This is a genomic window from Pseudoalteromonas sp. MB47 (genome assembly GCF_011319765.1).
Classification (GTDB): Bacteria; Pseudomonadota; Gammaproteobacteria; order Enterobacterales; family Alteromonadaceae; genus Pseudoalteromonas; species Pseudoalteromonas simplex.
The window spans coordinates 229,232-286,902 of sequence record NZ_VFBD01000029.1 but is presented as its reverse complement, the minus strand read 5'-3'; the positions used below and the strand labels follow the sequence as shown (position 1 = coordinate 286,902).

Below are 57,671 nucleotides of genomic sequence, written 5' to 3'. Positions count from 1 at the left end.
TACTTAAGACTAATAGCCATTATCAACGGCCAATTCAGTATAAAAATAACAGAGTCGACTGGCAGGCAAGGGATTGGCGTATCGTTCGTGCAATGTATCGGATTCTTTATGATTCAGAGTCAGACTTAGATTGTCCTAGACGCTCAGCCTTGTGGTTTATTCACCAACTAGAACACTCGGCCACAGTCCAGAAAAAGCTAGCTAAATTACCATTAACTGCCGCATTTCTAGAGCGATATGCCGAAGACACTGCGGATTACCAAATTCGTCGGCTAACTCGAACTCTATCGAAATATAGCTCACAAATGCCCCCAGTTTGGAGACTTTTTCGCGAGTCAGGTTTAAGTGAAGAGCGGATTACTGCTCAAGCAAGAGAGTTTATTGAATGTGTTTTGTAATGAGGTGTTTAACGTGGATGTATACGAAGTTGAATTAAGATTCAGTGTTGGCGAACCGGCACTATCAATGGATGAAATTGACGACAAGCTATATGAAAGCGGATTCGGTGACGCCTTGGTTGGCCATGGTGATAAAGGTCGAGTGAGCATTGCATTAAGCCGTCAGGCTGCTAGCGAAAAAGAATTAATCGGTAATACGCGAGTATTAATAGAGAAAATCTTTCCCCAAGCGACTTGGCTTACGATGAGTAATGGAGTGGATTATGGCAATAAACAAAAACGCTTAGATATTGATGCCTTGATAGAGGACAAGGCAATTTTTGATGCTAAAACGAGTAGCGGATTTGTCGATGTTCCAGAAAACAAGACTGCTTTACATCCAGCGCGTTATTTTGAGGGATTGTATTTATCTAAAGCTACGGCAAATGGACTTGGTATCTGGGATATTATTAATAGCCTAGATATCACCGAGGAGTATTTTTATGATTTTCTGAATGAGAAAGCGCGAATTGATATGGCCTTGGCTAAGAAGCTTGAGGTTGTGACAGGAATGTCATTCGAGTTCTGGTTACGTACTCAAGGCAATTTCGATAATTCACATAAATAAGCTGCTTGACGTTTAGTTGGAGCATCTTTCTGTACTTAGGTAATCATATCTTACAGTTATCAACTGATTTAAGACTGGAAAGAGTGAAAAGCGGAAGTAAGCAATAGTGACATGTACGAGCTCACTCAAAATTTTCAGGGTTTAGTTGTACGACTCGTGTCAACGAACCATGTGCTTCTATTTGTTCGTCGGTTAACGTTTGATCTTCATACTTTTTAAGTTGAATTGATTGTTTATTTTCCGCTAATGTACAAAGTAAAATATCACCAATTTGTAGTTTAATACCACCTGATAACTCTTCTTCAGGCAGTGGAATAGCTCCATTTTTACCAACAGTCACGATCATAATATCAATCCAAATTGCTTACAGAATCTTATTGTAGCCAAGGAAACTAAAACATCCACAATGATAAACAACAAACAATGCTGAATACTAGCGTTACTGAATTGAAGCGGCGAAAGGGTTTAAAGAACTAAATTGTACTAAAGAAATGAAAACTTATAGTTGCAAATACAACTAGCAAAACACCCCTTTAAACTTTAAATAGCACCCTATAGACAACCACTACTCATCTGGTGATGATTGACGTAATTTCGCCTTCTCGAGCAGTTCAAAGTGTTATTGTTCACTTTCCTTCTTTGTTTACTATAGGGATTAACCCTGGTGACTAAACGCGAGATCCTACTTTCCAACTTTGTTTGAATATACGCAAAAAACTGATACTGATTTTTAAAGAAAAGTGATCAGCGCTCACTTTCCAAATTAGTTAACAGATGACATTAAGGCGCAATATGCGCCTTTTTTTGTACCTGCAATTCTGTTAGCTTAAAAAATTACCAATATTTCTTAAGGATAAGTCGTGCGACTATTTAAGTTACTCTGTATTAGTGGTTTTTTACTCTGTACTAGTCATGTAATGGCTCAACCAGCTGCAGATGATGCGGTTACACATTACAGCCAGCATACGCATACTATCGAATCAAGTAATCTTACTGAGCAACGCACTGTCGTTGTGCAATTACCTAAAAGCTATCAAACACATCCAAACAAAAAGTATCCCGTTATTTATCGTTTGGATGGGGCTGGTAATTTACCATTGATTAATGCTGTGCTAGAGCGCTTACAAGAAAATGATCAAGCGCCAGAGGTGATTGTAGTTGCGATTGAAAGCACTAATCGACTTAGAGATTTTTATCCGACAGTGAACAAAGAACCACAAGGGCCTGTTGGCGAAGGCGGTGGTGCAGCAAAGTTTTTAGCTTTTGTAGAGCAAGAACTGATGCCTTTGGTTAATAATCAGTATCGTACTCATGATTATAGAGTTATTGCCGGAGCCTCAGCTGCGGGTGTATTTGCTCTTTATGCTATGCAGGCTGATCCTGAGTTATTTCAAGCGCACATTGCTTATAGCCCTGCGGTATGGTGGAACTATGGCGCCCCGGCTAAAAGTTTAAATACCTTTGTTACTAAAGCCAAAAGTATTAACAGCTATGTATATATGAATATCGGCGAAGAAGCCGGCATTATGCGCGAAAGATACAATAATATGCAGCAAACAGTGCAAAATAGTAAGGTGCAAAATTTGCGCTTTAAGAGCGATGCCTTTGCAGGCGTTTCACATAACCTAACCTCAGCCGCTGGGGCATTTAATGCGTACCATGGCTTATTTTTATCTAAACATATGCCTTTGAGTGCACTAGGCGATGATGTTTCATCAATTGATGCTTATTATCAACGTTTATCTCAGCAATGGGGTGAGCAAATAGCGCCACCAGACCGCGCTGTTCGGATGCTGGGTTACAGCTTAACGGATAACCAGCAATTTGAGCGGGCTATTGAGGTGTTTAAGTACAATATCAAAAACTACCCTAAATCAGCGTATGCACTGTCAGCTTTGTCATATGGCTATGAAATGCAAGGTAATGTTCGCCAAGCATTAGTTCAAATTGAGGCTGCAATCGCTGTTGCCGATGACTCTTATCCTTACCCAGATTACTTAAAAGAGACAAAAACGAGGTTACAAGGGCAGCTATAATTAAGCTGCCTTAAACAAATCAATGGTCTTGGTGATAATAGCTTAGGGTTTGTAGGGCAAGCGCAAATACATCTGCGCTGTTATCACCATTAACGTTTTTAACCACAGTCACCGTGACAGTAATGCCCGGCACAGTTTTCGCACTCACCGCAGATTGAAAGGCGGCATCAATCGCTTTTGGTAGTTCAGCTGCGCTGCTAACATGAGCTGTATCCTTTTTGAGTAACCTTGCAGTCACTCTTGTTATTATTTTTAAGGCATTTTTGATTGCTCAAATTTTCTCTAGATGACAACCCATAGGCGCTTAATTGCACATTTTTCACGTTGTGATGAACATTTAAACAGGGCGTAATTAACATCGATTGATTATTTTTTAGTTGCTTTCACTTTTTAAGGTGTTTACAATCGCCGCGATTTTAACCATTCACACACTGTAGAGGAGTAAACAATATGACTTATACAACTTGTTCCTTTGCAGGTCGTTTTCTTGCCTAGCTCGAAGCTATTTCTTTATTAGCTTTTCAAAGCTAAGCCTGATCAATTAATCAAAGACCTGCCAAATCATTTTTCGTTAGCATTTTTCTATTGCAGAGAAAGGAATTGGTATTATGGGCAAGTCCGTCCAAAAACTTACTGATAACACTAGCCTTATTGCGTCTAAAGAGTCGTGGATTGAAGGGCTAGCAATACAACAATTAATTAAAACTTCTGAATTACCTGGTATGCATGCTGTAGCGGGTATGCCCGATTTACACCCAGGTCGAGGTTACCCCATTGGGGCTGCCTTTTTTACAGAAGGTAGAATTTACCCCGCTTTAGTGGGGAATGATATTGGCTGCGGTATGTCGCTTTGGCAAACCAATACTAAGTTAGCCAAGTTAAATGTAGATAAGCTCGCAAAACGCTTAAGCGATGTTGAACAGCCGCTAGATGATAGTTGGCACACACTGATTAGCGAGCGAAAACATGAACTGGCTATCACACAAACTGGTTTTGATAGCGCCCTTGGCACCATAGGTGGTGGCAATCATTTCGCTGAATTTCAGGCGATTGAAGAGGTGTTTGATCAACAAGCGTTACTTGCTTTAGGCCTACAACCTAAACAATTGCAGCTATTGGTGCATTCTGGCTCTAGAGGGTTAGGGCAAGCTATTTTAGTTAAGCATATTGCAGAGCATAACCATGATGGCCTTGAGGTAGAAAGTGATGCCTTTACAGATTATATGGCTAAACATGACGAAGCACTGCGTTGGGCTCAGTTAAACCGAGAACTGATCACACGGCGTTTTTTACAAGCTATTCGCGCTGGTGGCGAACAGGTTTTAGATGTAAATCATAACCTTGTAAGTCAATCACAGATTGCAGGACAAGCAGGCTGGTTACATCGAAAAGGCGCTACACCTAGCGATCAAGGGGCTGTGATGATCCCGGGCTCTCGCGGTGATTACAGTTACTTAGTTAAGCCAACGGCTGAGCAAAACGTAAACTTGCGCTCCCTTGCACATGGCGCTGGTCGCAAATGGAAGCGTGGAGAATGCCAAGGCCGTTTGAGTCACAAGTTTAAAAAGGAAGATTTATATCGCACTGCGTTTGGTAGCAGGGTGATCTGTAATGATAAAACGCTGCTTTATGATGAAGCACCACAAGCTTACAAAGACTGCCAAACAGTTATTGATGACCTTGTTGATGCTGGGCTGGTTACTGTAATTGCCAAATTAAAGCCTGTGCTTACCTTTAAAACACAAGGAGCGTGCGGATGATCTTAGTGCAATTATCGTCAGGGGCGGGTCCTTTAGAATGCTGTAAAGCGGTGGCTATGGCTGTTAAGCGCCTTGAGTGTGATGCTAAAACATTAGCTATTAAGGTGAATCCTCTTGCTGTAGAGCAAGCTGAACTTTCAGGCTGCTACAAATCGGTATTGCTTGAATTAACCGATGCTGAGCCGCGAATTTTAAAACAGTTTGCTCAGCAATGGCATGGCTCGATGTTGTGGGTTTGTCAAAGCCCATTCAGAGCGAGGCATAAGCGTAAAAACTGGTACTTTGGCGGTCAACTATTTGAAATAGCAGAGCAAAAATTTGATAGCGAGATCCGCTTTCAGCAATGCCGCGCAAGTGGCGCGGGAGGCCAACATGTAAACACCACTGATTCGGCTGTTCGTGCTACCCATGTTGCGACAGGAATTGCTGTTCGCGTAGAGAGTGAACGAAGTCAGCATGCGAATAAGCGTTTAGCCCGAGTTTTGCTAATGCAAAAACTGGCAGAGCAAGCTCAGCAGGCTGCAAGCCAGCAGCAAAAGTCGCGGTGGCAACAACACAATGAGCTGCAACGGGGTAACCCCATTCGTACGTTTAAGGGCCCTGAATTTAGCCAGACTCACAAAGGAAAAGGTTAGCAAACAACATGGAAAACTGTTGATACCCAAACCGCCTCAAGATGCGAGTTTCAGTTGGAATTAAAAGCGATTTAGGCAAGGCATTGATTGCAAGTAATAGTGGTTCTATTGTTAAGATCAATAACGCAGTATAAATCGCTTTTAAACCAACCCTTTGGGCGCTTCACAGCCACTTACTCTCATCGTTGTTACTTCTTAAAAGGGACTGCCATTCTTGCAAAGTAACGCCTTGATGTTAAGCGCCTGTGAAACGCTGAATTCTGTATTTTGAGGTGGCTTGGGTATCTATGTAGCCGTAACCAGTGGCGTAGCCCAACGGCAGAAAAGGTATTCAACCAATACAATGGCATTAAAGCCCGCTCTGCAGGCACAAGCCCACGAGCAAGGCACACGGTAACAACTGCTGATATTAATTGGGCAGATATAATTTTTGTGATGGAACATAAGCATAAACAACGTCTTAAAGCGCAGTTTAGCCGTTTATTGCAGCACAAGCCGGTTCATGTACTCGATATACCCGACGAGTACCAATATATGGATGAGGCACTCATTGAAACTTTAGTTGATGTTGTAAATCAATACTTGTAGAAAAACAGATACAGTGAGTTTTAGGACTCACTGTATCTTGCTAATGTTTCTTTAAATAACTGATTTAAAGCATCAAAATCGACGACTTTCTTCTTTACGTTAGCTGTGTAGTTTTCATGCCGTGTTAACTCTGCTTCGATAAACTCATTAATTACAGGCACAGCTGGCGCGTATTCTTTTTCTAAGCTTACCCGTTTTCGGGCGAGCAAATCTGAAATCGCAGCATCCAATGCAAGGTTCTCTTTGACAAGCTCCCTTAGTTTATCAAACTCAATCGGAGCTGGTTCATCGTATTTTTCGAGCCACATAATCGCCAGTAGTGGCCGTAATACGTAAAAGTATTTTTTCAGCGGAACACGCTCTTTTTTTAGATACTCTCTAAAGTTACCTTTAGCCATATGCAAGTAATGATAAATGCCTTTATGAGATGACACTATCTGTGGCATTAGTCGCTTTGCATGTGCAGCAAAAAAGCCATCATCAACATACACTATGGGTGATTGTATCCACTCAATAAACGCGGGATTTGATTTGCTGAATAGCTTGAGTGCTTTACGAATATCCCAACCATTTATATCGATTTCATCGACGATTGGGTATTCAATTATATCTCTTTGCTCTTCAACATCAATTGCTACATACCAATCTTTAGCATGCGCATAAATAAAGCGTACATCATAATCACTGTTAGGACTTGCAAATCCCCATGCTCGGCTACCCGACTCAATAGCAAATAACACTTTAACGTTATGTTCTGCTTCTGCCGCTTTTATGCGTCGCATTATTTCAGCTCTTACACTGTCATCGATTGCTGAGTGTGCTGTTGTGTTATTCATTTTGTTTCCTTACTAATTTGCTCCGTGAAGTAATCACGTAGTTGCTTTATTTCTGCTTCGCGAACTGCTTTTCCGATGGCTATGCCGCTTTTACCTTGCTGTATTGCTTGTTGCACAAGTGCTTTTTTATTTAGTTTGTTTAGTTGTTTTACTAAATCCAGTGCAAGTGTTCGTTGCGCATAAGGCCGATGTATAAAACTTGGTCCCCGTCCTTGCGCATCACACTGACACGCATCCAAAAACTGCAAAAACCGCGCAGGCTTATTTTGCGCATTTAGCTTGTCGACAAGTAATTTATGTAATGTTTTTGGTGTTAGCTGTGCGATTTTGTGACAACGCGTATGATTGTCACTGGTTAATGCTGCCAGCTCATAAAATCGTTTAGGTACTTTTAAACGCTGACAAAACGCCTTGATAATTGCCACGCCGCGTTGTTCATGGCCATGTAAATTGCCGTTTAGCTCAAAGCTCGTCGCCTTGCCAAAATCATGCGTTAATGCGGCAAAGCGAGTTTCTGCATCAAAATTTAGCTGAGCCGCTCTTTGCAAAACTAACAGTGTATGAGTGTAAACATCGCCCTCTGGGTGGTGTTCTTTTGGTTGGGGAACACCACTCATTGCATCTATTTCTGGAAACACACCTAAACCATACAACGTCTTGAAGTAAAGCTCAGGGTGGGGCTCAGCAAGTGCTTTTTCGGTTTCTTTCCAAACCCGTTCTGGCGTTAAATAAGCTAATTCACCTTGTTGGTGTATTTGCATCATTAATGCCTTGGTTTCCGGATGTATACTAAAGCTTTCACCAAAACGAGCTAAAAATCGAGCCACTCTCAATACACGTAATGGATCTTCAGCAAATGCTGCTGATGTATGTCTAAGTACCTTGTTATTTAAATCTTGTTGGCCGTTAAATGGGTCTACAAGCTCGCCATCGGCACTCATCGCCATTGCATTAATAGTTAAGTCTCGTCGCGCAAGGTCATCTTCTAAAGTTACGCTGGTACTAGCATTCACCGTGAACCCTTTGTAGCCACGACCTTGCTTTCGTTCAGTGCGAGCTAAGGCATATTCTTGCTTGGTGGTTGGATGTAAAAATACTGGAAAATCTCTACCAACAGTTTCAAAGCCTAGGGCTAACATGGTTTCAGGTGTTTCACCCACAACAACAAAGTCTTGTTCAGCTGGCGCTCTGTTTAGCAATTTGTCGCGAACTGCACCGCCTACTAAATAAACATGTTTTAATGTGTTTTCCATTGCCGATCATCCTAATTAGGTATCAGTTAATGATACCTGCCAAAGGTTATCATCAAGCTGAGTAAACGTTATCTCTACATGCAAAAGCGTTTTTATAACCTCTGCATTGGTTAAGCTGTGCAAGCTTGGTTCATTGGTTTTGAACTCGCCTTTACCGGCTAAAGCTAATGGCAAGAGCAACTGATCTGCCAGATGTTCTTCTACTGCCGCTGCTGATTGGGTAAATTGTTTAACCTGCTTTACCGCTTTGAGAGCCACCTTTTGTGCTGCAACGCCATGTTGACCAATAACTTCAAAAATACTGTTATGAGTGTCTGATGTTATATGTAGCTGCAAGCTGTTTCCTGCTCCAATACTTTCTACACGAGTTATCGTGGTTTCAGCGCTTGTCCAATCAAGATATTGTTTTACTGTGCTAATTTCACGCTTCGCAACATGTCCCGGTAACTTGTTAACAAGTACTTTAATTGACTTTATGGCATCCTTAGTTGGCGGTGCAAAATGCGCAAAGGGCTTTAATGTTTTACACGGGTAAATGGTTAACTGCCATTTGCCACCACCGGCAGGGTAAAAGCCATACTTGGTAACTGTAAGCTCGCAATGTACCCCCATTTTTGCTAAAGCTGGCAAATAACAGTGCTCAAAAAAGCACAGTGAAGGTGACATGCCATTATGTGTGCCACCCTCAAAGGTTATGGTAGAGGGCTGCTTTGCTGTCGCTAATGCCAGTAATACAGTTTGGCATACAAGCGTTGTACTGCCTGCTGTGCCAATCGCAAAGTGATAATCCCCCGCTTTTATTTGTTTAGGTGCAAAGCGAATATGGTTTGAGCCCAGTTCAACTCCTGCTGTTTCGGCATCACACACTTGTTGTGCTGCTAACACACAGGTTAGGTGCTGGCGTAACAGGCCTGGCTTTTTTCGCTTGGCCCGAATATTAACAACTTCAATGGCTTGCTTGGTTAACATGGATAAGGTGAGGGCGGTGCGAAGTACTTGCCCTCCGCCTTCACCTTGTGCTCCATCTATTATTAAATAGTTCATTATCATCCTTTTACGCAGACTATTTGCTTTAGTGTATGTACAACCTCAACCAAGTCTTGCTGTGCTGCCATAACCTTTTCAATATCCTTGTACGCATGCGGGATTTCATCAATCACCGCGGCATCTTTACGGCATTCTACCCCTTGGGTTGCCGCTATTTGATCTTGAATATTAAAGACCTTTTTAGCTTTTGTACGTGACATGACTCGGCCAGCTCCATGACTACAGCTATTAAAGCTATCTGGGTTTCCTAAGCCGCGAACAATAAAAGAGCGCGCTCCCATACTTCCGGGAATGATCCCCATTTCACCTTTTTGTGCACGTACCGCTCCTTTGCGTGTTACAAAACAATCTTTGCCAAAATGATGCTCACGCGAGATATAGTTATGATGACAGTTAACAGCAAGCTCCGCGGTTTCAAAAGCGATAGGTATTTGCTTTTTAAGCGCTTTGATTGCGTTAAACATCATGATCTCTCTGTTTTTAGCTGCAAAATCTTGCGCCCATTCTACAGCCTCAACATAGTCATCAAAGTATTCGCTTCCTTCTTTCAGATACGCAAGATCCATATCAGGTAAGTTGATTTGATGACGCTCCATCTCTTTTTTAGCCAACTCGATAAAGTAAGTGCCTATGCGGTTACCAACTCCTCGGCTACCTGAGTGCAGCATGATCCAAACTGCATTATTTTCATCTAGGCAAAGCTCTAAAAAATGATTGCCTGTGCCCATCGTACCTAGGTGATTTACATGATTACTATTTTTAATTGCAGGGTGCTTAACGCAGATTTTTTCAAACCGCTTCTCAAGCTTTTGCCACTCACCAGCAACAACATCAGGAATATTATGCCAAGCACCTCGGTCGCGAGCCCCTCTACCACGGCCCGTTCGACCATGTGGTACCGCAGCTTCAAACGCATGACGAATTGCCGCCAGATTATCGGGCAGTTGCGAAGCCGTTAACGTTGTTTTAGTTGCAACCATGCCGCAACCAATATCAACGCCTACCGCTGCGGGGATCACCGCATCTACAGAGGGAATGACGCTACCTATTGTGGCGCCTTTGCCCATGTGAACATCTGGCATGACCGCGATATGAGAATGAACTAGCGACATTTGCGCAATATTATTTAATTGAGCAATAGCTGCATCTTCAAACGGTACGCCTTTTGTCCATGCCTTTATAGGTACCTGTCCTTGTTGTTCGATTGTGTTGTAGTTATTACACATAATTTGATTCCTTACTCGTCCTAGCCTGTTAGGCTATTTTTACGACCCCGTTCATTAGCCCTTCAAGGCCGCCATAAACGGTTAAGTTATTTATTTTTTCTGCGACTTTCTCTAATGCCTCTAACTCTTTAAGGCGCATTAGCGTCGGGTTGTTCTCAATTACTTTCGCGGTGTTGTGTAAGCTGCGTGTTGCTGATGTTTCTTCACGTCGCTTTATTACATTTGCCTCAGCTGCTTTTTGCGCTTCGACTACTTGATTTAAAATGGCTTTCATCTCGCCCGGTAAAATAATGTCTTTTACACCAACGCCAGATAGAGCAATACCAATCTCCTTAAGTTGTTCAATCACCAGCTCTTTCACTGTTTCATTGATATACAACTTATCTAATAAGATATCATCGAGCGTTTTTGTACCAACCGCTTCTCTGAGTGCTAGTTGTAGAGTTTTGTAGATGAATTCATCCAATTTATCTACGCTCTTAGCTGCAAGCTCAGCATCCATCAGCTTGATATTGGCAGTTAAATTAATGCGCAGGCTAACTCGGTCTTTGCTGAGAATTTCTTGCCCAGATACTTCTACGCTTTGTGTTCTACAGTCATAACATTTCACTTCAATATCATGGTTAAATTGCCAATATGCATGAATACCAGGCTGCAACTTCCCAATAAAATGGCCGTTAATGTAAAGTAAGCCTACATGCTCTTTCGCGACTTTAAACTCGGCGATCGGTTTGATTGCGACTGTTTTTTCGCTTCTAATTAAGCGAGTTGCGCTATTTGCACCAGCTCGATTAACTAAATTTAATAATTGCTCAGGCACCGCTTGAGTGCTGTTGAGAGTAATTCGTTCAAGTTTTATAGCCCCTGCATCTTGCCAAATATATAAGTGCTCACCAGGAGCGACGACCCCTTGTAGTAAATCATCAACGTACAACATACCTAGCTCGTTGTTCTCAAGTTTCCAATGACTTATATGCTGTTGCAAGATTGGGTTATTACGGTACAAACGTTCAGTATTTCGCTCTGAGAAATACAGCGAGTTAATATCAAAGGTGACAAACTCAAGCTGATTCTGAAAATCCCAATAACGGTGCTTTCCTGGCATTAACACGTCTGTTAGTTGCTGGTCTTTAAAAACGAGCACTCTTTGGTTCTCTGCTACTAATTGTGTTTTTCTTAACATGTTCTATTTCCTTATTGATTGTTAGCAAGTGTGTATTTGTTAACTGAAAAAGGCTTTGGGCGTCGCAATAACAGGGAGCATCCGGCTTGCTGTTATCGTTCATGCTTAAGCGTTTATCAGTCAGCGCAAACAACGACTTACTAACATTTAAAGTTACGATTTTGACTAAGGCGGGATTTGAACCCGCAACATCCAAATTGGTTTTGGTGCTCTACCTGTTTGAGCTACTTATAGTATTAAGATGGGAATCGAACCCATGACCGACGAAATCATTTCGCTGCTCTACCTCTGAGCTACATTAATAGTTTTGTGATTAGGCATACGTGTTCACAGTGTGTAACGCACCAGGGTGATATTTGAATCACTCCTAATTAATCACATTTCTCTATTCCAAGAGCTGTGCCACAACTAAAAAAGAGTGTTTTTTAGTTTGTAAGATGCTGATTTTTATGTTTTTTATTCTGTTTTTGTAGTTTGTGTTGGGTGATGAGGTACTTGACGATAGTGTTATTTGGTATTTAAATGGATACGGTTTCTATCTATAAGGATATATTTTGAAAAGTACGATTGTGGTGAGTATTCTCGGAACTCAATTAGACTATGTGGGTAAGCGCGTAGACCGTTGGGCAAGATGGCGACCCAATGTCAGCTTATGTAGTCAAGAAGAGTTCATCGTTAATAAGCTGTATATGATGCATGATACTCATAGCTCGCGTTTAGCGAATAATGTTGCAGTAGATATTGAGTCGATTTCCCCAGAAACCACGGTATGCCTTGAAAATATTAACTTTATAGACCCTTGGGATTTTGAAGAGGTTTACGCCAAGCTCTATGATTGGTGTCATCAACAGCGTTTTGATACTGATCAGCACGATTACTTTTTTCATATCACGACTGGCACCCATGTTGTGCAGATATGTATTTTCTTATTAACCGAGAGTGGTCATTTTCCTGGGCGTTTAATTCAAACATCACCCGATAAGCATAATCAAAATAAAGCGACAGGTAAGATTCAAATTATTGATTTGGACTTATCTAAGTATGATCAACTTGCCACTCGTTTTGATAAAGAGCATTTAGAAGGTAATGCATTTTTAAAAGGCGGTATTCAAACTAAAAACAGTGCATTCAATAAGTTGATTGCGCAGATTGAAGTTGTGGCAATTCGTTCAGATGATCCTATGCTTCTGACGGGCCCTACGGGAGCTGGTAAAAGCCAGTTGGCAACGCGAATTTATAAACTGAAAAAGAAGCGCGCCATTTTAAAAGGTGAGCTTGTGTCGGTTAACTGCGCCACGTTACGTGGTGAAAATGCCATGGCTGCTTTGTTTGGCCACACAAAAGGAGCTTTTACAGGTGCTCAAAAAGAGCGAAGCGGTTACTTACTCACTGCAAATAATGGTGTGCTGTTTTTAGATGAAATTGGCGAGCTTGGTTTAGAAGAGCAAGCAATGCTGTTACACGCCATTGAAAATAAGACCTTTCATCCAGTTGGCAGTGATCAAACTGTTGCGAGTGATTTTCAACTCATAGCTGGCACTAACAAAGATTTAAAAGCCGAAGTTGAAAAAGGACTGTTTCGTGAAGATTTATTAGCACGTATCAATTTGTGGAGCTATCAGTTACCGGCATTAAAAGACAGAAAAGAAGATATACCTGCCAATATTGACTATGAAATGGGTTTATTTGAGCAAAAAACTGGGCAGCGAATTCAATTCAATAAAGAAGCAAAGCAGCTCTTTGAGCAGTTTGCTATGTCGAAGCAAGCGGTATGGCGTGGAAACTTTCGTGATTTAAGCTCTGCTATTACTCGTTTATGTACTTTGGCGAGCTCTTCGCGTATCACTGTGACGGATGTCAGTGACGAAATCGCACGGTTACAAGACTCATGGCAATCTAATGTGCAACCTAAAGCGTCTAATCGCCTTGCTCACTATTTGTCAGAAGAGCAAATAGCGAATTTAGATCAGTTTGATATTGCTCAGTTAAATTATGTACTTAGTATTTGTGAGCAGCATTCAAGCATGGCTTCAGCTGGGCGTGAGTTATTTGATGTGAGTCGTACCAAAAAAGCACAAGCCAATGACTCTACTCGATTACAAAAATACTTACGTAAATTCAATTTAGCATGGTCTGACTTAGCTTAAATTATACCAATCAGCAATAATACTTAATCATTTTGAGGGATTAAACCTGTCGCTACCTGCGTTAAAAATTTCTGATTTAGAACAACTAAATAACGAAATTTTTGCCTTGTTATCAACGAGGTTTTATTGCCTCAAAATAGACCACTTAATTAAGCTAATTGGTATTATTTGTATATACAAGTAAAAAGGTAGTTCTTTTAATTAAAAATAAACCCCGCATTGCTGCGGGGTTTTTTGCTTTTTAACAACCAGTTAAAAATTAAAAGTCAGTCGGTGCTGGTGGCACGCTGAGTGGCTTTTTCGGGTTGTCTTTTAGCTCTTTTAATAGCTCTTCTACGGCACGTTCAATCGATGGATCTTTACCTTGGTAGATTAACTCTGGGCGGTCAACAACCTTGATATCTGGGGTGACACCTTCGTTTTCGATGATCCAGTTGCCATCGTTATCTAAAATGCGGAATGTTGCCGCGATAACTTGGCCGCCATCGACAAGGCTTGGGTTACCCGAAATACCAATTAATCCACCCCAAGTGCGGGTACCAATGAGCTTACCTAACCCTGCTTGACGGAAGTAGTAAGGAATAGCATCACCGCCTGAACTTGAGTAACCATTGATCAGCATGGCTTTTGGACCATCATGAGCAAATTGTGGTGTTTTCGTAGGCTCAACACCGCGGCGCTTCCAATAGTTAAGTGGTTTACGAGCAAGCCAAGTGATCATGTGCTCAGGAATAAAGCCGCCGCCATTGTATCGGTCATCAATAATCATGGCGTCTTTGGTAGTTTGCGGCATGTAGTTTTTGAACATGGCGCGGTTACCTTCGTAGGCTGTATTTGGTAAGTGAACATAACCAATTCGGCCATTTGATAGCTTATCAACGTAGGCTGCACGAGAGTTAACCCAGTCTAAATAACGCAAACCTTGCTCGCTGGCGACAGGCTTAACGGTAACTTGCCATGCACCTTTGCTGCGCGGCTTACTGTTAAGGACTAGCTCAACTTGCTCACCTTGAGTGTTCTCTAGTAATTCGTAGAAGTTAGCGACGTCTTTTACTGAGCGGCCATTTACGGCAATGATGTAGTCGCCGTTATGTGCTTTTACCCCTGTTGTGCCAAGCGGTGAGCGGAAGTCTTCATGCCAGTTTTCACCTTGGAAGATTTGCTCAATTTTTACGTATCCAGATGGATCGCTGGCAAGTTTTGCACCCAATAAGCCGTGCTTTTTACGCTCTGCTTTTGGCATATCGCCCGACTGCACATAAATGTGGCCTGAGTTAATTTCACCTGCGATTTCACTGAGAATGTAATCTAGGTCACTACGGTGTGAGATTGCATCAGCCATAGGTTGATACTTAGCTAAAATTGCATCCCAATCTTGGCCGTGATGGTTTTCGTCGTAGAACCAATCACGTAATGTACGCCAGCCTTCAACATACATTTGCTGCCATTCAATTTGTGGCTCAATTTTTAAGGTCATGTTACTAAGATCAAGCTTATTCGCTGCTAGGTCTTGTTTTGCTTTAGGCTCAATTAAGCTGTAATCGTTACCCGCATGTACTAACAGGTGTTCACCGTTGCTCGAAATAGTATAACTATGAACCCCTTTAGCCACGGTTTCAAGCTCGCTGTCGTGAGCTGTGCCTATCAATTGTAGGCCACCATTAGCCAGTGTTAGCACGCCACCTTTTACTGCCGTTAAACCACGATAATCTCCAGCTGGCGCATTTAAAGCGGTTACACGCTGCATAAAGTCACTGCTTTGCAGGGTATTTTTCGCTTTCTTGTCGTCATCTTTTTGTTTATCGCTGACGATCGCTGTTTCATCACTTTGTAATGCGATAAGTGGTTTGATGCTGTCATTTACGGCTGCGGCATAAATACGCGTTGCACGATTAAACATGTAGTCAAACTCGTAGCTGCTAAAGGCTAAGTTAAAGTCGCGCTCAGAACTAAAATACAGGTATTGACCATCAGGAGAGAAAGTTGGGTTTTGCTCATTGGTCATTTCATCCGTTAAGCGAGTCACTTTCTTTTTATCAACATTGTAGTGCCACAGTGAGGCATAGCGGTTTTCATTGTTTTTCACATACACAATGTCTTCGCTATTTGGCGACCAAGTATATTGGCGAATGCCTTCTTCATCGTAGATGCTGGTATCAATTTTGTGTTGTTTTCCTGACTTTGCATCTATCCACCAGAGTGTGTGGTTTTTATCTGCAAATAACAGTTTTGAGCTATCTGGTGACCAAATAGGTGTAAAACGCCAAATAGTGCCGTTGCTGGTTAGCTGCTTGGTGGCATTATTTTTACTGCGGTCTTTTAAGTAAATTTCGTATTCGCCACTTTCATCGCTCATATAAGCAATATAACGGCCATTTGGCGACCAACTTGCGTCAATTTCGCGGCCTTTTGCTGTGTAAGAAAGGTTACGTGTTGGGCCTTGTTTAACCGGTACGCTAAATAGCTCACCGCGGGCAGTAAAGAGTGCACGCTTACCATCATGAGAAATCGACATTGAGTCGATAAAGTCACTCACATTTTTTGTGTACGGCATTGCGTATTGACGCACACCAGCAATGTTAATGCTCAGCTTGCTGCTTTTTTGAGTTTTTGGATCAAAGCGGTAAAGGTAACCACCGTTTTCATAAACAACGGCATTTGGGCCAGCTGATGGCCACAGTACGTCAAAGTCTTTATGGTTGGTCAGCTTCTTAGGCTCAGCGCCTTTTTGGTATTGATACAAGTTAAGGGTGTAATCACGGTCAGATACAAAGTAAATGTTGTCGCCAACCCAAGTTGGTTGCTGATCGGTAGCGCGGTTACTGGTTAGCTGCTCTGAGGTATTGTTTTTTAGATCGTAAACCCAGACATCTTGTGCACGACCGCCACGGGTGCGCTTCCAAGTACGAAATTCACGGTCAATTGGCGTGTAAACATATTTACTACCATCTGGCGAAAGCATGCCGCCACCGGTTTCTGGAATAGCCAGAGGTTGCTCAAGGCCACCGTCAGCAGGCACCATGTATGGACGACCCATACGTTTACCCCACGGTGTACGGTTAGCACGAAATACCACATTTTTGCCATCAGGTGTCCAATCGAGAACACGATAATCAAAACCGCCGCGTGGTGGCATTGGGCCAACATCGTTGTAGTAAGTCAGTTGTTTTAAGCCAGAACCATCGCTGTTAATGACATAAATTTGGCGGCTGCCATTGTACTCGGCTGCAAAGGCAATGCGTTTACCGTCAGGTGAAAACTTAGGGAAGGTTTCAAAGCCAATATGGTCAGTTAAGCGTTTGCTCTCGCCAGTTTGCGTATTAGCAATGTAAATATCGCCACCGTACACAAAGGTAACGTTTTGGTTATGAATATCTGGAAAGCGCAGTAAGCGCGTGTCTTTAGTTTCGTAAGCTGATGCCCAAGGTGCTAGTGTCGCAGCCATGGCCAGTGCCAACGTTGTTAGTTTTTTCATGGGATTACATCCTATTTTGGGAACTGTTACATCATAACTATTCAGTTTTAAATAGCGATGCTGATGCGATGAAAGTCTGTTACAAAATATGAATAAAAAAAGGTTGGCAGTAAATGCCAACCTTTGCGAGCTATGTCATACCATAAAACATAACTTCTTAGTGGTCGTGATCGTCACTTTCTTCTGCAATGCCTAACCAAGTGATGGCGCTAGGTGCAAAAGTCAGTTCAAGATCACCTTCAATTTCAAGATCTTCGATATGTACTTTTAGTACGTGCTGAGCGATAGGGTCAGCAACGTAAGCAAACTCACTATTTTGTGACACAGTCATGCTGAAGTTCATGCCTTCTGGCATCGTTGTTACGTCTTCTTCAGTGATATCTACTTTACCGGCAAGTTCCCAGTGCATGTGGCCGTCGTGCTCATGGGCTTCAAGCACGTTTAAAAAGCCTAAGCTATCAAGTACTAAAAAGTGCTCACCGCTTGCTGAGAATGAGTAAGATACAGCACTTGCGCCTTCATCAAGTTGCCACTCAAGTACTTCCATTTCAGCTTCACTTGGGTTGATACTTACAAATACACCCGATGCAATTGCAATAAAGCTTTCACTACCTTCATGGCCATATAATGTGCCAATACGTGTATCACCTAGCGCATCTATATTGGCGATTTTTTCTGCATGATATTCATCATCATGCTGGTGGGCTACCAGTACACCGTCACCACAACCAAATGCTACATAATCATGGTTTTGCGCTGCACCGTGTAAATCTGGGCAAGTAACTTCAAATGTTTGTTCAAGCTCATATTCACCGTCATGAAGGTGGAAAACACCCACTTGATCCGGCAGGATTTTAGCGTTTGAAGTGCTTTCGCTATCAGCACGACGCAATGTTGCAACTAGGTGCTCGCCACGAGGCTCTGCAACACCGTGCATATTGATGTCGTACTGAATACCTGCAAGCGTCTCTGTTTCGTTTGTAATATCGTTATCAGTTAACACTTCTACTGAGGCAACTGTACCTGCGTCGGCATTACCATCGTAAAACACGGCCATTTGGCCATCATGTTTAACGATGTGAGTAGGGCGGCTGCCCGTTGTTAGCTCGTAGTCACTAAATGCTGGGCCTTGTTTATAATCATGTAAATGTTCGCCATGATCTTCACGCCATAAACCGCCATCGATAAAACCTAAGTAATCTTGGTTACGGTTAGCAATAACCGCATAACGGTAGCTTGGTGAAACATTTAGTGAGCTTGATTCATGAGTAAGCGAAAACGTTTCTAGTAACGAGTCGTCATCTAAATCAAAGATATTCGCTTCGTTGCTATCTGCTGATAAAACCGCTAAACGGCCCATTGAGTCAATGGTATAGCCATCGTCATGATCATGGTCATCACCACCGTCGTCTGGAACCTCAATAGGATCTTTCTCAACAATATTTGTTTCTGCATCACCACATGCGGTGATCAGGGTGCTACTAATTGCCAGTGCCAATAGTTTTAATCTAAATAAGTGTGTCATGTAGGTTTCCTTTATTTGTAATTTTGTTTTAGAAGTAGCCGCGAACACCAAGCGCAAAACTGCGCCCAGGACGTGGTGCAATATCTTTTAAGAATGAGCTATGAACGCGGGCTTCTGTGTCCGTTAAATTTGTGCCTTTTAAATAAAGCGATAGGTCTTGGTTCAATACCGATAAGTCATAAGAAATACTGGCATCAACAAGGGTGTAGCCGTCTGTTGTGGTTTCTTGTTGTGCTATGCGGTCTTGCTCTTGGTAGCGCGTAACGTGAATATTTGCCGTTAGATTCTCTGTTTGATAGCTAAACTCAGTACCAAAACGCAGTGGTGGAGTACGCGGTAAATCTCCGCCGTCTTTTAGGCGAGCGCGTACATAATCTGAGAATAAGTCGACTTTAAATTCGTCGGTTAGCTGCCAAGCAACTTGCGCTTCAAAACCATGTAAAACCACGTCATCTGTTTTAAATAAATAAACAGGTAGCTCAGATGAATGATCGTGCTCATCTTCGTGAGCATGTTCATCGCCATGGTCGTGATCATGACCGCTTTCAGCGTATAGGCCAGTGTTGACCTGGTAATAATAGTTATCTACTTGGTTGTAAAACGCATTGAAGATAAAGCCAATATCACCCTCGGTTTTACGGAATGTCAGGTCGATATTATTTGCTGTTTCTAAGTCGATAGCCTCTTCTGATAGCTCAAAATGACCATCATGAGTGTCGAATAGCGCACCAACTTCATAAGTTGCAGTACCAATGTGTGGGCCAAAAGATAACAGCTCAGAAGCAGATGGAGCACGTTCAGAACGCGATACCGATAAACCTAGGTTATAACCCGGTGTAAAATCCCATACCACACCTGTTGATAAGCTTACCGGTGTAAACTCTTGGGCAACATCAAATACACGTGTGTAGTTTGATTCTTCGTGTCCATGATCATGACCGTGGTCGTGCTCATCACCGTCTTCATCATGTGCATGGGCGCCAATGTCTGGTAAAAGTACATTGTTAGCATCAATAGTAACTCGCTCAACACGGCCACCTAATTGCACTAAAAAATCGCCAAAATGCTTTTCTTCCATAATTGCAAAAGCAATACTTTCAGTAACCGACGGAGGAGTGAAGGCTTCAGAGCCTTGTGCTTCTACATCACTTTTTTTGTAATGAAAGCTAACGCCACCATTCCACTCATCAAATTGGCTATGCAGAATGTCAACGCGCAGCTCATTGGTTTCGTTTTTGAAGGTTGTGCCTACTGCACCGTGTTCGATTTCAGCGTGTTCGTAGTCAGTGTGGCCCGCACGTAAGTTAATTTTGCTTAGCCATTCACTGTCGATATTGTATTCACCAAGTAGCTGGACTTTGGTTTGTTCAAGGTCAGCAAAAACAGCTTCTTCTTCGCTGTGCTCTTCTTCGTGATCATGCTCTTCTTCTTCACCATGAGTATGGCCAGGAATACCGTATTGGCGGTTAAACTGCTCAACCGCAACACCAAGGTAACCTTGCTCAAATAAATAGCTAGTGCCTAAAGTAAAGCCATCTGAGTCTTCATTACTGTTTTCTACTACGTACTTTGAGCTGTGCTCTGTGTCGTCAATATCGGCGGCAACAGGTACTTCGTAATCGTCTGATTCACGCCAGAATGCATCAGCATAAAAGGCAAATGACTCTGTTCCTGTGGTGGCATTAAACGAAGCAACTTTTTGCTCATCTACAGAGTTATGTTCTAGGTTCCATTCACCACGTGTTGTGCTGTCTGTTGGTACTCGACTATCAACTACGTTGACGACACCACCAATTGCACCGCTGCCATAAAAAAGAGTTGCTGGGCCACGTAATACTTCAATTTGCTGCGCTGTTGATGCTTCCGATGCCACTGAGTGATCAGGGCCAACACGTGACACATCACTTACATCTAAGCCATTTTGCGTAATTAAAACACGTGGGCCGCTCAAACCACGGATCACAGGCGTACTGGCAACCTTGGCATGAAAGTTTGTGTTAACGCCCGGTAGTTTTTCGAGGCTATCGCCAAGCGTTGATGCTTGTTGGCGTCTTAATTGTTCGCCAGATAACACACTAACAGGTGAGGCTGATTCCATTGCCGACATATGAATCGGCGTTGCTTCAACATCAATCACTTCAATCGGTGAGCGCTTTAGATTAAAGGTTGCGCTGTGGTCTTGGTCATTGGCAAGTGTGATATCTCGATGTAAGTGAGCATAACCTGGCGCTGAAATATGCAGCTCTTTTAAGCCGTTATTTAAGCCGCTGATTTCAAACTCACCTTTGTCGTTAGTTGTTACTTTTTGATCAGAGCCTTCAAGGTCAACTATGGCATTTGCAACCGCTTTACCTTGGTTATTTAACACAACGCCTTTGATTGATTGCGCCAAGACACTGGCTGGTAATAACGTCGCTATGACGACAGCTATTTTTGATATGTTATTCATTAGTTACCACTCTTTTAGTACGTTATAATGTATCAATTGTGCTTTAATTGTTATAATGTATCAAGTGTGAATCGATGAATGAGTTTTATTCTTTTTTGTAACAGCATATTTATAGTGAGGTAAATGGAGTGGTTCGGGTTATGAAAGCAGCAAAGTTGGCAGTGATATGCTTTATGGTTGGATGTATTTTTTCAGCTCAAGGGCATCAACACCATCATCATTCACATGGTGAGGGAGTGCTTTTTGTGGTTCATGATCAAGACAAATGGCAGGTTAAGTTCATTTTACCGGCTGGAGATATTTTTGGCTTTGAGCATCAGCCCGAAACAGCTGAGCAAAAGCAAGCTATTAAACAAACGTTAGCCCAATTAGCAAATTCACAGCAGTTAGTGATATTTAACGGCGAATGTAAGCTTACTCAAGCAAATTTTGAAAACCCATTTGAGCATCACACTCATCATGCACATCAAGACTTAGAAGTTGAATACTCGTTTAACTGTGATAAGCCCGTCTCTAAAGTCACAGTTACTTTATTTGCATGGGCTGAAGCAATATCTGTTATCGAAGCACAGTGGATCACAGAGCAAGCGCAAGGGATAGCAGAGCTGACAGCAACAAAACCTTATATTGAGTGGCCGCTATGAATAAACAGCGATTAACCAACACACTTAATAAAGCAAAGCAGGTTTGCCTTGAGCATGGCAGAAAATTCACCATTCAGCGCAAGCAAATACTGCAAATTTTACTAACCACAGACGTGCCGCTATCAGCATACGAGTTGGCCAGTTGCTACAAGCTGCGCACAAGCTCTAGTGTATCTGTTATGTCTGTTTATCGAATCTTGAGCTTTTTGGAGTCGATAAACCTTGTTCGCAGGCTTAATAGTGCTAACAAATATATTGCTTACGGTACCGACAGTGAGGTTTTTAAGCGTGAGATTTCTTTGTTTTTGATTTGCCGTCATTGCCAAAAAGTTGAGACTTTAGCGGTTTCACAAAGTGATGTTGCAAAGCTTTTCCCTCACTTTGCTGATGTGGGCTTTACCTCACAAACAAAGCAATTTGAAATGATGGGAGTATGCAGTGAGTGCCAAGCTAAACTTGCTTGATGCACTTTTTATAATTCATGTGTTCTATTTTTTAGGAATTTTTCAGTGAAATTACAATTAATGATGGATAAGTTTGCCATAGGGTTATCAGCTATGTGTGCGATTCACTGCTTAGCTGTGCCAGTATTATTAGTTTTATTACCAAGTGCCGCTGCACTGGGTTTAGGTAACGAGCAATTTCATTTTTGGATGTTGGCAGCAGTGTTGCCAAGTAGCTTATTAGCGCTATTTTTAGGGTGTAAAAAACATAAACGATATCAATTATTAATACTGGGGATTGTGGGTCTTGCTCTATTATTGTCGGCTGTAGTATTAGGCGAAAATATCATTGGTGAAGCTGGTGAGAAAGTGCTGACCTTATTAGGGTCGTTATTTGTAATTGCAGGGCATTGGCTTAACTTTCGCTTATGTAATACAAAAGTAGATGAACACTGCCCTTGTCCTAGCGAACAGCGATAGGTTGCAGAATAAAATTGAGTAATGAGTGTTTAACTGATGACTTTAATTAGAGAGCTTTTTAATCGGCAGATACTTGAATTAGTGCTGATGATAACGATTGTAGCGGTGATCACCGCCTTTATTCCCGCAATAGAAGCTTATAAGCAGGCCCTACATACAAGCTTGTCGGCCAATAAGTGATTGACCAACACGCTTGTTCAGTAAAACTGATTTACTTGTAGAATACTTCTACAGTCCCTTTTACTTTTAATAGTAAAGGTTGGCCGCGGCGATCAAGCGCTTTTGGTGAAGCGATTTTGATCCAGCCTTCGCTGATATTGTATTCTTCAACGTCAAAACGCTCTTTGCCGTTAAGTTTTACACCAATTTCATGCTCGAAAACTTCTTCCACATAAAATTTACTACGTGGGTTGATAGAAAGTTGGTTTGGTAATTCTGGTTTTTGTGTATCAGTCATAGTCGCGATCTGCATTGAATAAATTGTGCGCCATTGTAGGCAATAGCTGGCATTGGCTCAAGTATCTACATGGCAATTTTATTGTTTACTCGCAGGCTTGTTCTGAATGCTCTTCACGCATGGCTATGGCTTCACTCTTTTGTCGAAGTCGTGTGTTAAGCAGTAGTCAAAATGACGGGTTAAAAATTAGCAATAAAATGCATTGTTATACTATAACCTATTTTTTATTTATGTTATTTTATAACAAATCATTTTGCTTAATTTCTACAATCAGACCTTATGAAGTACTCAACACTAAGTTTAGCTTTAGCTGCGACGTTTGCAGCGAATACCCATGCAGCTGATAACAGCGATATCGAAACAATCACCATTGAACACAAACAGGCGTTTCGTGGTGATATTCCAACAAAAGATTTACCGCAGTCGATCACCACATTAAGTAAAGACATGATGACTGATAACGGTATTACTAAGTTTCGTGATGCACTGGATTTTTCTGCCAGCATTACTCGCAAGAATAATGGTGGCGCGCTGTGGGATAGCTATTCAATTCGTGGTTTGTCGGGTAACGAAAATATGCCGTCTGGGTATTTAGTTAACGGCTTTAGTGGTGGACGCGGCTTTGCAGGCCCGCGTGATGTGTCAAACATTGAATATATCGAAGTATTAAAAGGGCCGGGCTCAGCACTCTATGGCCGTTCAGAGCCGGGTGGTACCGTAAACATTATTACTAAAAAGCCCCAGTTTTATCAGCAAGGGCAACTTCAAGCTGAGTTCGGTAGCGATGATCACAAGCGTATTCAAGGTGATTTCACTAACGGTCTAAGCGATGATTTAGCGTTTCGTATTAATGGTGCATGGCAAGATAGCGACAGCTTCAGAGACTATGTACACCACGACAAATTCGTGATTACGCCTTCGCTTTATTATCAAATCAACGATAACTCATCGCTGACTTATGAGTTTGAGTATGTTGACCAACAGCAAATGTATGACCGCGGTATTGTGGTGTTAAATGGTGATTTTGATACCGTGCCTGAGTCACGCTTTTTAGGTAACCCAAATGATGCACCAACCAAAGTGCACTCACGCGGCCATCAATTAAATTACAGCAACGATCTAAACCAAGATTGGAGCGTGTTATTAGGTGCTAGTTACCGTACTGCAACGTTAACGGGTTATTCGTCAGATGCTGAGCTTTCACCATCGCGTCAGTCATTATTTGATGATGGCAAAACTTTAACTCGCCAACACAGATACCGTGACTATGAATCTGATGATTTATCGTTGCGCTTTGAATTAAGCGGTCACTTTGATGTTGCCGGTATTACTAACCATGTACTGATTGGTGTTGATGGTTACGACTATGAGCTGCGCACTGGGCTTTATCGCTACCGTGGTGGTAATGGCACTTACACCATTGATATTTATGAGCCAGAGTACAGCACTACTGAAGGCCCAGAAGTGGGCATGCAGTACGAAAATAACGAACAGCAAAATGCGTACGGTATTTATCTGCAAGATCAGCTCGATCTAACCGATAACTTAAAAGTGATGTTAGGCCTGCGTTTTGATGAAATTGAACAAGATATTTTTGAAACTAAGTCTGGTGTTGCATCAAACAGCAAAGAAAACCGCATTAGTCCACGTTTTGGTGTGGTTTACGCATTTAATGACGACGTTAACCTTTACTCAAGCTATTCAGAAGGCTTTTTACCACTGAGCGGTACCGATGCCGAAGGTAATCCATTCGGTTTTGAAGAAAGTGACTCGTTTGAAGTGGGTATTAAATTTAGCTACGCCAATATCAGCGGTACGCTTGCTTATTTTGATGCGAGCAAGAGCAACATGCTGGTGGCAGATCCAGTAAATGTGGGTTATTCAACACCTGTAGGTAAAGCAAATAGCACAGGTTTTGAGTTAGATTTAACAGGTTCATTGGGTGACAATACCGAGTACACCCTATCTTATGCCTATGTGGATGCTGAGACTGCAACAGACAGCCTAAATGTTGATTGGTTAGTGCCAATTCCTAAGGGCAGTCCACTTGTGAACGTACCAAAGAATAACCTTTCGATTGGCTTAAACCATGATCTGAGTGTATTCGCACAAGAAATAAAGATTGGTGGTCATTATCAATATGTGTCTGACCGTTTAGGCGACCCAGCTGATCTCACCTTCCGATTACCGAGTTACCAAACGGTTGGTTTATTTGCTAAATGGCGAGCGACAGAACGTACGACAGTATCACTGAATGTCGATAACGTGTTTGATGAGCAGTATATTGCCAGTTCTTACAATACATTGTGGGCCTACCCGGGTGCGCCGACGCAATTTAAACTTGGCGTAAGTTATGACTTCTGAGCAAGTTAAAAGCCGTATTCATAGTATCGACATCATGCGTGGTGTCGTTATTCTGCTGATGTTACTTGATCATGTGCGAGAGCGGTTTTTCTTGCACATGCAGGTGGCCGATCCCATGGTGGTTGATACCACTTCGCCGGGGCTTTTTTGGAGCCGCTTTGCTGCACACTTTTGTGCGCCAACCTTTATCTTCTTAACTGGTTTGTCGGCGTGGCTTTATAGTCATCCCGCAAGTGGCGTAGCGCGTTCAGCACGCAGCTTTTTAATCAAGCGAGGGCTTTTTTTAATCGCCCTTGAAGTGACCCTAATTTGTTTTTCGTGGATGGGTTACTACCACACCATTTGGCTACAAGTGATGTGGGCGATTGGTCTTTGTATGCTGGTGTTAGCAGCATTGATTAAGCTGCCACGCAACCTATTACTGGTGCTTGGTTTAGTTATTGTATTTGGCCATAACTTACTGACGCCAATCAGCTTTACGCCCGATGAGTTTGGTTACTCGCTATGGACGATTTTGCATGATCGAGGCTATCTATCACGAGGTGGTTTAATCGACGTCAAAATTAGCTACCCAGTGCTGCCTTGGATTGGCGTAATTTTGTTGGGTTACTGTGCAGGTCCTTTATATGCGCATACTCAATCGGCGGATTCACGTAAACGAGCATTGCTGCTGTTAGCGCTGTTATGTGTGGGGTTATTTGCGCTGCTGCGTGGGTTTAATATCTATGGTGAAACTTTGCCATGGCAAACGTTTAGCACCACAACCGAAACCGTGATGTCGGTGTTTAATGTGACTAAGTACCCACCGTCACTGAGCTTTTTGTTGATCACGTTAGCAGGCATGTTTGTAGGCTTGTGGTTATTTGAAAGACCACTCAACCACTTTACTAATGCGCTACGTGTATATGGCTCTGTGCCTATGTTCTTTTATATTTTCCACCTCTATGTACTGCTATTTATGTATCAAATAGGCATGCTGATCTGGGGGGCAAATCAAGGACAATATTTAGGAGTCAGTGATATATCAGGTATTTGGTTTATTACTTTGTTGTTGGCAATAGGGCTTTATTGGCCAACCAAGAAGTTTAGTGAATACAAGCGTAAGGCTAACAAGCCTTGGTTAAAGTATTTATAACGAAAAATGCCGATATGTTAAACATATCGGCATTACTTAACTATCCTAATTAACTTGTCCTTAGTTAATCTGAGATCTTTTACGACGAAGTGCCATCAGTGGTGCAACTGCTAGTAGTAACCAGCCGAATGAACCGCTTGATGATTTCTTGTCTTTTTCAATTTCTGTCTCTGGGATTACTGCCTCAGGGAAAGTACAGCTACCATTGTCAGTATTGGCGTTTTCATCATAGTTAGTTGCTGAGCTGTCAGTACAGCCAAGCTCTTCACCATCAGACATCACTGATAATACAAATGAGCTCATTGCTGCATCAGTTGGGTTAACGTTGTCGCTAACCTTTACTGTTACATCAATATCACCATGGAAGTGCGCCGCTGGCGTGATAGTCACAATGCTACCTGATGTGTGACCAGATACTTCATACGTGAAGTTTTCGCCTAACACTTCGATTTGGTTGCTCACTTGGTTTTCGTCAGCATAAAGCACGTCAAAACTAATCGTTTCGTTCTCTGCCACCGACATATCAGTTAAGGCTGCCATTTCTAGGTTACCGATAACTTCAAGATCAAGGGTGATGGTTTCATCATCTGCACCTTCTAAGCCGTTCACTAAGGTTAGTTGGTGAGTTTGGTTTGCTGCTTGTTCACCAATATAAGCTTGGAATTTTACGTCAAACTTAGAGATTTCAGGGCCTGTGTAGTCAAGACACACAACTAGGTCGTCGTGTAAGACTTCATCCATATTATTAAAGCCTAGCTTGTTACCGATATTTAAATCGATGGGTATGTCACCACTTATGAAGGCTCTGCCATCAGCGGCTTTTAGGCCAATAGAGCCCTGAGCATCGGCTAGATTAATATTGTCATACGCAAATAGTAGCTCATACTCACCTGGTTCATAATCAATCCCCATTCGCATAAACATCTCTACATCAATAAGTTGACCTTCGGTGTTGCTGCGTTGAATGTTATCCCATTCAAGTACTAACCACTCACGTGAAACTGTGTAAGTAGGGGTAATACCTGCATTGGCATCATAGTTACCATAACCACCGTCCACACGCTCTGGGATCATGTTGTCACCAACCCAGAAAGGAGCGATAAGGTATGGCGGCGGAGGCGGCTGAGTGTAACCTTCTGGTAGGTCAACATGAAATGGTGATGTGCGACCTTGCGAACCAAATGTGACTAAGCCTGCGGGGTTGAGCTTTATAGCATCAAAGTGATATTTATTAAAAAATGGAAATGACACATCTAGATCTGTGTTCATGAGTTCTTTAAACGAGTACTCAAACTCATTGTAATATTGACCTTCAACTCCCTCAAGTGTTCGCCAGCCAAGTTCTCTTAGCTCTAAATAGTGAGGATCAGGCGAATGAGCCGCGGTTAATGAGCACATTTCATCGGTGATATTGGTAGTAATATTATAATTTCGGCCTACATCTTTTGTGGTTTCTTGTATGCCTACTAACGAAAGCATATTGTTATCTAACACTGGTTCAACAGGCGTTGAGTGTGTTGCAACAAGGCTATCAGGTATAATATTGATCCCATTAGGGAATTCTGTATTGAGCGCAAATTGACGTGCTTCATCCTCATTATTGGCAATGACACTAATTTCAAAGTCGACTAAATCACCGACAAATGTTTTTTCTTTGCTCGCCGTAAAAGTAACGTCCTTATCAACTTGTTCGATAATCACAGGTACAAAACCAAGATTGCCAATATCTTCTGGATTACTACCGATATCAAAGCCACCGAAGTAGATATCTCCTACTTCCATGTCAGGTAAATTGTATGCAAGGTCAAGCTCAAAGCTATCGTAACCTGCTACGCTACTTGGCCCTGTCACAGTAAGTGAGCCATTGTCAGAGGTTGTAATTGCGGTTGCAAATGAAACTTCTATTCCTTCATCTACTTCATTGTAATCGTAGTTTTGCAAGTTCATATACAGAGTAAAATATTCACCTGCTTCAGGGTCTACAATGTTACAGAAGTTTGTAAGTGTATAGCTGGTTGACATACATAGCGTTTCTTCAAAAGACGCAATGCCATCACCATTACTATCTTTACCCATAAATACCAATACGCGAGATTGTTCATTCATAACACTGGCGCTCAGCATTTTTGCGTCTTCTGGTACAGTGGTCCACTGAATGTGGTTGTTGTTTACAGCTTCACCGTCGACATCAACACTATCAAATGGGTCGCCTGGTGTGGTGTCGTTGAATAGGTGTACTGTTTCAACCTGACCTTTTACTAAGCCGTATGACTGTGTTGTTAAGTTGCTTATTTCACCCGTATTGAAAGGTCCTACTTTCATTGTTGCAGAGCGTCGGTGTGCGTCAATTTGAATAAATTCAGGTAAACCGGTGTCACCGGCAAATGTCCACACTGGCATCTCTAGAATCGGTGACTCATGGTTATTAGAAGTCATGACGACTTGACCTTGATTGCCCGTGTAATCAATTAACTCTTGCGGCGTTGCTTGTTGGCTTGCTTCCACAGTAACAATGATACTTTGTGTTTCGCCAGCCCTGATATCAAAGCTGCTTGGCTCCACCGTTATTTTGCTGTTACCAATCCAATTTTCGGTATGTAGAGTCCAGCTTGCGTCTTCAGTTGCTGTAAAGGTTCTGATAAATGTACATTTAAAGCCGCAGTCATTATCAACCATGTAAGCCGTGTTTAATGCTTTTTCGCGGCCACCAAGACTTGGGTTTGCAGCAGCCATGTTAGCAATGCTTTCATCAAGCAATAAGCCTGTTTTATCTGCTCGCTCAACTTGCATTTTACCCGCACCCATTTCAGCAAGTGCCGCATCAAAGCCATCGTCTGCATAGTTGTTTAAGTATTGAGCAACTCCTAGCTGATTATTTGCAGTTAACATCAATGCAGATTGAATTTGCATTGGCGACCAGTCAGGATGAGATTGTTTTAACAATGCTGCCGCGCCTGCAACGTGTGGGCTCGCCATTGATGTACCAGACATAGATTGCCAATCTGAAGTTGCAGGATTATTTGTAAACGGTTGATCGTCTGATGATGGTGCGTAAATATCGACCCCAGGGGCTGCTACATCAACGAGTAAAGTATCAAAGCCAAAGTATGATGGACCACGACCAGAGAAATAAGCAATGCGGTCTTTATCCACAGCGTCTACGGTGCCCTCGGTTGCTTCAATGGTGCCTACGTGGCTGTCGCCTACGCTCAACCATTCTAGTAAGCTTGTACCATCAACATTTTTTATATGTATTGTAGGGATTGGGTAGGAAATAGAAGGAATAGTATAGCGATCATAAAAGGCACTTTGGTTATACACGATGAGGCCTTCAGCACCGCCCGCTTGTACATTTAATGATTTAGAATATAACGGATAAGAGCTGCGCTTACATACCACAATGACATCTTGTGCGCTTTCGTCAATAGCGGTTGCAGGATCATCAACTAAATCAAATGTACCTTCAGGGAATGGTTTGTCACAGTTAGCAAGTGCATAGCTAGAACTTTCATTCGGATTTTCAAAATCAGTCGCAGCAACAATTAAACCTGTTAACTCGTTAAAGTTGACACCAGCACCTTCAAAAGGACCAGGCGCTGAATTATCACCACCATTTAAGTTTTTAAGTTGTTTATTGCCAAAGTTAACTTTGCTTGCAGGACTATATGCTGCAACAGTGGTAACCCAAGGAGAAGAGTGATCGGCTGTTGAATACTCAGGGCCGCTGTTACCTGCCGCTACAGCGACAAATACACCACTTTCGGCTGCATTCATGAACGCTTGCTCAATTGGATCGCTCCATGGATCTTCTTCAAGACCGCCTAATGAAGCATTAAGTACATCAACATTATCAATGGCAGCTTGTTCAACGGCGGCTAAAATAGCGCTTGTTGGACAACCTGCATAAGGGTCGCCAGAATTACCCGGCCAACATACTTGATATGAAATGATATTGGCATGGGGTGCCATACCTGATACTTGCGGGAAAGTTACATTGGTTTCTAAACCTGATGATTGGCTTTCATACTCAGTCAGTTTGTAAGGAATATCGTATAGGATATTACCCGCTGCTGTACCAGCAACGTGTGAGCCATGGCTATGATAGTCTTCACCATTTTCTGGGCGAGTCTCTTCAAATACCGAATCCACATAAGCTGCGGTGATCTCGGGATAAGAATAAACACCAATTAGCTTGTCGTTACACAGATCAGCAAATTCAGCGGTTGCACAGTCACCCAGGTACTTGTCGCCTAGTGGGTTGGTGTGAGTGTAGCCATCGCCGCCTACTGCTGCGAATGATGGGTGATCGGTATTGATACCTGTATCTATGATACCTACAACCGTGCCTTCACCTTTGTTGCTGCTAGGATTGCTAGCACTTGCGCTCCAAAGTGCAGAAGCACCTGTTTGCTCAATGGTATTAAAGGTATTTAGGCTGTAGATTTTTGAGCGAGTGATTTTCTTCACGCCAGCCACTTTAGCTAGGCGCTTCGCTTCATCTTGTGTCATTTTGGTGGTGAAACCGTTTAATGTCACATTAAATGTGCGCTCAACATTTAGTTGTAAGCCTTGTTGGCTCATTGCTGTATTAACAACTGATTGGCGCTTACTTGCTAGGTGGTTAGCGTAAGTTGCAATAGCAGGCTGCGCCATATTAAGCGTTGAGCGCGTTGTTGCTTGTTGCGTTTGCATTACCACATCTTTAGTGCTCGCAAGCCCTTTAACACCACCTTGGTAAGTCGAAATTGGTGCGTCGTCTAGTTGCACGATATAAGTTTGAATACCACTAACATCTTTCTCTGGTGTGAAAACGCGGCTTTGTTTTTTAACTGTGTTGTTAACCTTGTCTTCCCACACAAATTCATTGCTAACGGTTTGCTTTGGCGCATAGCCTGCCGGCTGTTCTGGCCATACTTGGTCATTTAGCGCAGCAGCAGACGTACCTACACCTAAGTAAAGTGCAGATGCGACCATCACTGATACTTTTTTCATATTGAACATGTGATCTAACTTCCCATGGATTTTATTTTTTTGGGGCAATTCCTAGCGGAATAGCAAGTTGGCTTGTAGTTATATGAATTGAAACACAAACTAAATGTTATGGTATAACAAATCTTTTTTGACCAACAAACGAGCGGTTTTGGCGAAAAGCTATAAACATTGGGTTTTTCGCTTAAAAACCTTGCTGAATGGTTAAATATGTATGTGTTTTCATCAATAAAACGTGAATAAATGGTTCACTTTGATACAGATTGATACATTTCTATAAAGGAGAGGCGGGCCTAAATAGGATACTTGCTCTTGCTCCGCTTAAGGTTTGTGCGTTATCTAAGCTAAATTTTGCGTTATTCCATAGGCACAGTTGCTTAACGATTGATAAGCCTAGGCCAACACCTTGGTAGCCTGTTTGGTGCACCGAAGCGGTTTTTGAAAATGGCTGCATAAGGCTGACGCGCTTGTGTTCTGGGATCCCCGGACCATCATCTTCAATCACTAACAAAGTGCCGTTTTTGCATTGTGAAAGCTTGATAAGAATTTGCGTTTTAGCAAAGCGAACCGCATTCCCGAGTAAGTTTTGCAATAAGCGTTGAAAGCTTTGTTTATCAACGCAAATTGCTGTTAATTCGCAGTCAAGACGAATAGCCAAAGGACAATAGCTTTGGAACTTAGTAATGCAGGGCTGTAATAGTTCGTCTGGGCAGTAGTCTTTAACTAGCAAGGCGGGTTCACATTGTTCAAGCTCGGCATAGGTTAAAAACTCTTCGACTAAAAGCTCAAGTTCAATAATGTCTTGCAACACACTGTGTCGGTAAGCGTTGTTATCAACGACTGCTTCGAGGGCGAATTTAGCCCGTGATATAGGCGTTAAAAAGTCATGGGAAACAGCATTGATCAATTCGCGTTGGCTTTGATTCCGGTTATGAAGTGCTAATGCCATGTTATCAAAGGTATCGCCAATGCTCTTTAGCAGGCTAAAACGTGTGAAGTGCACTTGTGCTGTAAAGTCGGCGTTAGATATTTTACTACTGGCTTTGCGTAGCTTATTTAAGTCAAACAGCAGTGGACCTGTAAAAATCACCACAGCTAAGGCAAGGCTAGAGTAAAACAGTAGGCTCACTAAAGACTGATAACCCTGATCAGCAGGCTGGCTGTAGGGGCCAATGCTTAATAAGGTGTGCCTGTCATCAGCTAACTTATGAAAGTAAAGGTTGCTATTGGCATCGTTAACACTAATTACCTGACCTGCTAAAAGTGATGCCTGTAGTTGTTCACCAAGGTAAAAGTTTGCAAGAGGTGTGTGTTTAATAGCAGGATTATTGGGCGTAAGGCTTAAGATGCTTTCTGCTAATTGCTGTTCTGTACTGTAGCTCGGTGGGTTTGGAAAATAGGTTTCTAGTAACCAAGCGGCACTCCCTAGACAAACTGCTAGCGTTAAATACAAATAGCAAAATAGGCGTAGCAAACTGCATTAGCCCCATGCTTGTGGAGAAAAAATATATCCTTTGCCCCAAACGGTTACAATTTTTTGTGCTGGCACCGCTTCGTCACCGAGCTTTTTGCGTAAGCGGCTAATGCGGCCATCGATAGTGCGGCTTTGACCATCGTATTTACGGCCAATGGTGCCATCAAATAATTGGTCTCGACTGACCAACTGACCCGCTGATTGAGCTAGTTGGATCAGTATTTCGAACTCTGCACTGGTTAGTTCAAGTGGTTGGCTATACAAGTAAGCCTCGCGCTGAATGGTATTAATGCTTAAAGAACCAAAGCGAATGTTATGGGCGTTGTGAGTGGTACTTGTTGGCTTTACAGCTAGGCTGCGGCGAATGGTATTGTTAATTCGCGCTAATAAAATTGACGGGGAAACGGGTTTGGTTAGGTAATCATCGGCGCCTAGTTCAAGGCCCGTGATATGATCGACTTGGCTCTGCCTTGCAGTCATAAAAATAATGGGTGTATCTTGGACTTGTTTTAGCTCTTTAAATACCTCAAAACCATCTTCTGAACCTAATCCGATATCTAGCAAAATTAAATCGTATTTCTTACTACTTGCTTGGTAACAAGCATGGCAACCACTGTCAAAATGTTCAATGATATAACCATGATTACTTAAATAATTAGAAACTAGCTGGGCAAGTTTTAAATCATCTTCAATGTATAAAATAGTATGCTGGCTCATCAAAAAATACTCCATGCGATATCACGACGACGTTTTTTTACGTGCTGGTGGAATAAACTAATTTCAGTGCTTTCTAAGGGTTCGAGCTGTTCGCTGAGTAGCTCTAACACAATGTTGCGATTGTTTTGCACTGTGATTGCAAAGTTCTGTCCTTGGCTTGGTTTATGGCAGAATAGTCTAATTTGTTGATCAGTAACGCGAATGCACACTGTTTTGCTGACTTCGGTGTACCAATTAATCGAGACATCCATCACACAGTCTTGCTCTACCGTCACACAGTTTTCTGGTGATACTTCAATGTAGCCTGCTTTTGCGAATGTGCTGTCGATATATACGAGGCTACAGATGAGTAAAAATGAGAGAAGCTTGCTAAGTAACATCATTAGAAATTCCATGCAAAGCCAGCATAAAAAGACAGTAAGTTGCTGTCATTGATAAGGGGGCTATCGGCGATACCTGATGATAAGCGTTGGTATTTTATATCGCTTATAAATTGCCATTGTTGATTAAACTGATATTGGTAACTGGCTTTTAGATTGTATTTTTGACTAGAGTGACCTAAAAAAGGGCTAAATCCAGCGCCCATTTCTTGCAAAGCACTACCATAGTAGTAATCCACTAAACCAGCACTTAAATGCTGTAACTCTACGCCGAGCAATACCAGATGTTTATCAAATAAAAACAAGCGCTGTGCAGACAATGCGCCTTGTAATCCTTTGTGATAGTTGGTGAGTTCCATTGACCAATACGCGCTAAAACGCCAGTTTTGCCAGTCAACGATTGCTTCAATACCGCTCATGGCAGACAGTTTACGTTTTGATATTTTAGTAATATCACCGCGGCGTTTTATCACCACTGGTGTTTCGACACCTGAACCGGGTGGTGGTGGCGTCATTGAGGGGCGACCGCTAGCTGTTCTAACCGCGGCTAATATAGCTGAATGCTTAGTAAAATATAGGCCATCCTCATTAAGTTGGGTGAATAACGACACTTGATAGTTATTGCCCCACACGGGGGTCCAAGCAAACTGAGTATTTGCAAATGAAAAGTCACCGGCGAATACCTCAATACGCGGTAGGGCATAAAGAGGAATGTCGTCTTTTTTATAAACCGGGTTGGCGAGCTGACCATAGCCTAAGCTTACACCAAGGCTTACTCCTTCATCTGCTAAATACGCAGAATCAGTGCTACTTGCCGTTGGTGAAAGGAAAAATGCACTAATTAGAAATAAAACTCGTAGCCCAAGCGAGCAACTACCTAGAACAGTCACAAATAAACAACCTAAATGAGAAATCTCGTTAACATTAAGTTGTTATTAATGGCTTGAACAATGAAATAATGTACCAAATTGTAGCAAGGTCTGGCTCTTGTAATCTAAATTAGTTAAGGGAATTGCTTGATAAAAAAGCATATTTCACTACTTTTGCTTGGTTATTTTGAGCGGTGTTTTCATTTCTTTAGTTAGAAAAAGTTATTAACAATAAAATGGTGTTAAAACCTGCGCTTAGCGGTACAAAATGGGTCTAAATACACGTCATTACTGGCATAGCGCTTTATTAAGTTGCTATTTGGGTGAGTTTTTGCGATATTATTTATATTATAATATTAACAGGAAGCTAATAAGATGACTCTGCCTAGTTCTCAATCTGCAAATGCTATTCGCATACTTGCTGTCGATGCCGTTCAACAAGCTAACTCTGGCCACCCTGGTGCGCCGATGGGTATGGCTGATATTGCAGCTGTATTGTGGCAAAACTTTCACCGTCATAACCCATTAAACCCAGACTGGTCTAACCGTGACCGCTTTGTGTTATCGAATGGCCATGGTTCAATGCTGCAATATGCATTGTTACACCTTAGCGGTTACGACGTAAGTATTGAAGATATTAAGCAATTCCGTCAGCTTCACTCTAAAACACCGGGTCACCCAGAATATGGTTACACACCGGGTGTTGAAACAACGACAGGCCCATTAGGTTCTGGTATTGCTAACGCAGTTGGTATGGCAATCGCTGAAAAAACCTTAGCGGCACAATTCAATAAGCCACAATTTGATATTGTTGATCACTTCACTTACTGCTTTATGGGTGATGGCTGTCTAATGGAAGGTATCTCGCACGAAGCATGTTCGCTGGCGGGTACGTTAGGTCTAGGCAAGCTAATCGCATTTTGGGATGACAATGGCATCTCTATCGATGGTGAAGTAGAAGGTTGGTTCACCGACGATACGCCTGCACGTTTTGAAGCTTACGGCTGGCAAGTTATTCGTGATGTTGATGGTCACGATATGAATGCAATTGCGGGTGCAATCGAAGCGGCACAAAGCAACACTACGCAACCAACACTAATCTGTTGTAAAACAGTGATTGGTTTTGGCTCGCCAAATAAATCAGGTAGCCACGACTGTCACGGTGCACCACTGGGTCACGACGAAATCGCTGCAGTACGTGAGCAGCTAAATTGGCCACACCCAGCATTTGAAGTTCCACAAGAGGTTTATAACGAGTGGAATAATCAAGCGAAAGGCCAAGAGCTTGAAGGTGCATGGCAGCAAAAGTTTGCAGCTTATAGCAAAGCACACCCTGAACTAGCAAAAGAATACACACGTCGTGTTCTTGAAAAAGCATTACCAGCTAACTTCGCTGAATTAGCTGATGAGTACATTGCTAAATGCCAAGCCGACATGCAAAACATTGCGACACGTAAAGCATCACAAAATGCGATCACTTTCTTTGCTAACCAGCTTCCAGAATTAATGGGTGGCTCTGCTGACCTTGCCGGTTCTAACTTAACCTTATGGCCAGAAGCAAAAGGTTTACAAGATGCAGCTGATGGTAACTACGTATTCTATGGCGTACGTGAGTTTGGTATGAGCGCAATCATGAATGGTATTGCATTACATGGTGGCTTTATCCCATTTGGCGCAACCTTCTTAATGTTTATGGAATACGCACGTAATGCCGTACGTATGGCTGCATTAATGAAAGCGCAGAGCATTTTTGTGTATACCCATGACTCTATCGGTCAAGGTGAAGATGGTCCTACTCACCAACCAATCGAGCAAATCGCTAATCTTCGCATGACACCAAACATGACTGCATGGCGTCCGTGTGATGAAACTGAAACAGCGGTAGCTTGGCGCCAAGCGTTATTAAAAGAAACAGGCCCAAGTTCACTGATCTTCAGCCGTCAGGGTACCAAAGCAATGGCACGTGATGCACAGCAAGTTGCTGATATTGCAAAAGGGGGTTATGTACTTGTTGATAGCGAACAAGCTGCAGAGCTTATCCTTATTGCAACAGGTTCTGAGGTAGAGTTAGCTGTGAATGCTGCTGCTGAGCTAAAAGCACAAGGCAAACAAGTTCGCGTGGTATCTATGCCATCAACGAATCAGTTTGATAGCCAAGATAAAGCATACCGTCAAAGCGTGTTACCAGCGGGTACACCTAAGATTGCTGTTGAAGCTGCACACCGTGACTTCTGGTTCAAGTATGTTGGCCAAGATGGTGATGTACTAGGCATGGAGACATTTGGTGAATCAGCGCCTGGCGCAGTATTGCTTGAGCACTTTGGTTTCACAGTGGCAAATCTAGTTGCAAAAGCAAACGCATTACTTGCTGAATAAAATGACTGGTAAAAAATTATCGTAATCGCAACACGATAAGCCTGCTTTTACTAAAAGGCAGACAATAAAAAAGCCCGCAAACTTTGGTTTGCGGGCTTTTTGCTGCTTAAACAATCGGTTTAAACTAATTCGCTTAAGATTGACTCTAGTTTCTCTTGGTCAATTGCGAACTGACGAATACCTTGGCTTAGCTTTTCAGTTGCCATAGCATCTTCATTCATTTCCCAGCGGAAAGCTTGCTCAGTCATAGCAGCTGGCGCTTCTGCTTTTTCTGTTGCTGGTAATAGCTTTTGAGTTAACGGTGCCTCAGTTGCGGCTAGTTCAGCAAGTAACTTAGGGCTGATAGTTAAGCGGTCACAACCTGCTAATTCTTGGATTTCACCGATGTTACGGAAGCTTGCGCCCATTACAATCGTGTCGTAGCCGTGCTTTTTGAAGTAGTTGTAGATATACGTTACTGACTTAACGCCCGGATCGTTAGCACCGTCGAAATCAGCGCTTGCATCTTGTGCTTTGTACCAGTCAAGAATACGACCAACGAATGGTGAAATTAGGTAAGCACCTACCTCGGCACAAGCACGTGCTTGAGCAAATGCAAATACCAGTGTTAGGTTGCAACGGATACCTTGTGCTTCAAGTACCTTAGCTGCTTGAATACCTTCCCATGTTGAAGCAATTTTGATTAACACGCGCGATGTGTCGATACCTTGCTCTTTATATAAAGCAACAAGCTCAAGTGCTTTATCAACCGTTGCTTGAGTATCAAATGATAAACGCGCATCAACTTCTGTTGAAACTAAACCTGGCACTTGCTCCATTAATTTAGAGCCAATTAATACCGCTAGCTTATCAGCTGCTTTTGTTACAACTTCAGCTGCGTCACTGCTTTGTGCTTTTGCCCATGATACGGCTTCTGCAGCAAGTGGGCGATATTTCTCAATTTGAATCGCGTTTAAGATTAGTGATGGGTTTGTTGTTGCATCTTGCGGTTTATATTCGTTGATTGCTTCAAAATCACCCGTGTCAGCAACAACGGTTGTTACTGCTTTAAGTTGTTCTAATTGACTAGACATAGTTATCCCATTCTTATCATACAAAAGTTAATGTAGTGGCTTTAACTTATTATTTGTGCTGAAAAAACAATCTAATCTTCCAGAGATACTGCGCAATAAATCGCCCGCCAGCAGCAAATAATCCTGTTAATAATATTTTTATAATACCTTTACAATCTGGTATTGTTGATATTATCATACAAATAAAGATAATGACTAACAATGTTAGTAAGCAATTAGTGAAAGGTAATTATGTCTCGTTATACGTTGGGATTAGACTACGGGTCAGACTCGGTAAGAGCATTACTCGTTGATGTTGCGACTGGTGAAGAACTTGCCAGCCATTTAGTAAACTACCCGCGCTGGGCACAAGGCTTATATTGTGACCCAAGTAAGGATCAGTTTCGTCAGCATCCACAAGACTATATTGATAGCCTTGTAGAAGTAGTTAATGGTCTATGGTCACAAGTTCCAGCGGGTACTGCAGACAAAGTAGTGGGTATGAGCTTTGATACAACTGGCTCAACGCCTGTGGCAATTAATAGCCAAGGTACACCACTGGCATTAACTGAAGAATTTGCAGAAAACCCAAATGCAATGTTCATTTTGTGGAAAGACCATACGTCTATTAAAGAAGCAAATGAAATTACTGCAGCTGCCACTAACAACGATGTGAACTACCTTTCACACATGGGCGGTATCTACTCTTCTGAGTGGTACTGGGCCAAAGCATTACATATTTTCCGCGTTGATAGCAGTGTAAAAGCAGCCACTTATTCATGGGTTGAGCACTGCGATTGGATGACCGCGCTAATGTGCGGCACAACGCACCCTGAAGTATTAAAGCTAGGGCGTTGTGCAACGGGCCACAAACAAATGTGGAACGAGCAGTGGGGCGGCTTCCCACCAAACAGCTTCTTCAGCAATATCGATCCACTATTAGATGGTGTTGTTGATACGTTAAATGCAACCACAGAGCCAAGCGACCAAGTTGCTGGCAACTTAACTGCTGAGTGGGCCGAGAAGCTTGGTTTACCACAAGGTATTGTTGTTGGTTACGGTGCATTTGACTGTCACATGGGCGCAGTAGCAGCCAATGTTCGCCCTGGTGTTCTAACCAAAGTAATGGGTACTTCAACGTGTGACATCACAGTAACGTCTAAAGAACAACTAGGTGATACTTGCGTTAAAGGTATTTGTGGTCAAGTTGATGGCTCAGTGATCCCTGGAATGGTTGGCTTAGAAGCCGGTCAATCTGCGTTTGGTGATTTATACGCATGGTTCAAAAACCTAGTACTTTGGCCAACTCGCCAACTTACAAATCTATCTGACGCTGAACAAGCGTTAGTTAACAAGCTAGAAGATTCAATCTTAGTTGATATATCAAAAGCGGCGGCAGCACTGCCTGTAACAAGCAACGATGTAACTGCGCTTGATTGGGTAAATGGTCGTCGTACGCCAGATGCTGACCAAAGCGTTGCCATGGCACTAACAGGCTTAAAAATGGGCACTGATGCACCTAAGTTCTTCAAAGCGCTTGTTGAAGCAACAGCCTTTGGCGCACGTGCTATCACTGAGCGTTTCCGTAGCGAAGGCGTGCCAATCGAGTCAGTGGTCGTTATCGGCGGTATTTCTAAAAAATCAGACTACGTAATGCAAACTTGTGCTGATGTTTGGAACTGTCCAATCGACGTTTTAGAAAGTGAGCAAAGCTGCGCATTGGGTGCGGCAATTATGGCTGCGGTTGCTGCGGGTGAGCACGCAACAGTAGCAGATGCTCAAAAAGTAATGGCGTCGTCAGTATGTCATCAGTACTTACCAAACCCAGAGCGCGTTGCTGTGTATGACGAGCTTTATGCTAACTACCAAGCACTTGCAAGCTATGTAAACGGAGACAAAGCATGAGTTTTACTGAACTAAAACGTGAAGTCTATGAAGCGAACATGGAGCTTAAGCGTCGTGGCTTAGTGATTTATACCTTTGGTAACGTATCGCAAATCGACCGCGACAAAGGCGTAATTGCGATTAAACCAAGTGGTGTATCGTACGACCAAATGAAAGCCGACGACATGGTGATCGTCGACCTTGAAAACAACATTGTTGAAGGGTCTATGCGTCCGTCTTCTGACACTAAAACGCATGTTCATTTATATCGCCACTTCGATGCAATTGGCGGTGTAACACACACGCATTCGACCTATGCAACTGCATGGGCGCAAGCAAAACAAAGCATTCCTTGCCTTGGCACAACTCACGCTGACTATGTACACGGTGACATCACCTGTACTCGTGAGCTAACCGATGAGCAAGTGAATGGCGATTATGAATTAGAAACCGGTATTCAAATTACTGATGCGTATCAAGACCGCGATCCGAAAGCTGCACCTATGGTGATTGTTGCGGGTCATGCGCCTTTCACGTGGGGTAAAGATGCCGCTCAGTCTGTATACCATGCCGCGCTACTCGAAGAGATTGCACGCATGGCGTATTTAACACGCACTTTAGATCCACACGCAGCCGAACTTAAAAAAGCAGTGATGGATAAACATTATCTACGTAAGCACGGTAAAAACGCGTATTACGGTCAGAGCAAATAGCAAGAATTTAGAGGATTATTAACATGACGACGATGACGAAAGAAGTCTGGTTTGTTACCGGCTCACAACATCTTTATGGTCCTAAGGTGTTAGAAACGGTTGCCAAAGACAGCGAAGCAATTGTAGCGGGCTTAAACAGCGAAGCGAACCTACCAGTAAACTTGGTATGTAAGCCTACCGTTAAGTCACCTGAAGAAATTCACGCTGTTTGCCAAGCGGCAAATACGGATCCTAACTGTGTTGGTTTAGTATTATGGATGCACACTTTCTCACCTGCGAAAATGTGGATTGCTGGCCTAAGCGAATTACGTAAGCCTTGGTTACACCTTCATACTCAGTTCAATGCAGCCCTTCCTTGGTCTGACATCAACATGAACTACATGAATACGCACCAAAGTGCACACGGTGACCGTGAGTTCGGTTTCATCGGTACTGTAATGCGTAAAGAGCGTAAAGTGGTTGCAGGTCACTGGCAACGTGCTGACGTACAACAGCAGTTAGATGACTGGTGTCGTGCGGCAAAAGGTTGGGCAGAAAGCCAAACACTTAAAGTTGCGCGTTTTGGCGACAACATGCGTCAAGTTGCAGTTACTGAAGGTAACAAGGTTTCAGCGCAAATTACTTTTGGTTATGAAGTACACGCGTTTGGTGTCGCTGAGCTTGTAAAAGTGGTTGATACAATCACAGAAGACGAAATCGATGCACAGTTAGAGCTATATAAGCAAGACTACGTAATTGCTGACGAAACTCTACAAGACGATTACGCAGTGAAAATGCTACGTAACGAAGCACGTTTAGAGCTTGGTATGGAGCGTTTCTTAGAGAAAGGCGGCTTTAAAGCATTCACTAACTGTTTTGAAGACTTATCAGGTCTTTCTGGTCTTCCGGGTCTTGCTACACAACGCCTAATGTCGAAAGGCTATGGTTACGGTGGTGAGGGTGACTGGAAAACAGCTGCTATGGTTCGCATCATGAAAGTAATGGGTGAAGGCCGTGACGGTGGTTGTTCATTCATGGAAGATTACACTTACAACATGGGTGAGACTGACCAAGTACTTGGCGCGCACATGTTAGAAGTGTGTCCTTCAATTGCAGCACAAAAACCACGCCTTGAAGTTCACCAGCACACTATTGGTGTTAAATGTGATGTAGGTCGTTTATTGTTTACTGCAAAACCGGGTGCTGCAATCAACGTATCACCAATTGATATGGGTAACCGTTTCCGTATCTTAATCAACGAAGTAGACACAGTGGCTCCGCCAGCTGATTTACCTCACTTACCTGTTGCTTCAGCGCTTTGGGAACCAAAACCAAATCTATCTGTAGCATCAGCTGCATGGATCCACGCCGGTGGTGCACACCACACTGCATACAGCCAAGCAGTAACAACCGATATGATTATCGATTTTGCTGAAATGGCTGGCGTTGAAACGATGATCATCGATAACGATACGACGATCCGTGGTTTCAAAACAGAGCTTCGTCATAACGCAGCTTACTACATGCTAAAACGTGGCCTGTAAGAATTAGTACTCTATGTACTAGAACGTGCTGTGTGTGAGCACGTTCACCCCAAATTTTGTTGTCGATTAAGCCAGTGATGAGCCACGCTCTTCGCTGGCTTATGCTATTGTGAAGCGAAACATTTTAGGAGTAGATATGATCGATTTAAGCGCCTACCAAGGCATTATTTTTGATATGGATGGCACCTTAATTGACTCAATGGGCAGTCACTTACAGGCATGGCAAAAAGCTTGCGAAGCCTATGGCTATCCATTCGATTACGACTACATGTATAGCTTAGGTGGCATTCCGACCGTTAAAACAATTGAAATGCTTAACGAAAAATTTGGTTTAGATCATGACCCCTTGGTTGTGGCAAAAGATAAACACCAGTTTTGGATTGATTTACAACATCATCCACTAGTGATTGACGAAACCGTCGCAGTACTTGAAAAGTACCATGGTGTATTGCCAATGGGCGTGGGCACGGGGGCTGATCGCGAACATGCAATTGATCATCTAACAGATACGAATTTAATTAATAAAATTGGTGCCTTAGTGACTGCCAGTGATGTTAGTAAAGGTAAGCCGAACCCAGAAACATTCTTAAAAGTGGCAGCGCTTTTAGGTGTTGAACCAAGTCAATGTGTGGTGTTTGAAGACACGCAAATTGGCTACCAAGCCGCCAAAAGTGCGGGGATGGATTGCATCATGGTGAAAGACGGCAAAATCCAACTTTAGCGATTAAATTTGCAATGACACCTGCATTTGTATTATAAAACTATAAATACAATTACAAAAAGGTTATTCATATGTCATTGCAATGTGTTTTCCAAGGTTTAAAAACAACTCATCAAACAGCCAGTTCGAACACGAAAAAGTCGCGCGGGCTTTATGCATTGTTGGTGACATGTGGGATTGCCCTTACACCAGCGTGTGCTCATCAAGGAGACAATATGACGACTTCCCCTTCAGCATCAATGACGGCCTATGGCGTACTTGCTGATCAGACCCCAGTTAATCAAGTAACGTTGACTAACAGCAATGGTATTAGCGTTGATGTAATTAACTACGGCGGCATTATCACGCGTATTGAAACGCCAGATGCAAAAGGCGAAATGGGTAATATTGTACTGGGTTTAGATAACCTAGAAGCATACACAAAGGCGACAACTTACTACGGTGCAATCATCGGTCGTTTTGGTAACCGTATCGCAAACGGTAAATTTACGTTAAATGGCACTGAATACCAATTAGCAACCAACGACGGTGACAACCACTTACATGGTGGTGTGCAAGGCTTTGATAAGAAAGTATGGAACATGACACCATTCACGACGCAAAACAGCGCAGGTGTTACCTTAAGTTTAGTGAGCCCTGATGGTGACCAAGGTTACCCGGGTGAAGTGACGACAGAAGTGACTTACACGCTAACGAATAACAACACGTTAGATATGCAGTTTATTGCTACGACAAGCAAGCCTACCATCATCAATATGACGCAACACAGCTACTTTAACCTAGCGGGTAAAGGCGACATTCTTGATCACCAAATGCAAATTAACGCAAAAGCAATTACGCCTGTGGATGGCGGCTTGATCCCAACGGGTGAGTTGATGGATGTGGCTGGCACACCGTTTGACTTCCGTACTGCTAAAGCAATTGGTCAAGATATCAAAGCAAGCAACGAACAACTGAAACTTGGTAAAGGTTATGATCATAACTTTGTGCTTAAAGACACGCCAAGCAATGAGCTTGTAGAAGCTGCGACGGTTTACGAAGCAAACTCAGGCCGTACGTTAACAGTTTACACAGAAGAGCCTGCAGTACAGTTTTATTCAGGTAACTTCTTAGATGGTAGTACTCAGCAAGCGTCTGGCTTAGTGCATAATTTCAGAAGTGGTTTTTGTTTAGAGCCACAGCATTTCCCTGATGCACCTAATCAGCCAACGTTCCCAAGTACAACATTACTGCCAGGTGACGTGTATTCAACACGCATCGTGTACGAATTTGGTACAAAATAAAGGAACACAAACGTGAAAACAACAAAGCTTAAAAACGCAATGCAAAAGGCTGGTTTAGCTAGCCTATTTGCCTTGTCGTTTAGCGCTCTGACGGGCTGTCAGACTACAGCTGAAGACAACACAGCTAAAAAAACTGACGTGGCAGCCACAGAAAAAGCGCCAATCCAAGATAATGGTATTTTTACCAATCCACTTTTTCCTAATGGCGCCGATCCATGGCTTGAGTATTGGGATGGTAACTATTACCTAACCACAACAACATGGACATCTGAGTTAGTGATGCGTAAATCACCAACACTAGCAGGCCTTGCTGATGCAACACCTGTCAATGTTTGGTCTGATTCAAACCCTGAGCGCTGTTGTAACTTTTGGGCGTTTGAGTTCCACCGCCTAAAAGGACCAAACGGCTACCGTTGGTACATGATGTATACAGCTGGTACTGATGGCACTTTAGATAACCAACACTTAAACGTATTAGAAAGTGCCGGTGATGACCCTATGGGTCCATATGAATACAAGGGCGCATTAATGCCTAACGTATGGAACATCGACGGAAACTACTTAACATACAAAGACAAGCTATATGTGATCTACTCACAATGGCAGGGTGATCAGCAATTAAACATTATTGCTGAAATGGAAGATCCGTGGACACTGAAAGAGAACTCACCGCATACGGTGATTACCCGCCCTGAGCTAGATTGGGAAATCAGTGGTCGTAAAGTAACTGAAGGTGCTGAAATTTTACAGCACAATGGTCGTACGTTTATGACGTACTCAGCAAGCTTCTGTAATACCCCAGATTACAAACTAGGTATGCTTGAGCTTGTTGGTGACGATCCGCTTAAAGCGAGCAGCTGGAAAAAATACGACAAGCCAGTATTTGAGCGTACAGAAGAAGTGTTTGGCCCAGGTCACAACGGCTTTTTCACATCGCCAGACGGTACAGAAGACTGGTTAGTTTATCACGGTAATGATTCGGTAGAGCACGGTTGTAGTGCGACTCGTTCATTACGTGCGCAAAAATTTACTTGGAACGACGATGGCACGCCAAGCTTTGGTAAACCATTAACACCAGGCGTTGAAGTAGCTCCGCCATCAGGTGAATACGGTCCACTGGTAACGCGAGTACAAGGTCAGCGCTATCAATTAGTGAATGCAACAAGTGGCTTATGTTTAGACATCGCAGCTGATCCACAAGATGCACGTGCTGTGCAACGTCAGTGTGCAAGCACCAATGGTCAATGGGTTATTGATGCAACAACAGATGGTTTTGTTCGTTTAGCTAACCGTGAAGACAGCAAGTTCTTAGAGCTTGAAAGCTGTAATGACGCAGATAACGCTAAAGTACAATCTGCAGCATGGCGTAATAACTTCTGCCAGCAATGGAAAGTAGCACCAAGTACAGATGGTAATGTCTCTATTACCAACCGTTACACAGGCAAGCCATTAGCGGTTGCTGGTTGTTCTGCCGCACAAAACCAAGCGGTTTTACAGCAAAGCGACGCAACAGCGTGTGGCGACTGGCAATTACGCCCTATGGGCAGTGTTGTCGTATTAAGCCAACAAAGTGGTAAAGCACTTAGTGTGGCTGGTACGGTTAAAGCGGGTACCAATGTTGAGCAACAAGCTTACACGCATAAAGATGCACAGCAATGGTTCTTCACACCAACAGATACAGGCTATGTAAGCCTTAAACAAAGCGCTGACAGCGATTTCTGTGCTGCGGTGGCTGATAACGCCTTAGTACCCGGTGCCAACGTAGAGATGGCTTCTTGTGCGGCGAAAACAGCACAGTGGCGCATTGCTCCAGTAGAAGGTGGTGGTGTGATGCTTATCAACCGCTACACAAAACAAGCGCTTGGCTTAAGTAACTGTGGTTTAGCTGAAAACACTAACTTCGCACAACAACCTGATTTAGGTAATAAGTGCCAAGTGTTCCATTTGCGTGAACCAAATTAAGTTATAAGTAAAAAATCGACTCAACCAAAGCCACTTCATTTATGAGTGGCTTTTTTGTGGCTGTCAGCCTTCAGCTGTCAGTTTTTAGCTGAGCGGTGGGGTATGTTGGTGATATGTTTGTCTGCTCGTAGGGTATTGCTTTCATGACGTGCCAAGCAAGCGTGACGCCTACCATATTACTCGCCCTACTCATTCTTCGGGTAGGTTGGTTTGAGCGAAGCGAAACCCAACATAATCCATCTCAACCTTTACAAACTCCTAATTAATAAAATAACCTAAAGGTTGCCACTGGCCATTATTTTTACTCAAACTGATTGTTTCCATGGCACTGTCTTGATTAATGAATTCGGTTTTAAATTTAATAACTAAATACTCGCCATCAGGTAATCCCGAAAGTGATGAATACTCTGAAGTGGAAAAGTAAGTTCTAGACATCACTCTACCAAGAGGAACTCGCGCGTAATCTAATGCTTTAAGCCATTTTGTTTGTGGAGTCTTTGCTTTAAATTGTGGATCAGTTTGTTCCCAGCTTTTTATATATTCAGCATTGTCCACTAAAGTTAACCATGATCTTGCGGTAAGAATTGGGTTTGTTTCATCGGCTGTGGCAAAAAAGCACATCCAAAGACATGTCATTAATAAAAACCTTTGTAGCGTAAATCCATTTACAGAAAGTAATAAAATTTGACGCATAACACGCCCTCACTTCGTTGATAGGGGGAGTCCATAGTACGATTGAGTTGGCTAATTTCTATACTAATAAAGTATTGCTCAGCGGGGTTTTGATAAGGTTAAGCTTTGATTTAATTCTAGGAGAGCTTTAATTTCGAACTTATTAGAAGGTTAAATCTTTTGTTTTCTTAATGTTATGGCTTTGATTTTAAAGTTAAATGTTTAACTTTTCTCTATTGTGGTAGTGTGCCTGGATGACAGATGAGATAACTGATTTTAGCCGCAAAGGAAGTTTCGTATTTCCGCACTCGATATTTCAGAGCCCGCATATTCACTGGGTTTTGACTCACTTTTGGGTGTTATATGAGGAGTGAGCAAGGGGAAAGTTGCAAGAGCAAATCTTGAGACTTAAAGCTCAAAGCCTTCATCAAACTAACACACTCATTAGCACTCCGGGATCGCTAATACCAGCTTCTTTTAGCGCATCGCTAATTGATTGGCTAAGAGACATTATTTGCGTTTGGATTTCCATAACCATCTTGGTCTGTGTTTCAACTTGCACTTTTACAGTTTCATCTTCTTGGTTTTTGAGTGCTTGCAGTTTGGCTAATTGCTCTTTGGCAAGTTCGAGTTGTTCTTTGAGCTTTTCAAGTTGTTCAACCATTTTGCGAATATGTGCGGGGAGTTCGCTAGATATTTCTTCTTTTTGAGCGGGCTCTACTTCACGACCAGAGAGCTTATTCATTGCTTGGTTGCTGAGTTTGTAGCCTACTTTTGAGTTGGTATTACTGCTTGCTGTATCTGCGTTTGAGTTAGTTAACGCACTTGCTAATGAGTTAATAGCCATAATGAGAGCGATGAAAGTGAATGATATGTATGTATCGGCAAAAGGTACTAAAGCTTTAGAAAAAAGCCGGGTTTTCACCCGGCCTTTCCAGACAACAAATAGTTGAGGTGAGGCAGCTCACCTCACTTTGTTACTCTTGTGCAGCAGCTGCATCAAAGAGTGCTTTTATTTCTTCAGCGCTAATCGCACCGTTGAAAATTTTCAGTTCATCGATAGCACCGTGGTATGGCGTATCCCAGTAGTTAACACCTAGAGCAAACTCATTTGTTTCACCAGGAACCGTGAATACACGTGGGAAGCCATCGGTTTCTAGCTGTAGTTCACCATTAACATACATCTTCAGTACATCACCGTTCGTACCATCAACAGTGAATGCAACATGTGTCCATTCTTTTGCTGGAATACGGCTATCTAGTTCTGCATTATCGAAGAAGGCACCGTTATTTGCCCATAAACGCGTTAGCGCTGAGCCTGCCATCGATGGTACATAACTTAACCATGCGTTTGCACTTGCGCCGGCAAAGAACGCTGTTGTGTAATCTGTGAAGCTTTCTGGTTTAAGCCACATAGATACAGAGTAGTCATTAGTCGTGATTAGGTTATCCGGTAAACGAACACCTGAACCTTCTAGGAATATTGCTTGACCAATTACACCGTCAACATAGCTTACGCTACCGCCTGTATTATTGATGAAACCACCCGTTGATTTACCCGCTGCATACGCACCGTTTAATGCACTTAGGTCACCTTCGAAGCTGTATTCAGCAGGTGCAAGTGATTTTAAGGTTACATCGAATGACTTAGTATCCGTAAAGTCTTTGTACTTAATGGTTGCAGTTAATGTTACAACTTGGTCGCCAGCAGATGCGCTAGGTTGTGTAACAACAGCTGTGCCATTAACCGGTTTTAAGTACTCTTCGTTGTTTGACGTCCAGCTAATACCAGATACAAATGGACCTACTCGTGGTAATTCAAAGCTATCACGTACTGCAGAAACATCACCTAAATCAAGCGCATCAGTAATGAAGCTCTCGAATTTAGTTGGATCTGTCAGGTTATTGATAGCCGCACCATTAATATCTAGGCCGTTTAGCGCGTAGTCATAGACGATAAACTCATCAATTTGACCTTGGAAAGGTAAGTCCCAACCGTAGTTCACACCCAGCGCAAAGTTACCTGTTTGTGTGCTAAAAAAATCAGGGCGAGGCATAGTACCAGAAAGGACACCATCACGATAAAGTGTTGCTGTGCCATTAGCATAAGTGATGGCAATATGATTCCAATCCATTACCGCTGGTGAGTCAGAGATGATTTGGTTCCACATATCTGTGCCATCATCAGCTAAATAGCGGCTCCAAAGCATTGGTGTTGTTGTAAAGTGTGTACTACCTGGGATCAAGCTCATCCAACGTGCATCAGACGTTGATGCGAAGAATGTAGGCGTGAAGTTAGTCAGTACTGTTGGCTTAAACCAGTACGAAATAGTGTACTCATCACCTGTTACTAACTCATCAGGTAAACGTACGCCCGTTGCACCGTCAAAGTTAAATGCTTTACCTGTTTTACCTTCTGCGTATGCAGCTGTACCAGCACCCACATTTAATAGGTTGTTATCTGTTACACCCGCATCATCAAGGTTTCCTAAACCATCACTGAGTGAATCTTCAAATGCATAGTGTGCAATCGCATTTTTAAATTCTGGGCGCGCTTCTAGGTTTACATTAAATGTTTTGGTTGTGCTCTCGCCGTTTAAAGAGATATTAGCCGTTAAAGTAACCGCTTTATCACCGCGATCTGGGGTTGGAATGAATACTGAGCCTTCACTGGTGATGTAGTATTCATCACTACTTTCCCAGTTAATTGCAGCACCGTCTTTACCTTTGGTTGGTAATGAGTAGCCTTCGTCAGCGATTGATAATTCAGTTTTGATATCAAGTGCTTCTTGAACAGTGCCCAGAACGTTTGCTGTATCTGTGATTTCATCTCGTTTACTTGCCCAAATGGTAGCGCCTTCGCTTGATGTAGCTGATACAGTAACAGCCATTGCTTTAGTTGCATCATCCCATTGCCATTTAGCCACGCCAAAGTAAGTACCTGAATCTAACTCAAGTTTAATATTTGAGTCATCAATCATGTACCAGATGCCTGGATCATCACCGGTTACTGAGTGATCTTCGTTTAAAGCAATATGCATTGAACGAATAGCATCTGTATTTACATCGTTACCATGGTTGATAAATTTGTAATAACCATAAAGTTCATCCGCCACAACCATGTTGTCGCCTTCAAGCGGCACATAGCGCTGCGGTGAAGCCATAGGCCAACCTAATGAGTTTATAAACATTTCATGTACGCGAACTTGGTGCGCTTCTGAAATGGTTGGGAACTCAGTCGATGTTTGCGGGAAGCGCGTATGCGTAACTAAGATATGACGACCTGTCGCTTCATCGTAGTAAGCTGAGTTATGACCTGGTGATTGGTAGCCCCATGCTGGTGCTGTTTCGCCAAGTTCTTGCGTGTACTCAAAGCCGCCCATTAGTTTTTCACCAACTTCTAAGCCGCCCAATGTTGAAATATCGTTGCCTGCGTTATCTAGGTAAGGACCATCTGGTGTTTTAGAACGAGCAACACGAATGTTGTAACCATCATTTAGCGCAAAACCAGCTACTGAGTAGAATAAGTAGTAGTATTCACTTTCTGGGCTGTACATAACAAATGCACCTTCCATTGCACGGAAGTCGCCGCCTACTAGCTTTTTACCATAGCCTTGGCCAGCTTCTGGCATACCCGTTTCTTCGTCCATTGCTAGCACGAAAATACCGCCAGAGTATGAACCGTAAACCATCCAAAGTTTGCCGTCAGCATCATAGAATGCCGCTGGATCGATTGCGTTAGGATCAACGGCACCATTCCATGTTGTTTGGCCGTTATCAAGTGGGTAAGCTGTAAATTCAGCTTCTGAGCGATAACCACTGCGTAAGAAAATACCTTTGTTTTTATATGGGCCTTCAATATTGTCAGCTTCAGCTAAACCAAGGTAAGAGCGGTTCCAGCATACTTCATCAACCACATCTGCGGTATCTGGGTTGTCTTGTGCACAATGGTTATAGTAGAACCAAAATTTACCATTTGGTGCTTTGATTACATCGGCAGCCCAGTTTCCTGTGAAGCCGTCTGTCCACTCAATACCTTCGGCAATTTCACCTGTGTAGTTGTAATCGAATAATGGGCTTTCATTAACGGCTGCGTTAGCTGAAAGGCTCGAAATCATTTCCCAGTTCAAGAGATCAGTTGATTTAGCGGCAGCAAGGTGTGAACCAAAAATATAATAAGTGTCGTCAACTTTAACGACAGAAGGATCGTGCACGCTTACATTGGTAACCATTACGCTACCTGATTCAGTGTATTCAACACTGCTGCTTACTGTCGGTTTTGCACTTTGCGGGTCGGCAACCGCTGGTGCTGTGTCAAGCTTAGTACCATCTTCTTTGCCACAACCTGTAACAGCCAAAGAGCAGGCTATGACCATGGCTAATTTATTTAATTTCATTTTATGTGTCCTCTTGAAACTGGGATTCATTTTTTATTCGATTGTTGTCAATAAAATTGCCGCGTGCCTATATCAAACTAATAAGAACGTAGTATTGTAATTTTATAGTATGATTTAAAATGTGCAAATACTTTTGCAAAGGTAATTGGTATGTAAACATGAAGTATCAGTGTTTACAATATGTACAGTGTGATTTTAATTTTCTCAAGTTGTCATTTTTGGCGTTTTTTTCGGTATTTTTGCGCTATTAGGGAAGTTTTTTACTTATCTGAAAGAGAGGATTTTCCGTTAAATTTGTTTATTTGTATTACATTTGAACATTGAAAAGGGCTCTTAAAGAGCCCTTTTTGATATTACTTGTCTTGTTTACTTAGACCTTCAGTGGTCATGATAATACGTTTAAGTGTGCCATCTTCGTTGTAGTAAAGTGGCTCAATCGCCACTGAGCGACGAAAACGCCCGCCACTTGGTTTGCCATCAATCGGTGGTACAGCACCAGTATGGTAAATAAAGTAGTCTTTACCTTTGTACTCGATGATTGATTGGTGGTTGGTTTCGCTGTTACCTGCGATTTCATTCAAAATACCTTTATATTCCCACGGCCCATGAATGCTTTTACTCATGGCATAACAGATCTTCTCAGGGAACTCACATGCGTACGATACATAGTAGTTGTCGTTTTTCTTATGAACCCATAACGCTTCGGTAAAGTTTGGTAAATCTAGCGTTTTAATTTCACCATCAAGAGACAGTAAGTCGTCGCTTAGCTTTACGTATTTTGGCATTAGGTTACCAAAGAACATGTAAGTATCGCCGTTTTCTTCTGTATAAATAGCAGGGTCGATGTCGTCCCAATCATTTGGCGTATGCTTGGTCATGTCATCGGTAACCAATGCATGGCCAATCGCGTCTTTAAATGGACCTGTTGGTGATTTAGACGTCGCAACACCAATTGCAAAACCTGGTTTTGTGTCGTTGTGACGAACGGTTGTAAAGAAATAAAAAGTGCCATCACGCTCAATCATGTGTGAAGCCCATGCTTCGCCCTTAGCCCATTTAAAGTCGGTTGCTTTCATGATTGGGCCGTGTTTTTTCCAGTTCACCATGTCTGTTGATGAAAAGACTAACCAGTCGTGCATTTCAAAAAACACATCATTATTAGGTGCTTCATCATGACCTGTATAAAGGTATACGGTGTCATTGTGAACAAGTGCTGCTGGATCTGCAGTAAATACATCGGTGAATAATGGGTTTTGTGCAACGGCTAAGCTGCTCGAAAAAAGCAATGGCAGCGCTAACGCTTTCAATTTCTTCATGAGTGTCCTCTGTTACTAATAATTGTTGTTCGAACTGCAGCTTTTGTACTTAGAGCTCGCTCTGAATGACCAGATAATACACAGTGTATGCCTGATTATACTGAGTAACTGATTGTTTACATCGAAACAAACCAGTAAAAGTGCAGCAAAAAATAACTCTATATTGTATTATTGTATTTTTATCATAGTAGCACCAAAAAACGCCAGGTAAATAACTTGTTAGCCCTTTTTTGTTGCTCTGGATGAACAAAAGACAAATAAAACAAGCAAACAAATAAACGCTAAGTGACTGATAATAATGGGTCTACATAAATTCCCAAGATAAAAACGCAGCCCTTTTTTAGTTTGTAACGTGTTATAATTACAACGTTTTTTGTAAACACTATGGCACTAATTTTAATTTGGCTTTTTGAGTTGACTGTTAAATAATCATACAATATGATTAAAGTTCAGGCAGCAATGTATTAACATAATAAATGTAGACACACTCGCGCACCGTTTTGACAACACACGATGCACAATGCAGTGGTCACTCTTCGGTAACTGAATGGGGAAAGTTCAGCGGACCGATATAACTATAATTTGGAGAACACCGCTTATGTTTAAAAGAACACACATAGCCAGTGCTGTAGTTATGGCATTTACCTGTCAATTTGCTTTTGCACAGGAGGAAGCACCAAACACTCCTGAGAATAACGTCGATGAGATGGAAGTTATTCAAGTATCAGGTATTCGCGGCAGTTTAAACAAAGCGCTAGATGAAAAACGTGCAAGCGTTCAAATCGTGGATGCAATTGTTGCTGAAGATATTGGTAAATTCCCTGATAACAACGTAGTTGAAGCACTACAACGTGTGACAGGTGTACAAACAACAGGCCGTGGTGCTGGTGAAGTAAGTGCGGTTTCAATCCGTGGTCTTACTGATGTTAATACCACAGTGAATGGCCGTGCTATCTTTACAGGTGCGGGTCGTGATGTGGCGCTGCAAGACATACCTGCAAGTTTACTTTCGGGTGTAACAGTTTATAAAACCCGTTCGGCGGATCAAATTGAACGTGGTATCGCAGGTGCGATCGATATCAAAACCCACCGTCCTTTCAACTTCGAAGGTGAAAAAGTTGTTTTAGCGGCACGTGCGATTTACTCAGATCAACCAGATGAAGTTGATCCAAATATCAGTGCGTTACTTTCTAACCGTTGGGAAATCGACGGCGCTGGTGAGTTTGGCGCACTTTTCAATATTTCTTATGCTGAAACACATTACCGCGATGACACCATCACAGCAGGTGCAGCGTTCCCATTCTTTACTGATAAACCACAGTACAACTACTCACCGTACTCACGTGTACCAAATGAATTTTGGACTCAAGGTACTGAGTTAGGTCTACCGACTGCGGCAGGTTCTACTTTAGACGTAAATGGTGAGCCAACTGAATACTTACTTGCACGTGATGCTATTTTTGGTACTTCATTCACTGGTCTTCGTAAGCGTCCAGCTGCGTCTGTCTCTTTACAGTGGGCACCTAATGAAACACTCGAAATCACAGCTGAAGGTTTCTACACAGGTTACGAAAACGAATCGCAAAACGCGATGTGGTTCTCAAATACATTCGAAAACGGTAACGGCTTCATCGAAACACCAACGGTGTTTGATGGCACTAACGTAGTTAAAGAAAAGCAAGCGATTGGTGCTGGCGGTTTCCAAAGTGGTGACTTTTCATATGGTAAAACAGATAGCTACTTATATGCATTAGGTGCCGAGTGGCAAGCAAGCGATTACCTAACCATCAACACAGAAGTTGTTTACCAAGACAGTGAGTACGAAACAGATTTCTTCGCAATGCGTTTTGACCGCACTGCATATGGCTTAGATGTAGACTTTAACGATAAAGACGGCGTACCAGGTATTGCGTTTTGGGATGATCCAAACACAGGGGTAAACGAAGCAGATATGGCTGCTATCGAAAACTGGAATGCAGGTACTGTTTATGACAATGGCGGCGGTAACGCGGGTGACGCATTAACTTTCACATTTGATGCTGAATACCTAATTGGTGGTACTTATTTTGATAAAGTGAAGTTCGGCGGTCGTTACGAAAAGCGAACTGCGCAAGAGTACACGCGTGGTCAAGAGGCTGGTATTGCTAACACCTCTGTGGCTAGCTTAATTGAACAGCTAGCAGCGGCGGGTGCATCTGGCGATGGTACAGGCATTGTGTTCCAAGTTGATGACTATTTCGATGGCCGTGCTGATGTATTCAATAGCTTTGTAACTGCTGACGGTGGCTACATGCTAGATAACGGCGATGCTGTCCGTAGCGTATATGGCCTTGAAGCTGAAGACGTATACAAAACATTTGATATCGAAGAAAACTCGTACGCGCTATATGCAACAACTAACTTTTTCTTAACGGAAGATATCAGCGGTGAGTTTGGTTTACGTTATGTAAGCTATGAGCAAGACATGGACTTTGTTGCTGAGTCTGGCGGTATGAACTCAAATGTATTTGAAGAAAGCTCAGCAAGTGCTGATAGCAGCGCATTACTACCAAGCTTAGTACTAAACTGGAACATCACTGATGATGTAGTGGGCCGTGTCGCGTACACAGAAACACTACGTATGCCTAACTTTGCTGACTTAAACGCGTTGCAATACTGGTATGATCCTTTAACAGAAGGTGCTACCTACGGTACAGGTAATGGTGGTAACCCAGATCTTAAACCAACAGAATCAAAGAACTATGATGTATCACTTGAATGGTACTTCGCAGATACAAGCTCACTTTACGCAGCTTACTTTTACCGTGAAATTGAAGGCTTAGTTGTTGCGGGTCGTAAGCAAGTTGTGCGCGAAGGCGATGATGGCGTAACACGCCCATATGTATTAAGTGCACCAGTGAATGCTTCAAACGGTGAACTGTCTGGTTTAGAAGTTGGTTTAGTTTACTTCCCAGAAAACTTACCAGAGTACTTAAATGGTTTTGGTGTGCAAGCAAGCTACACGATGCTTGACTCAGAGCAAGATACACCTGAATTCAATGAGCTAGGTGAAATCTCTGGGTATGTTGATTCGCAAATGGCCGGTGTTTCTGATGAATCGTACAGCATCGTAGGTATCTACGAGCGTGATTCATTCGACATGCGTTTATCTTATGTATGGCGTTCTGAGTTCTACACAGGTAACGAAGCGGCAATCTTTGCTAACCCGATTCAATTCTGGAATCGCCCTGAGCAAAGCTTAGATTTCCAATTTAGCTACAATGTGAATGATGACTTTGTCGTAACCTTTGATGCAACGAACATCCTAGATGACGTATATCAAAGCTACTACGGTGAAGGTAACGACAACCTATTTAACTTTGGTAACGGTATCTACTCACGTACATTCGCACTAGGCGCACGTTACTCTTTCTAAATTTCTTTTATAGACCTAAAAACCCCGGCTTTGCTGGGGTTTTTTATTGGTTTTTATAAACCAAACCATCGGTCGAAAAGAGTTGCGATTTAATAAGTATGATAATACTATTAATTAGATTAGCATTAAATTTACAAAAATAACGAACGCAATGGCCAAGCTGTGTAATATCTAAGGCTGTAAATTTATTTGATACGCAGTGTTGAAAACTTTTTAGCATTGCTTGAAATAGTGAGCGGCGGCTCATTATTGACCAATTAGGGTGTTGTTGTATGGAATCTCAAAAGTTATCCGTTGTAGAAAAGGTCGGCTTTGGTGCCGGCGACATGGCAGTAAATGTCATGGTTGCAGCGTTATTCTATTTTATGTCTTTCTTTTACACCGATATCTACGGGCTTGATCCGGTTGATATGGGTGTGTTGTTTTTAGTGGCGCGTTTTGTTGATGCCTTTACCGACCCTTTAATGGGGGTGATCACCGATAAAGTGAAAACCCGTTGGGGTCAGTTCCGTCACTGGTTCTTATTTTTATCTGTGCCATATGGTTTGTCGGTCGTACTGTTATTTACCACGCCTGATTTCGACTACAACATGAAGTTAGCTTGGGCTTATGCCACATACTTGTTTGCGACCTTGATGTTTACCGGTGTTGCTATCCCTTATATCTCTTACATTGGTGTATTAACTGCCGATCCTAAAGAGCGTTTGTCAGCTAATGGCTACCGTATGTTCTTCGCTAAGATTGCCAATGTGGTGATCGTATTTTCAGTACCGCTGCTTGCCTCATATTGGGGAGATGGCAGCTTGTCGTATGGTTATAAACTGGCAATGGCATTAGTATCGGCTTGTGCCGTAGCACTATTTTTGTTTTGCTTTTTTACTACTCGCGAACGTATTACCCATGAGCCACAAACCGAAGGTGTACTTACACAATTAAAAGTACTTATTAAAAACGACCAATGGTTACTCCTGTGTGCAGCATGTGTGCTTGGTACGCTTGGCTATGCGATTCGTGGCAGTGTTGCTATGTATTACGCAACCTATTACTTAGGTGTACCAGATTTAGCGGGTGCCTTTACCAGTGCGGGTATTGCAGCATCTATTGTCTCTATGGTGGCAAGTACGTGGATCACCCAGCGTTACTGTAAAATGAAGCTATTCCGTCAATCACAAATCGCCGTGCTATTCATCTCATTGCTAATGTATTTTGTGGTGCAACCGGGTGATGTAATGATGGCGTT

Annotated in this window: 42 protein-coding genes and 1 tRNA gene (2 of these 43 running past the window's edge); 21 read left to right on the top strand and 22 right to left on the bottom strand. The window is 42.5% G+C overall.

The features are described 5' to 3' along the window. Both IMPJCBKJ_RS17580 and IMPJCBKJ_RS17575 read left to right on the top strand, forming a co-directional pair. A protein-coding gene (locus tag IMPJCBKJ_RS17580) for a TnsD family Tn7-like transposition protein (protein ID WP_166341313.1) crosses the window boundary here: on the top strand, window positions 1–398 show its 3' end. Its footprint begins 1,105 nt before the window's first position; 398 of the gene's 1,503 nt are visible here — the last part of the coding sequence; its start codon lies beyond the left edge, outside the window; it ends in the stop codon at window positions 396–398. Between the two features lie 13 nt (window positions 399–411). Next, the gene (locus IMPJCBKJ_RS17575) at window positions 412–1,005 is read left to right on the top strand and encodes a hypothetical protein (RefSeq protein ID WP_166341311.1); all 594 of its coding nucleotides are present in this window, start codon (window positions 412–414) and stop codon (window positions 1,003–1,005) included. 121 nt (window positions 1,006–1,126) lie between these two features. Here the strand turns inward: IMPJCBKJ_RS17575 and IMPJCBKJ_RS17570 are convergent, their stop codons facing one another. Then, window positions 1,127–1,351 carry a hypothetical protein gene (locus IMPJCBKJ_RS17570; RefSeq protein ID WP_166341309.1) on the bottom strand — a complete coding sequence of 75 codons (225 nt, stop codon included), beginning with the start codon at window positions 1,349–1,351 and terminating at the stop codon, window positions 1,127–1,129. 571 nt (window positions 1,352–1,922) lie between these two features. Between IMPJCBKJ_RS17570 and IMPJCBKJ_RS17565 the strand changes: the two genes are divergently transcribed. Beyond that, window positions 1,923–3,041, top strand: coding sequence for an alpha/beta hydrolase-fold protein (locus tag IMPJCBKJ_RS17565; RefSeq protein WP_166341369.1), 1,119 nt, complete (start codon window positions 1,923–1,925; stop codon window positions 3,039–3,041). Window positions 3,042–3,060: 19 nt separating this feature from the next. On the opposite strand, the gene IMPJCBKJ_RS17560 is transcribed toward IMPJCBKJ_RS17565, so the two are convergent. Further along, the gene (locus tag IMPJCBKJ_RS17560) at window positions 3,061–3,279 is read right to left on the bottom strand and encodes a hypothetical protein (RefSeq protein WP_166341307.1); all 219 of its coding nucleotides are present in this window, start codon (window positions 3,277–3,279) and stop codon (window positions 3,061–3,063) included. Between the two features lie 370 nt (window positions 3,280–3,649). Between IMPJCBKJ_RS17560 and IMPJCBKJ_RS17555 the strand changes: the two genes are divergently transcribed. From IMPJCBKJ_RS17555 to IMPJCBKJ_RS17545, 3 genes are all read left to right on the top strand, one after another. After that, window positions 3,650–4,801: an RNA ligase RtcB family protein gene (locus IMPJCBKJ_RS17555; RefSeq protein ID WP_166341305.1), complete on the top strand. Its 1,152-nt coding sequence runs from the start codon at window positions 3,650–3,652 to the stop codon at window positions 4,799–4,801. After that, window positions 4,798–5,436, top strand: a complete 639-nt coding sequence (gene prfH, locus IMPJCBKJ_RS17550) for a peptide chain release factor H (RefSeq protein ID WP_166341303.1) — start codon at window positions 4,798–4,800, stop codon at window positions 5,434–5,436. Before IMPJCBKJ_RS17555 ends, prfH begins: the two co-directional genes overlap by 4 nt. Before the next feature lie 267 nt (window positions 5,437–5,703). Then, entirely contained in the window at window positions 5,704–6,024 is a 321-nt protein-coding gene (locus IMPJCBKJ_RS17545) for a phosphotyrosine protein phosphatase (RefSeq protein WP_206004302.1), read from the top strand. Between the two features lie 20 nt (window positions 6,025–6,044). Here IMPJCBKJ_RS17545 and IMPJCBKJ_RS17540 read toward each other — a convergent pair whose 3' ends face one another. The 6 genes from IMPJCBKJ_RS17540 to IMPJCBKJ_RS17515 all read right to left on the bottom strand — a co-directional run bounded on the left by IMPJCBKJ_RS17540 (window position 6,045) and on the right by IMPJCBKJ_RS17515 (window position 11,873). Continuing rightward, the gene (locus IMPJCBKJ_RS17540; RefSeq protein WP_166341301.1) at window positions 6,045–6,860 is read right to left on the bottom strand and encodes a nucleotidyltransferase domain-containing protein; all 816 of its coding nucleotides are present in this window, start codon (window positions 6,858–6,860) and stop codon (window positions 6,045–6,047) included. Next, complete coding sequence (locus tag IMPJCBKJ_RS17535; protein ID WP_166341299.1) at window positions 6,857–8,113, bottom strand: multifunctional CCA addition/repair protein; 1,257 nt, start codon at window positions 8,111–8,113, stop codon at window positions 6,857–6,859. The genes IMPJCBKJ_RS17540 and IMPJCBKJ_RS17535 overlap by 4 nt, the downstream gene beginning before the upstream one ends. A gap of 15 nt (window positions 8,114–8,128) precedes the next feature. Then, window positions 8,129–9,157, bottom strand: a complete 1,029-nt coding sequence (rtcA, locus tag IMPJCBKJ_RS17530; protein ID WP_166341297.1) for an RNA 3'-terminal phosphate cyclase — start codon at window positions 9,155–9,157, stop codon at window positions 8,129–8,131. Window positions 9,158–9,159: 2 nt separating this feature from the next. Then, on the bottom strand, window positions 9,160–10,386 hold the full coding sequence (locus tag IMPJCBKJ_RS17525) for an RtcB family protein (RefSeq protein WP_166341295.1): 1,227 nt from the start codon (window positions 10,384–10,386) through the stop codon (window positions 9,160–9,162). A gap of 28 nt (window positions 10,387–10,414) precedes the next feature. Beyond that, window positions 10,415–11,569 carry a slipin family protein gene (locus tag IMPJCBKJ_RS17520; RefSeq protein ID WP_166341293.1) on the bottom strand — a complete coding sequence of 385 codons (1,155 nt, stop codon included), beginning with the start codon at window positions 11,567–11,569 and terminating at the stop codon, window positions 10,415–10,417. 233 nt (window positions 11,570–11,802) lie between these two features. Continuing rightward, window positions 11,803–11,873, bottom strand: a tRNA-Ser gene (locus IMPJCBKJ_RS17515). A gap of 250 nt (window positions 11,874–12,123) precedes the next feature. On the opposite strand from IMPJCBKJ_RS17515, the gene rtcR reads away from it, so the two are divergent. Beyond that, complete coding sequence (gene rtcR, locus IMPJCBKJ_RS17510; protein ID WP_206004300.1) at window positions 12,124–13,716, top strand: RNA repair transcriptional activator RtcR; 1,593 nt, start codon at window positions 12,124–12,126, stop codon at window positions 13,714–13,716. Between the two features lie 259 nt (window positions 13,717–13,975). Here the strand turns inward: rtcR and IMPJCBKJ_RS17505 are convergent, their stop codons facing one another. The 3 genes from IMPJCBKJ_RS17505 to IMPJCBKJ_RS17495 all read right to left on the bottom strand — a co-directional run bounded on the left by IMPJCBKJ_RS17505 (window position 13,976) and on the right by IMPJCBKJ_RS17495 (window position 21,165). Continuing rightward, window positions 13,976–17,191 (bottom strand): S41 family peptidase, encoded by a 3,216-nt coding sequence (locus IMPJCBKJ_RS17505; RefSeq protein ID WP_166341291.1) that lies wholly within the window; start codon window positions 17,189–17,191, stop codon window positions 13,976–13,978. 157 nt (window positions 17,192–17,348) lie between these two features. Continuing rightward, window positions 17,349–18,716, bottom strand: coding sequence for a 5-methyltetrahydrofolate--homocysteine methyltransferase (locus tag IMPJCBKJ_RS17500; RefSeq protein ID WP_166341290.1), 1,368 nt, complete (start codon window positions 18,714–18,716; stop codon window positions 17,349–17,351). A 28-nt stretch (window positions 18,717–18,744) separates the two neighbouring features. Beyond that, the gene (locus IMPJCBKJ_RS17495) at window positions 18,745–21,165 is read right to left on the bottom strand and encodes a TonB-dependent receptor (RefSeq protein ID WP_166341288.1); all 2,421 of its coding nucleotides are present in this window, start codon (window positions 21,163–21,165) and stop codon (window positions 18,745–18,747) included. Window positions 21,166–21,305: 140 nt separating this feature from the next. On the opposite strand from IMPJCBKJ_RS17495, the gene IMPJCBKJ_RS17490 reads away from it, so the two are divergent. From IMPJCBKJ_RS17490 to IMPJCBKJ_RS17480, 3 genes are read left to right on the top strand one after another with little or no spacing between them, the layout of a single operon-like run. Then, window positions 21,306–21,809, top strand: coding sequence for a DUF2796 domain-containing protein (locus IMPJCBKJ_RS17490; RefSeq protein WP_166341286.1), 504 nt, complete (start codon window positions 21,306–21,308; stop codon window positions 21,807–21,809). Next, window positions 21,806–22,273: a transcriptional repressor gene (locus tag IMPJCBKJ_RS17485; RefSeq protein WP_138599131.1), complete on the top strand. Its 468-nt coding sequence runs from the start codon at window positions 21,806–21,808 to the stop codon at window positions 22,271–22,273. Before IMPJCBKJ_RS17490 ends, IMPJCBKJ_RS17485 begins: the two co-directional genes overlap by 4 nt. Before the next feature lie 45 nt (window positions 22,274–22,318). Then, a complete protein-coding gene (locus IMPJCBKJ_RS17480; protein WP_346774173.1) occupies window positions 22,319–22,732 on the top strand; it encodes a MerC domain-containing protein in 414 nt (137 codons plus the stop codon). A gap of 211 nt (window positions 22,733–22,943) precedes the next feature. Here the strand turns inward: IMPJCBKJ_RS17480 and IMPJCBKJ_RS17475 are convergent, their stop codons facing one another. Then, complete coding sequence (locus IMPJCBKJ_RS17475) at window positions 22,944–23,189, bottom strand: DUF3297 family protein (RefSeq protein ID WP_171040424.1); 246 nt, start codon at window positions 23,187–23,189, stop codon at window positions 22,944–22,946. A 279-nt stretch (window positions 23,190–23,468) separates the two neighbouring features. On the opposite strand from IMPJCBKJ_RS17475, the gene IMPJCBKJ_RS17470 reads away from it, so the two are divergent. Beyond that, complete coding sequence (locus IMPJCBKJ_RS17470) at window positions 23,469–25,553, top strand: TonB-dependent siderophore receptor (protein ID WP_166341284.1); 2,085 nt, start codon at window positions 23,469–23,471, stop codon at window positions 25,551–25,553. After that, complete coding sequence (locus IMPJCBKJ_RS17465) at window positions 25,543–26,688, top strand: heparan-alpha-glucosaminide N-acetyltransferase domain-containing protein (protein WP_166341282.1); 1,146 nt, start codon at window positions 25,543–25,545, stop codon at window positions 26,686–26,688. Before IMPJCBKJ_RS17470 ends, IMPJCBKJ_RS17465 begins: the two co-directional genes overlap by 11 nt. A gap of 60 nt (window positions 26,689–26,748) precedes the next feature. Here the strand turns inward: IMPJCBKJ_RS17465 and IMPJCBKJ_RS20855 are convergent, their stop codons facing one another. From IMPJCBKJ_RS20855 to IMPJCBKJ_RS17440, 5 genes are all read right to left on the bottom strand, one after another. Continuing rightward, window positions 26,749–31,689 carry a S8 family serine peptidase gene (locus tag IMPJCBKJ_RS20855; RefSeq protein ID WP_166341279.1) on the bottom strand — a complete coding sequence of 1,647 codons (4,941 nt, stop codon included), beginning with the start codon at window positions 31,687–31,689 and terminating at the stop codon, window positions 26,749–26,751. 262 nt (window positions 31,690–31,951) lie between these two features. Continuing rightward, a complete protein-coding gene (locus IMPJCBKJ_RS17455) occupies window positions 31,952–33,151 on the bottom strand; it encodes an ATP-binding protein (protein ID WP_166341277.1) in 1,200 nt (399 codons plus the stop codon). Between the two features lie 6 nt (window positions 33,152–33,157). Continuing rightward, entirely contained in the window at window positions 33,158–33,868 is a 711-nt protein-coding gene (locus tag IMPJCBKJ_RS17450; RefSeq protein WP_166341275.1) for a response regulator transcription factor, read from the bottom strand. Further along, window positions 33,868–34,251 carry a DUF3019 domain-containing protein gene (locus IMPJCBKJ_RS17445; RefSeq protein ID WP_054552264.1) on the bottom strand — a complete coding sequence of 128 codons (384 nt, stop codon included), beginning with the start codon at window positions 34,249–34,251 and terminating at the stop codon, window positions 33,868–33,870. Before IMPJCBKJ_RS17445 ends, IMPJCBKJ_RS17450 begins: the two co-directional genes overlap by 1 nt. After that, window positions 34,251–35,138 (bottom strand): MipA/OmpV family protein, encoded by an 888-nt coding sequence (locus tag IMPJCBKJ_RS17440; protein ID WP_166341273.1) that lies wholly within the window; start codon window positions 35,136–35,138, stop codon window positions 34,251–34,253. The genes IMPJCBKJ_RS17445 and IMPJCBKJ_RS17440 overlap by 1 nt, the downstream gene beginning before the upstream one ends. 354 nt (window positions 35,139–35,492) lie before the next feature. Between IMPJCBKJ_RS17440 and tkt the strand changes: the two genes are divergently transcribed. Next, a complete protein-coding gene (tkt, locus tag IMPJCBKJ_RS17435) occupies window positions 35,493–37,493 on the top strand; it encodes a transketolase (protein WP_166341271.1) in 2,001 nt (666 codons plus the stop codon). A gap of 119 nt (window positions 37,494–37,612) precedes the next feature. On the opposite strand, the gene tal is transcribed toward tkt, so the two are convergent. Next, complete coding sequence (gene tal, locus IMPJCBKJ_RS17430) at window positions 37,613–38,566, bottom strand: transaldolase (protein ID WP_166341269.1); 954 nt, start codon at window positions 38,564–38,566, stop codon at window positions 37,613–37,615. A 231-nt stretch (window positions 38,567–38,797) separates the two neighbouring features. Between tal and IMPJCBKJ_RS17425 the strand changes: the two genes are divergently transcribed. From IMPJCBKJ_RS17425 to IMPJCBKJ_RS17400, 6 genes are all read left to right on the top strand, one after another. Further along, window positions 38,798–40,450, top strand: coding sequence for a ribulokinase (locus IMPJCBKJ_RS17425; protein ID WP_166341267.1), 1,653 nt, complete (start codon window positions 38,798–38,800; stop codon window positions 40,448–40,450). Further along, window positions 40,447–41,142 (top strand): L-ribulose-5-phosphate 4-epimerase, encoded by a 696-nt coding sequence (locus IMPJCBKJ_RS17420; protein ID WP_166341265.1) that lies wholly within the window; start codon window positions 40,447–40,449, stop codon window positions 41,140–41,142. Before IMPJCBKJ_RS17425 ends, IMPJCBKJ_RS17420 begins: the two co-directional genes overlap by 4 nt. Window positions 41,143–41,165: 23 nt before the next feature. Then, a complete protein-coding gene (araA, locus tag IMPJCBKJ_RS17415) occupies window positions 41,166–42,665 on the top strand; it encodes an L-arabinose isomerase (protein ID WP_166341263.1) in 1,500 nt (499 codons plus the stop codon). Window positions 42,666–42,801: 136 nt separating this feature from the next. Continuing rightward, on the top strand, window positions 42,802–43,386 hold the full coding sequence (locus IMPJCBKJ_RS17410) for a beta-phosphoglucomutase family hydrolase (RefSeq protein ID WP_166341261.1): 585 nt from the start codon (window positions 42,802–42,804) through the stop codon (window positions 43,384–43,386). 71 nt (window positions 43,387–43,457) lie between these two features. Continuing rightward, window positions 43,458–44,669, top strand: coding sequence for an aldose epimerase family protein (locus IMPJCBKJ_RS17405; RefSeq protein ID WP_063700834.1), 1,212 nt, complete (start codon window positions 43,458–43,460; stop codon window positions 44,667–44,669). Between the two features lie 12 nt (window positions 44,670–44,681). Further along, window positions 44,682–46,631 carry a family 43 glycosylhydrolase gene (locus IMPJCBKJ_RS17400; protein ID WP_346774172.1) on the top strand — a complete coding sequence of 650 codons (1,950 nt, stop codon included), beginning with the start codon at window positions 44,682–44,684 and terminating at the stop codon, window positions 46,629–46,631. A 258-nt stretch (window positions 46,632–46,889) separates the two neighbouring features. On the opposite strand, the gene IMPJCBKJ_RS17395 is transcribed toward IMPJCBKJ_RS17400, so the two are convergent. The 4 genes from IMPJCBKJ_RS17395 to IMPJCBKJ_RS17380 form a co-directional block, all read right to left on the bottom strand. Further along, window positions 46,890–47,324 (bottom strand): DUF4019 domain-containing protein, encoded by a 435-nt coding sequence (locus IMPJCBKJ_RS17395; protein ID WP_082389222.1) that lies wholly within the window; start codon window positions 47,322–47,324, stop codon window positions 46,890–46,892. Window positions 47,325–47,730: 406 nt separating this feature from the next. Beyond that, complete coding sequence (locus IMPJCBKJ_RS17390; RefSeq protein WP_346774171.1) at window positions 47,731–48,228, bottom strand: hypothetical protein; 498 nt, start codon at window positions 48,226–48,228, stop codon at window positions 47,731–47,733. 52 nt (window positions 48,229–48,280) lie between these two features. Further along, on the bottom strand, window positions 48,281–51,700 hold the full coding sequence (locus IMPJCBKJ_RS17385; protein ID WP_166341259.1) for a LamG-like jellyroll fold domain-containing protein: 3,420 nt from the start codon (window positions 51,698–51,700) through the stop codon (window positions 48,281–48,283). Between the two features lie 353 nt (window positions 51,701–52,053). Next, entirely contained in the window at window positions 52,054–53,016 is a 963-nt protein-coding gene (locus IMPJCBKJ_RS17380) for a glycoside hydrolase family 43 protein (protein WP_138599117.1), read from the bottom strand. A 598-nt stretch (window positions 53,017–53,614) separates the two neighbouring features. Between IMPJCBKJ_RS17380 and IMPJCBKJ_RS17375 the strand changes: the two genes are divergently transcribed. Both IMPJCBKJ_RS17375 and IMPJCBKJ_RS17370 read left to right on the top strand, forming a co-directional pair. Next, window positions 53,615–56,431 (top strand): TonB-dependent receptor, encoded by a 2,817-nt coding sequence (locus tag IMPJCBKJ_RS17375; RefSeq protein ID WP_166341257.1) that lies wholly within the window; start codon window positions 53,615–53,617, stop codon window positions 56,429–56,431. A gap of 272 nt (window positions 56,432–56,703) precedes the next feature. Beyond that, window positions 56,704–57,671 carry the 5' portion of an MFS transporter gene (locus IMPJCBKJ_RS17370; RefSeq protein ID WP_054552279.1) on the top strand. The gene runs 370 nt beyond the window's last position, so only the first 968 of its 1,338 coding nucleotides appear in the window; its start codon is at window positions 56,704–56,706; its stop codon lies off the right edge, out of view.

Bases quoted from the DNA above. Each gene is read 5' to 3' on its own strand.
- IMPJCBKJ_RS17570 (WP_166341309.1), bottom strand. From the start codon at position 1,351: ATGATCGTGACTGTTGGTAAAAATGGAGCTATTCCACTGCCTGAAGAA.
- IMPJCBKJ_RS17565 (WP_166341369.1), top strand. From the start codon at position 1,923: ATGGCTCAACCAGCTGCAGATGATGCGGTTACACATTACAGCCAGCAT.
- IMPJCBKJ_RS17555 (WP_166341305.1), top strand. From the start codon at position 3,650: ATGGGCAAGTCCGTCCAAAAACTTACTGATAACACTAGCCTTATTGCG.
- prfH (WP_166341303.1), top strand. From the start codon at position 4,798: ATGATCTTAGTGCAATTATCGTCAGGGGCGGGTCCTTTAGAATGCTGT.
- IMPJCBKJ_RS17540 (WP_166341301.1), bottom strand. From the start codon at position 6,860: ATGAATAACACAACAGCACACTCAGCAATCGATGACAGTGTAAGAGCT.
- IMPJCBKJ_RS17535 (WP_166341299.1), bottom strand. From the start codon at position 8,113: ATGGAAAACACATTAAAACATGTTTATTTAGTAGGCGGTGCAGTTCGC.
- rtcA (WP_166341297.1), bottom strand. From the start codon at position 9,157: ATGAACTATTTAATAATAGATGGAGCACAAGGTGAAGGCGGAGGGCAA.
- IMPJCBKJ_RS17525 (WP_166341295.1), bottom strand. From the start codon at position 10,386: ATGTGTAATAACTACAACACAATCGAACAACAAGGACAGGTACCTATA.
- IMPJCBKJ_RS17520 (WP_166341293.1), bottom strand. From the start codon at position 11,569: ATGTTAAGAAAAACACAATTAGTAGCAGAGAACCAAAGAGTGCTCGTT.
- IMPJCBKJ_RS17505 (WP_166341291.1), bottom strand. From the start codon at position 17,191: ATGAAAAAACTAACAACGTTGGCACTGGCCATGGCTGCGACACTAGCA.
- IMPJCBKJ_RS17500 (WP_166341290.1), bottom strand. From the start codon at position 18,716: ATGACACACTTATTTAGATTAAAACTATTGGCACTGGCAATTAGTAGC.
- IMPJCBKJ_RS17495 (WP_166341288.1), bottom strand. From the start codon at position 21,165: ATGAATAACATATCAAAAATAGCTGTCGTCATAGCGACGTTATTACCA.
- IMPJCBKJ_RS17490 (WP_166341286.1), top strand. From the start codon at position 21,306: ATGAAAGCAGCAAAGTTGGCAGTGATATGCTTTATGGTTGGATGTATT.
- IMPJCBKJ_RS17485 (WP_138599131.1), top strand. From the start codon at position 21,806: ATGAATAAACAGCGATTAACCAACACACTTAATAAAGCAAAGCAGGTT.
- IMPJCBKJ_RS17475 (WP_171040424.1), bottom strand. From the start codon at position 23,189: ATGACTGATACACAAAAACCAGAATTACCAAACCAACTTTCTATCAAC.
- IMPJCBKJ_RS17470 (WP_166341284.1), top strand. From the start codon at position 23,469: ATGAAGTACTCAACACTAAGTTTAGCTTTAGCTGCGACGTTTGCAGCG.
- IMPJCBKJ_RS17465 (WP_166341282.1), top strand. From the start codon at position 25,543: ATGACTTCTGAGCAAGTTAAAAGCCGTATTCATAGTATCGACATCATG.
- IMPJCBKJ_RS20855 (WP_166341279.1), bottom strand. From the start codon at position 31,689: ATGTTCAATATGAAAAAAGTATCAGTGATGGTCGCATCTGCACTTTAC.
- IMPJCBKJ_RS17450 (WP_166341275.1), bottom strand. From the start codon at position 33,868: ATGAGCCAGCATACTATTTTATACATTGAAGATGATTTAAAACTTGCC.
- IMPJCBKJ_RS17445 (WP_054552264.1), bottom strand. From the start codon at position 34,251: ATGATGTTACTTAGCAAGCTTCTCTCATTTTTACTCATCTGTAGCCTC.
- tkt (WP_166341271.1), top strand. From the start codon at position 35,493: ATGACTCTGCCTAGTTCTCAATCTGCAAATGCTATTCGCATACTTGCT.
- tal (WP_166341269.1), bottom strand. From the start codon at position 38,566: ATGTCTAGTCAATTAGAACAACTTAAAGCAGTAACAACCGTTGTTGCT.
- IMPJCBKJ_RS17425 (WP_166341267.1), top strand. From the start codon at position 38,798: ATGTCTCGTTATACGTTGGGATTAGACTACGGGTCAGACTCGGTAAGA.
- IMPJCBKJ_RS17420 (WP_166341265.1), top strand. From the start codon at position 40,447: ATGAGTTTTACTGAACTAAAACGTGAAGTCTATGAAGCGAACATGGAG.
- araA (WP_166341263.1), top strand. From the start codon at position 41,166: ATGACGACGATGACGAAAGAAGTCTGGTTTGTTACCGGCTCACAACAT.
- IMPJCBKJ_RS17410 (WP_166341261.1), top strand. From the start codon at position 42,802: ATGATCGATTTAAGCGCCTACCAAGGCATTATTTTTGATATGGATGGC.
- IMPJCBKJ_RS17405 (WP_063700834.1), top strand. From the start codon at position 43,458: ATGTCATTGCAATGTGTTTTCCAAGGTTTAAAAACAACTCATCAAACA.
- IMPJCBKJ_RS17395 (WP_082389222.1), bottom strand. From the start codon at position 47,324: ATGCGTCAAATTTTATTACTTTCTGTAAATGGATTTACGCTACAAAGG.
- IMPJCBKJ_RS17385 (WP_166341259.1), bottom strand. From the start codon at position 51,700: ATGAAATTAAATAAATTAGCCATGGTCATAGCCTGCTCTTTGGCTGTT.
- IMPJCBKJ_RS17380 (WP_138599117.1), bottom strand. From the start codon at position 53,016: ATGAAGAAATTGAAAGCGTTAGCGCTGCCATTGCTTTTTTCGAGCAGC.
- IMPJCBKJ_RS17375 (WP_166341257.1), top strand. From the start codon at position 53,615: ATGTTTAAAAGAACACACATAGCCAGTGCTGTAGTTATGGCATTTACC.